Origin of the sequence: Acinetobacter sp. SwsAc6 (genome assembly GCF_013391565.1) — a bacterium.
Taxonomy (GTDB): Bacteria; Pseudomonadota; Gammaproteobacteria; order Pseudomonadales; family Moraxellaceae; genus Acinetobacter; species Acinetobacter cumulans.
In genome coordinates, this window is the sequence record NZ_JACAXE010000035.1 from 1 (window position 1) to 41,291 (window position 41,291).

The window sequence follows — 41,291 nt, forward strand, 5'->3', positions numbered from 1 at the left end:
AACTCAGAAGTGAAACCTCTTAGCGCTGATGGTAGTGTGGGGTTACCCATGTGAGAGTAAGTCATCGCCAGCTCATTATTCGAAACACCCCCTGACTAGTGCAGGGGGTGTTTTTTTATGTGTGAAATACTTTAGAAATTAGAAAAATTGGAATTTTATAAATAAAGGATATACAGAAAGAGGGCTTGGAGGATGTGATAAGGCATCACAGAATACCGTTAGGAGATAATGCTGTCATTGTTTACATTACCAACTTTTAAGTCCTGCATTATAGAATGTAGACTCATTATTAAAGCGTGACTATTTAGACTGGTTTTTAAAAAAATAAAATATATCAATAATTAGCTGCAGTGAATTGGTATTCGATGTCATATTATTAAGAGCTTATCTTAGAAGTTAAAATACAACTAAATAAGTACTTGCTGAGCTATTGTCACTATATTATTTTCAATTTAAAGAGTGGTGACATTTATATTTTAATCATTGAAATAAAGAAAATACACCATGAGAGAATCTCTTTTATGATCTTTAATAGGCTATATAAGAGCCTAAACAGCATGAAAAACTATTAATATGGTGAGACGTAAAGTAATTTAAATGGATAAGTAAAAGATTTTTTAATTAACATACTTGGTTACGACCTAAATTTTTTGCTTGATACAACCGATTATCCGCTATTTTAAATATTTCTTGTATGTCTTCATTATCTTCAGGATAGAAAGCAATTCCAATCGATATGGTTACCTTCGGCAGATTGTCGGACTGTAAATTTTCCATTCTTTTACGAAGCCTTTCAGCTGCTTTATAAACAGAGTGAGCTTCAGCACTATGTACCAAAACAACAAACTCCTCACCACCTAAACGACAGCAGACATCATTCTCACGGAAATTTTGCTTAATCTGCTGTGCAAGTGAGATTAAGACAGCATCGCCTTGGTCATGTCCGTATGTATCATTAACCTGTTTAAAATGATCCACATCAATCATTAATAATGCAAACTCGCTATGCATTTTTTTTAATTCATTAATAAATAGATCCATACCACGACGGTTAAATAAACCAGTGAGTGGATCTGTATTGATATGTTGATTCAATTCACTAATCTTATCTTTAAATTTTTTAGAACTAAATAGTAAAGCAGTGCGAAAGCGTAAAACCTCAAAGTACCATGGATTAATTTCGCGAATTTTATCATCCGTTTCTGGCTGATTTAATATACCTGCCATTTGCGCAAGACTATGTAACGGTGAGGAAATATAATAAGTTATCCTCCAAATAATTATAAATATGAGAACATAAAATATAAATATTCCAAATGCGGCTTTGAGTAAAATACTATTGGCTTGTTCTAAAAGCTCTTCTGTAGGTTGCTGTGAAACTACTAGCCAGTTCACACTAGGAATATGAGAAAAACCTGCGAGATTGTCTATACCTTTACTATTTACTAAATGAATTGAGCCATTTTTATACTGTTTCATGTAGTCTAGGCCAGTATTTCCGATAATTTTTTCACCAATTCGTGTAGGATCAGGATGGAAAATAATTCGATTATCTTGATCTACGACATACATATAGCTTCTTTTATAATCATAGGAACCAGATAGAAGCTGATTTATTAAATTTTTGCGTTGTAAATATATTGATCCAGTGATCATACCTTGGTAATTTCGGTTTTGATCAAAAATAGGTTGCGTCATTAAGACAATAAGATTATTGGATATTGCTAGATACGGCGGGGAAATATATGTCTTTTTCAGTTTTAATGATTGTTCTATACCGACAGTTCGGTGACTAACATTCGTATTAAATTTAAAATTATGCGGTTCAAAATGTTTGATGATCGCATTTTGATCTACGACAGAAACGGTATTGAAATTATTGGATTGGTATTTAAGTCGATGTAATTCACTTTTGATAATAGTTTGATTACTAAAGTCATGACCAATAATTTTTGCACTATAATTTAATCCTTGTAGCATGCTTTTTAGGTGTTGATCTGCACTAATTGCAACTTTTGAAGCATATTTTTGATTTGTTAAAAGAGAGTTTTCTATTAATTGTTTTTTAATGACATAGTTGATAATGCAAATTGATGCAATAAATAGACAAGAAACACAGATGATATTTAGGATTAAAATCAGCTTTTGTAAATCTAATTTTAAAAATGCCGCAATCTTCTTTAGCACCCGTCATATCCTATGTTTGAGTTGAGTTATCTTAGTATATTTTTAGTACTTCGGCCAATATTTTATGAAACAGATCACATTTTATTCCATATTCTTTTTGTATTCTGAAGACATAGTATATTGTAATGTTTTCCACATCAATAGAATCAATACATAGTGTAATGAATTGAGACAATCTATTTAAATGATGAATCATGCCTGCAAAAAAAAATCTAAAAACGATTTATTTGCTTTATTTTGCTAATTAAGTCACATTTAAGATAAATATTGTTTACTGTACATCAATAAGTTGTATGTGCTTTAGATTGATAGAGGTAAATGATATGAATGCTATTATGTGGGATGAAGAAAGTATTTTTCCAGAAAAAATCGAAAATTTTAAGAAATTCTTAAAAAAATACCTTAAATTAAATAATTGCACTACTTTACTGGAAAATAAGCCTTTTCATTACGATCCCAAACGCGATGAGTTTTTAAATCGAGATATTCAAGAGTATTACCACCTTTGGTCGATGGTCTAACTTATTGAATGACATATTGTAAAATAATGGATTGAAAATATAGCTACTTTACGTCTTAAAATATTAAGTTAAGGTAAATATAAAAAATAGCTAGGATTTGAAAATCAACCGTTTATTATAAAAAGTGGTTACAACTGATGGTGTAAAAATAACAAAACTTTTTGAAGTATTGGGAAGGTTGATGATCCTAATGATTTTGCGGAAATGAAGTTGCTCTTTCTTGCTACAAAAAGTGTGAAAGTTGTATCTTATTTTATAGTAGGTAGAAATAAAATACGGTTACTTGCGGTTGTAATGTATCAGGCAAAGCACGTATACATTCGTTATATCTTTCCCCCATAAAGAATTTGGCAAAGCTAAATTGAATGAGTCTGTATGAATGGGCTTTGTTATATAAAAGTGAAAATAACTAGACCACTTTTATCCAAGTGCTTCAATTTTTTTCAATAACTTATTTGCTCTCGGGACATAACGTGTTGATCTACTAAGGCTTTACATTCTTTATTGCTGGAATGATTAGCTACAAATCTCAATTTAAAAAATTTATCAGCTGTACTTTGTGTGACGGATAAGATTTGTATTGGCTGGATCAAACTGTTCATCAAAGTAAATCTTTGTGCTTGTAACTTGCGGACATTATTTGTGTTGAGCTGTATGCGTATATGAAGGATTTCAGCATCTATGATTGCTCTATGAATATGAATTATCTGGAAGTAGTACAAAAGGTTTACTTGGATAACAATAAATTGTAGGTAGATTTAATTTGTACTGAACATTACTCAGACAAAAAAATGATAAAAATCACATTTTTCACTTATTATGTTGCTAAGTATAAATACTTTGTTGAGCATAGAAGTGAAAAAATTATTATTAGTTTTGAGCATATTTATGTCCATTCAAGCGTTCGCTGTTAACATGCAGTCGATTCGAGGAAATTTTGGTTTTGTTGAACTTGGTGATAGTTATAGCAAAATGCAAGATGTATTGGGTCATCCTGAATCTTCTTATGAGCATACTATTCGTGATGCGAGAGGACGAGCTCATCCAGCCATCACCTATAAATATAAAGTAGATAATTCTTACTATGCTATTACTGTCGTAGATGGAAATATTTACAAGATTGACTGGGAACGTTAAGACGATTTTTTATTGAAATCCTATTTTAAAAGCAGTCGAATCGATATATTTAAAAATTTTCTATAATTTAGAATCAGTAATTGCATAAAATTGGAACTAAGAGGATAACTTGCAATATGTTGTTGATTAGAATGAAGGGAATCTGCAATTTTTAAATTTAACTCGTACCACACGCTGGTAAAGCAAATAACTTCTATCTAGAACTTCCTTATAATGGTTTTTTATACATAAAAACGATAAATTTAGATAAATATAAATACATGATTAATAATGTGTATTTTTCTCTAAAGTATACAAATTTTGAAATAATTTAATTAAAATAAATTTGTATACTGATTTGTATACCTGTTATCTCCTAAAACCGCCTTTTAGATGCAATGCAATACAACTCTAAAAAGTTAATAACTTGTTGTAAATACTAAGGAATATAGCTTAATGCTTAGCATTCCAATCCAGTCCAAACTAGGTGGATTCTACTTTTTCTACTATGCCATTGTTGGTACATTTATGCCATTTTGGAATCTTTATTTAGAAGACCAAGGGTTTAATTATCAACAAATTGGGTTGCTTTCATCCATTGCAATTATTACACGTTTTTTTGCGCCTTTTATTTGGGGGTGGATTGCAGACAAATCAGGAAAGCGTATGTTGCTGGTACGTATAGCAACATGGATGGAGTGTTGTATATGGTTACTGATTTTTATTATTCCTAATAGTTTTCAATCAATTGCATTACTTATGCTGATATTTAGTTTTTTTCAAAATGCGATATTGGCACAATTTGAAGGTGTGACCTTATTTTGGTTAGCAGAAAAAAGAGCACAATTATACGGTAAGGTCCGTAAATGGGGTTCTATAGGATTTATTATTGGGGTGTTTGGCATTGGAGCGTTGCTCGAAATAGTCCCAATATCAATGTTACCGATTATGTTGTTATGTATTGCCTCTTTGGCTTTTCTTTGGTCATTTACAATACGTGAACCAGCTACAGCACCTACATCGCAAAAAATACTAGAACCACTATGGCCCATTTTAAAACGTCCCGTGGTGGCAAGTTTTTTTGTCATAGAACTGATTATGCTATTTTCACATGCACCGTTTTATAGTTTTTATAGTAATTACTTAAAGCAAGCCAATTATAGTACAACAGAAATAGGCTTTTTGTGGTCAGTGGGAGTTATCGCAGAAATAATCATGTTTGCATATGCCAATGTATTTTTTACGCGCTTTTCATGGCGGATGTTGGTGGCAATCTGTTTAATTTTAACCAGCTTACGTTGGATAATGGCTGGACTTTTCCCTGACTTATTTGCAGTACAATTCTTTGCTCAATGCATTCATGCTTTTAGCTTTGGTTTATTTCATCTCATTGCAATGCGGATTATCTTCCAAAATTTTTCGGCGGGACAACAAGGTCGTGGGCAAGCCCTTTATAGTACGATGTGGGGACTTGGCGTGGCTATTGGTAGTATTTTAGCTGGGCATTATTGGGAAATATATACAGGGCAAGTAATGTTTGTTGTGGCAGGTATTGTGGTTCTATGTGGTTTATTCTTTGTAAAAGGCTTACCTAAAGCGGTGAATCTTAGCCATTAAGAAAAAGTTTGAGATCTAAAATGCACGATATTATTGCTTCTTTTAGTAGCTCATTATTACCTTGTTACGGCCTTGTTCCTTTGCTTGGTAAAGTGCAAAATCGGCTTTATTAATTAGATTTTGAATTGTTTCGGGTGATGTGGCTGCATATTGCGTCATGCCTATACTCACGGTAATTGGAATTCTGCTTGGCCATGAATTTGTATTGGTGAAGTTTCGATAATATTTCGCAATCTTTCCGAAATACGCAGAGCTTCATTGTGTTGAATGTTTTCTAAAAGAATAACGAATTCTTCACCACCTAGTCGTGCAAACAAATCTTTATCGCGTAAATGTTGGCGAATCTGTTCGGAAAACTGCTGTAAAACTTGATCCCCAGCATAATGGCCGTATTGATCATTAATTTTCTTAAAATGATCAATATCTAACATGAGTAGCGTAAAACTACGTTTAGGGTGAAGTGTTAAGAGCTCTTCACTGAGTTGGAAGAAGTAACGGCGGTTCATGGCTTGGGTTAAGCTATCGTAATTTGCAAAATAGAGAACTTTTTTATATAAGTGATGTCTATTTTCACTAATGATACACAGCAGTAAGGGTGCGAGACTGAGCATACACAAACCAATCCGCACTGACATGGACGTACTGAGATAAATCTCAGGGGATACAGCGACATAAAACTGGTTGAGACTGTGGTAGGTTGCAAGTAAGGCTAAAAAGTTAATAACAGTGACAGTAAAGAGTCGATAGCTAAGTGCAACCCAAATTAATGCAGCTAAAGGATAGAGTAAAGCACCAGGTCCAGAAAATAGATAAGTTAGGGCCACACAAAAAATAACAGCAATTGCCGGAAAAGCTTTTTGAATGGGGTAGGTTTTAGTACGACGATTATGAATAATTTTTTTGAATTCGTCATAGGTTGGGAATGCCAATACCAAAGGTAAAATTAAAATACAGTTCAACATTTCTCCTGTCCACCACATACTAAAATCGACCAGTAGGCGGTCTGTAGACATGAATGTATTGGGGACAAACGGAACTGTAAAAATAGCAAAGACAGCACTCGCTAAACATCCACCAAAAGTACAAATGCTAAACAAGCCTAAAAAAGTTAGACCTTGATGATATTTTCTATAGTTAATTTGGAAAAATTGTATAAAAAACAATGAAACGGCTGTATTAATTAAATTTGCGAAAGTTAAAATAGTGGTCAGTTGTAGAAAGTTACCCGTGAGTAAGTCTGCAAGCATGTAGCCACAAAAAGCACCTAGCCAGCCACTGCTTGTATTTAAATTTGGATAGCGTAGAAAAATAGCGAGCAAGACAGCATTGGCTGGCCAAAAGAAAGCGAGAAAAGAAAGTGGTCGAGAAGCAATACCAACGAGACAGCTGATCAAGATAATCAGGGCAACGCCCAAAAAAACACTACTTTGTATGATATTCGGTGAGGCTGTACGCATAAATGGATTGACTTCCCTTATATAGCCTAAGTAATACGGTATTTATTGAAGCATTTTACTAAATTAATTATAAATGCACGAGTTGTCTCCGATGAAGCTCATTGTGTGAATACCATAAATATAAGGCATTAAATATGATAACGGGCATTGTTGAATATATTGGTGAAATGATTGTTATAAATTGGTGATTATTGGTGGTTTTTTAAAAAAATGTGTTAATTTAGCACACATGGATAATATGACTGAATAAACGTATGAAAAAGACATCTTTAACCATTTTACTAATGTTATGTGCTGGTGTAGCTTCTGCTTCAGATAATAAAAAAAATGATCAAAATCAAAATGTCACGCCACAGCAAAATGTAGCTAATTCATTTAGGGTGATTACTCGTCCTGAAATTGTGGGTCTATGGGGAATGGAAATTCCAAATAATCGCAAGTGCATCGAATATTATAATTTCAAAAGCGATAATGATGTCATTATTAAAAGCGGTGAGGAGTGGTCATCTGGTATTTACGATTACCAACCTTCAGCACAACCAGACGAACAATTGCCTGCTTTAGTGTTGCAAGTAAAATTTGATAACAACCAAAAAGATTGTTCAGGCCAGCAAGTCGATCAAACTGGAGAAATTTCACAGTATTTTGTGAAATGGAAAAATCCAAGCACAATTAATTTCTGTAGTAATGATCAAGCTGAAAAATGTTTTGCGACTTTATATCGTGTATTGCCATAAGTGATTTAAAGCCAATAAAAAACCGCTCAATTGAGCGGTTTTTTATTTACTGTTGTTTATTCTTTTTCAGAATGACCTTCAACTTGTTTCAACATGTACTTTTCTAAGTAATGGATATCCATTGCTTTTTGGCAGAAGTTTTCATCTTGTAGGATTAAATCTTTATGTAAAGGAATATTGGTTTTAATCCCTGTCAAAATGATTTCGTCTAAAGCTTGCTTCATACGTGCAATACAAGTTTCACGGTCTTTGCCATGAGCAATCAGTTTTGCAATCATAGAGTCGTAGTAAGGCGGAATACTATAACCTTGATAGATATGAGAATCTAAACGAATGCCTGCACCACCTGGTGCATAGAAATGCTCAATTTTACCCGGTGAAGGCATAAAGGTTGTTGGATCTTCAGCATTAATACGGCATTCCATGGCATGACCCTTGCACTCGACATCTTCTTGTTCGATGTTAAGTCCGAGGCCTGCAGCAATGCGTAATTGTTGCTCAATAATATCGATACCTGTCACCATTTCAGTGACAGGGTGCTCTACCTGTACGCGTGTATTCATTTCAATAAAGAAGAATTCATCTTCTTCAAAAAGAAACTCGAAAGTACCTGCGCCACGGTATTGCATCATTTTACAAGCATTCACACATGCTTCTAAAATTTCTGCGCGTGCTTGTTCTGGTAAGCCCGGTGCTGGTGCTTCTTCAAGTACTTTTTGATGGCGGCGCTGTAAAGAGCAGTCACGGTCATACAGATGAATTGCATGGCCATTACCATCTGCTAACACTTGTACTTCTACATGGCGAGGTTTTTGTAAAAAACGTTCCATATAGACTGTATCATCGCCAAACCACATTTCAGCATCACGTTGTGCAGCTTGTACAGATTCGAGTAGGGTATCTACGCGTTCTACAATACGCATACCACGACCACCACCACCAGAGGCAGCTTTTACGATCAGTGGGAAGCCAATTTCTTTGGCTTCAGCCAAGGCATTGTTTGGTGTAACTGCATGAGCAGAACCAGGTACAGTAGGCACACCAGCTTTACGCATTGCCATAATGGCAGAAACTTTGTTCCCCATCAGGCGAATATGTTCTGGGCGTGGGCCAATAAAGATAAAACCTGAGCTTTCTACAATTTCTGCGAATTCAGCATTTTCAGATAAAAAACCATATCCAGGGTGGATTGCATCAGCACCTGTAATTTCAGCCGCTGTAATAATGGCTGGAATATTTAGATAACTTTCACTGCTCGCACCTGGACCAATGCAGACTGCTTCATCACAAAAGCGTAAATGCATGAGGTCTTTATCTGCATCGGAATAAATCCCTACGGTTTTAATTCCTAAAGTTTTGCAGGCCCGTGTAATGCGTAGTGCAATTTCACCACGGTTTGCAATTAAAACTTTTTGCAACATTATTTTTCCCCGAGGTTTTAGGCGCGGTAGCGGAAAAGTGGTTGACCAAATTGAATCACTTCGCCATTTTTCACTAGAATTTCTTCAATCACACCACTTTGAGTTGCCTCAATTGGGTTCATGATTTTCATTGCTTCAATAATACCCAGTGTTTCACCTGCAGACACAGTTTGACCAACTTTTACAAATGGTGCTTCGCCCGGATTTGGTGCTGCATAGAACACACCAACCATTGGTGAAGTTTCAACAGCACCACGAGGTGATTTTGCTGCTGGTGTAGGTGCAGCAGGAGCAGGCATTGCTGGAACAGCTGCTGCTACAACTGGATTTCGACGTGTGAGAGCGATAGATTGATCGCCTTCTTTCACTTCGATTGCCTGTAAGTCAGATTCAATCATCAGGTCGATGAGTTTCTTGATTTTACGGATATCCATGAGACTGTATTCCTAAATTAAGATTGCAAAGTTGGTTGAATTTTGTCGATAGCAAAGTCAAGCGCTGACGCGTAGCCTTTTGCACCTAATCCGCAGATAACACCTACGGCTTTATCAGATAAATATGAATGATGGCGGAAAGCTTCACGTGCATGTACATTAGATAAATGTACTTCGATGAATGGAATTGCTACGCCAAGAAGTGCATCACGCACCGCAACCGATGTATGTGTTAAGGCTGCTGGATTGATAATGATAAATTGAACGCCGTCTTGTTGTGCTTGATGGATTCGGTCCACTACAGCACCTTCCCAATTGCTTTGGAAAGTTTGCAGAGAAATAGAGGCTTTTTGTGCTTGTTCGGTGAGTTGCTGGTTTATATCCTCAAGTGTGAGGTGTCCATAAACTTCTGGTTCGCGCTTTCCTAGCAAATTAAGATTCGGTCCGTGAATGACCAAAATGGTCGAACTCATTCAGCATGCTCCAATTAAAAAATTGCAAAATTACTTTGCAAGATATCTGCAAAGTTTGCGTATTATGGCACATTTTTCCATATTTTATTTATAAATTCTTTGAATTGACATGAATCTAGTGTGCCAGATTTGGGCTATATAATGCGAATTTTGCGGACATTTGGCAATGTTAAAAGATTACAAATTTTATAGTTATGTCTGTTTTTTACATTGTAAGCCGAATTGGCTAAAACTGTTATTATCATTTGTGTAACGGATGTTTTGATGTTGAAAAATGTAAGGAGGAAAATAGTCCTGCTTTAGATCCTATTGAACCTGCGCCGTATAGTGAGTCTATAAGATTGAGTTGAATCGATCGGTTGTTGTACTCACTCTTTCAAAATTTAAATGCATAATTTGATCTATGTGGAATCAAAATTAAACGTTTAAATTTTAGTGTACTTTTATGTTGAGCTTTTCTAAATTCACATTAGATATTAAACATAAATTATGATTAAAAACAGTATTTTGGCTAATTACTCTAATTTAAGTCAGCGTATAAAGAAGAATTTGAATGTTTGGGAAATAAAAAATCTAAATCTGATGTGTTACTTAAAACAATAACTAAGGGCTCATAGTTGATCAATTTTGTACTCACTGTGTGATACAGCACTTTTTAAGAAGTACGAAATTTTGAATAGGTTTGTAGATACATTGCGTATATACAAAATTTAAAAGCCATCGAGTGTACTTCAGAAAAGTTCAAAGCCTTGGATTGACGAATGTGCTCAATATTGTTTATTGAAGTTTCTACTTGTTTGAATGGATTTTAATCACAGGAATGGCAAAAGCACTATTTATGGGATTGGTTTATGTTTCATATATATATTGATGTTATTTCGATGGTATCTGTTTGAGCATTTTTATAGCATTAATGGCAGTCTAGGTTGACGCTATTCATGAGTAAGATAAGGTTTTGAGTGGAAGATGATGAAATGGGGGGAGTGAGAACATCAGTCCAATAGTAGTTTAAAAGCAGTATGTAAATTGTCAGTATTAAAACAAAAGTACATTTTGTCGTGAGTGTTACTGTTTACTTTCAGTCTATACAGAATCTTAAATGGCTCAAATGATTGCATATAATCATTTCAGATCATATTGTTGTGCTGTGTTTAAAATATGAACAGAATGGTATGTAATACTTTATGGAAATAAATACATAAATATTGTCTATTTAAATGTTATGAGGGTGAGCTTGTGAAAAAATACATTTTAAAAAGCCTTGGACTGACCATGGTACTTAGTGCTCTTGTTGCATGTCAGACTACGCCTATGCCTCAAAAGAATGCTGCCTTGGGTTTGTTGATCTGTGAGCCAAATGAACTTTGCCCAATTGTGCAAGTGAGTTGGAATGAGCAAGCTTTAGATCATGTTGGTATTAAAGTATCATTAGATAGCGTACAACAAAATTACGATATCCAAAAAATTACCTTTAGTAATGGTACAGAAGAGTTAAGTTACGGTCCTACTGCGAAGACGACAAATCGTATGTACTTTGGTATGCACCGTTCTCAAAATAATTTTAGTATTCCTACATCGCTTGTTCATACATTGAAAGGAGATAATATTTCAATGTCAGTTCATACAAATCAAGGGACTTTAGAGCGTTATATTTATAAATCAGGCCAAGAGTCTTTAATTTTTCAGCAACTCAAATCTATACGCGTCCAAAAATAAGTATAATCATTGGCTTACATATATGAATAGACTCCAAGTGAGTAAGCTTACTTGGGGTTTTATATTGAGATCTCGAATAGTTACAAACTGTACTTGATGTATAGTCTACACGCTTGAAATCATCCGTCAGCTATCATTTGTAGAAAAAACTCACCGCGATTCAGTAAAGCACTTTATTTTACATTGATAAGAAGCTCAGTCTGAATGAAGCTAAATCTGACTTCACTTGATTGTATAAGGTTAATGAAAGCCTTAAACTGCGTGCATGATTAAACACAGAAAAGAGCTTTAAAGATGGATGCTGATTTAATTGAAGAACAGCAGTTGGTCTGTGAAGAGTATGGTTCGGCATATCGCGCCGTAAAAGAAACAGATACAGTAGCAATTGCCTTGCAAACCTTAAATAAAGAACCTGTAGTTGGTCTGCGTAAACTACCAGATGATAATAATGTATCGTGGTTTATTTATGGTGGTGAGTTAGATGCTTCAGAAGATTTTTTTGAGCTCATTAGTGTAAAAGAATTGATGAAAGAGTTCCCTGAAGCACTTCCATATTTAGCGCTGGACACTGGTTATAGGTTTATGATCGATTCAGATGATTATGAAGATGTGTGGAAAGAAGGCGATGAAGCATAAAAGTCTTTATGCATTTCTGCTGACTTGTACTGTGCTGTCATTAAGTCAGACGGCACAGTCTGAGGTACTAACACAGCAAAATTATGATGCACAGATACAACATTATCTTGATGTAATTAAAGCAACTAAGCCTATTTTGGATGATCCAAAATCAATAGCAGATGCATCGGCAAAAAGTGAGGCTTTTTGCCAACGTATAGATGCCTATCAACGTATAGTGAAGTTGTCTGAAGACAATAGCCAACTCGATATGGCTTCTATCATGCACATGGCAGCGAAAAACTTTTTGGATCGACAGCAACAGAGTTTAACTAAATCTGGTATGACGACTGGCGCAATGTGTAAAACTACACCAGCAAAACCAGAGAAATGATTCAAAAATTGTAAAGAGAAGGCTTAAGTTGAAGCCAACTTGATAAAATGGCATATAACGACACAAAAATAGATAAAAGTGATAACTAGTTCGTATTAATATATAGGCTTAAGCTTAGACATAAATAATACTTCCCTGGTTATTTATGCTCTGGCTGAATAACTTCATCGTCATGCTTGATGTTATTCAATTAGCCACTGAAGAGTGGCTTTTTTTTTGCCTTATTTTTTTCCTAAGCTTCTTGCCTCAAGTATTCACTTCATACACGGCGCTTAGTAGCCAGCTTTGGATGATTTCTAACTAAGCTTTTGAGTTGTTTTTAATAGAATAAGCCTAAGCATCCTTCTTATATCTTATACAGCTTTATTGTTTTATATCGCTTCCAAAGAGAAAGAGTATTGATACGCTTTTAAGTATCTATGTATGGGAGGACGTGTTCTACTATCGCTAATCTGGTATTGATGTACGTGTGCTGTTTTATGGATGCACAATACAAATGACGTTGTACCCGTTCAGAGAGCTGTCGTATTTCATTATTTAGGTGACTTAAGCATTGTATATATCTAATAAAAATAAGATTGAGCGAGTATTTCAGCTCAATTTTGAATTTTATGTCAAAAAATAGACAATAGTGAAGTTAATATGAATAAAAATATATGTTTGTTCGAAATTTCTCGGGGATATATCTCGTGAATTTTAAATATTATTAAGGTTTTTTAATAAAAATATATGGTGAAATTCTATGACAATCGCCGTATTGGCGTGATTAGGATGCCTTAATGGATTTGAATACTTAACAAATAGAAGAAATTATCGAAACAATGGAGTAGAGGTGATGTTCGGTTCATTCTGGAGTGAAATTTTAGCTCAGTTTTCTCATAATTTTGCTTTGTATCGTTATTTAAAACAGAAAAGGACTACTAAGTTAGATTTAACGCAGCACAACTCAATTTATTTATATGATGTCTTTGCATTGCACAATTTAAAAATTAAAGCACTTAAGGATTATCATTTTTATAATAATGAACTTTATACGCATTTCATTTCTCATTTTAAGACCAGTGCCGAGGAGTTAGAACAGTTACGTGCTGTATTAATCCTATATTTGAAACGCAAATATATACTCAATATCAGGTTGATCTTTCAATGTTAAGTGGCTTCTCAAATTCTAAGTCGCCATTACAAGAGTTTCAAACAATTGAGGCATTTGTTGAAAAGCAGTGTCCATCTTATATCAGTGAAATCTCTGCACAGCGACTTGAAGCGATGTTGGCACATCGGGAAATTAGGATCATTCATTCGCCAAATACAAGCACTGATGAGTTTGTGGTTTTTGCTTGGTTAGATAAACTATTTATTTCCAATACGGGAGGCTCTCACCATTTGGCGGCCGCACACTATATTGCAAAGCAATTGAATTATGCGGTGCCCTTAATTGCAAATTTAAGGTGTTATGTATTGGATGAACATTACTTCAAAATATTTCATCAACACTATGCCGCCTTTGTATTGCCAAGAGCTGAATTGGATGATGCCATTCAATATTTTGAGCAGAGTAATATACGCTTTATAAAATTAGTCGAAAGGCATAAAGAATTAGAAATCTTCTTTTTTGCTAGATCTACAGACAATCATAAAATTATTTCTATATTCGAAGAAAAGTATCGTTCACTCAATGAGATGATTTCTTGGTGTGTCGCTAAGCAAGCTCACAACGTCGTATTACAACAAATTCTATCTAAAAATAGTTGTTTATAATGAATTGTTCAAAGAATAGATGAAATAAGACTTGCATAAACAAAAAATATACATATTATAAAAACATATAATGTTTATTGGATCATCACTCCCATGCATGACTTTCTTTGGGCTTTTTTAGGTGGCGCCCTATTAGGCATTTCTGTCGTTGGTTATTTGTATATCAATGGCAAGATTGCAGGTATTAGTGGCATGATTGGTCAGATAATACATCCAGAAGGGCTTTTGCAGAAACCCGCATTTTGGTTTTTACTAGGGATTGTCGTGATCCCATTTATTTACGGTCTATTTATACAACCAGAAATTGTACTTAATGCGAGTATATGGCAATTGATTGTTGCTGGCTTGTTAGTCGGCTTTGGTACACGCCTTGGTTCAGGTTGTACTAGTGGGCATGGTATTTGTGGAATCAGTCGGCTCTCAAAGCGTTCATTAATTGCAACAGGCATATTTATGTTAACCGGTGCTATTACAGTATTTGTGGTACGTCATGTTGTAGGAGCAGGCGCATGAAAAATATTTTTGCTTTTCTGTTTGGTGGATTATTTTCAATTGGGTTAATGCTGTCAGGTATGTCTAATCCTGAGAAAGTATTAGGCTTTTTAGATGTTGCAGGCCAGTGGGACCCGAGTCTGGCATTTGTAATGATGGGTGCAATTTTAATTACATTTATACCATTCCAATTGGCTGTGCGCCGTAATCGACCCAAAACAGTTTTTGGTGATGCAATTGATTTACCACAAGCAACACAAATTGATTCTAAATTAATTTTAGGCGCTGCAATCTTTGGAATTGGTTGGGGTTTAACAGGTGTTTGTCCAGCACCAGCATTTACTTTAATTGGCTTAGGTTATACACAGATTTTATATTTCATTGTTGCGATGTTTATAGGCGTATTTGCCCATAAAAAAATCACAGGACATTAATCACATGGCGATAACACCTTGGATTCAACATTTTTTTGATGAGCGGACCAATACGTTTAGTTATGTTGTTACTGATCCTGAGACAAAAAAATGCGCCGTAATTGATAGTGTATTAGATTATGATGCGGCTTCTGCGACAACGTATACCCAAAGTGCTGATCAAATTTTAGCTTTTGTTCAACAAAATAGCCTAAGCGTTGAATGGATTCTTGAAACTCATGTCCATGCAGATCATTTGACTGCGTCCCAATACCTAAAAGAAAAGGTGGGGGGTAAAGTTGCTATGAGCCACAATATTAAAATTGTGCAAGATACGTTTTCACAGATATATCATTTAGATATGAAAAGTATTAATGCTCAGCAAGTATTTGATTATCTATTTCAAGATCATGAAGCATTTAAGATTGGCAACTTATCAGCATATAACATACCAACACCTGGACATACCCCAGCATGTTTAAGCTATGTGATCGGTGACGCCGTATTTGTGGGTGATACGCTCTTTATGCCAGATTATGGAACAGCACGTTGTGACTTTCCAAAGGGCAGTGCATCGACCTTATTTGACTCGGTGCAAAACTTGTATCAATTGCCTGAGCAGACACGGGTATTTTTGTGCCATGACTATTTACCAGAAAATCGTTCCGAATATCATTGCGAAAGTAGTATTCAACTACAGAAACAGAGCAATATTCATATCAATGAAAATACTCAAAAACAAATGTTTGTTGATATGCGTCAGCGCCGTGATGCGTCATTGAGTATGCCAAAACTGATTTTACCGGCCATACAAGTGAATATGTGTGCAGGCCATTTCCCTGAGCCTGAGCAAAATGGCATTCGCTATTTAAAGCTCCCTTTGAATTATTTTAAGTAACCCATTCAATTTTATAACAAGGCTGATTATTTCAGCCTTTTTTCATTCACTAAAGCTAGTTAAAATAGCCTAAGCAAAAAAAAATAAAATAATTTCACAATTGATTAAATTCTTAATAGACCACATCATAAAGTGTATTCAAAAGTTAGCCCAAAGATAGCGTTATGATTTTAAATTTCGAACATCATGAAAATCCCAAAAGTAATTCAACCCCTATTATTTTTATTCACGGATTATTTGGTAGCTTAAGTAATTTGGGAATGCTGGCTCGAAGCTATTTTGAAACACATGATGTCATTCAAGTCGATGTTCGCAATCATGGTAAATCAGGGCATGCGACTGATATGAACTATGCAGTAATGGCTCAGGATCTTGTAGAAACCTTAGATTCTTTGAAAATTGAAAAATTCAGTTTGGTCGGGCATTCTATGGGCGGAAAAATTGCTATGTATTTAGCCCAACAACATCCGAATCGAATTGAAAAATTAGCAATACTTGATATTGCACCATTTGCATATACGCAAAATCATCATGATCAAATTTTCAAAGCATTAATAGCTGTTGAACAGGTAACTTTATCTACGCGTAGTGAAGTCATTGCATTGATGAAACAATACATTCAAGAAGAAATGGTTATTCAATTCTTATTAAAATCATGGCATAAAGGACAGTGGCTATTTAATGTAAATGCTTTATATACACATTATGCAGATATTATCTCTTGGCCAACTTCTACAGTATTTACTGGACCTACATTATTTTTAAAAGGTGAAAAATCACCGTATATTGAAAAAGATGAACATTTTGAAGCGATTCGTACCCAATTTCCAAATGCAGACATTCAAAATATTGCAGAAGCAGGACATTGGTTGCATGCAGAGCAAACCACGGCCGTACTTAATACATTAAATAGTTTTTTAAAATAATAAAATGAGTTAAGTTGAAACCATAAAGGGTTTCAATATATATGATTAAAAAAAGGGCATCTGAGCTGAATAAAGCGGAATATCAATGTGAATCCATTTATGGATTCACATTGATATTTGAAGCTTGCAACTGACCTTCTGACGTGAGTTTTTCCGCCATTTCACGCGTTTTTACTAGACCAGGCATGCGGTACTCAGTATGTCCATAATCTTGTATCGATTTCCAACGGCCACCCCAAGTTAAACCGACAGATTCTGCTACTTGGCCGTAGAGTTGATATCCGCGCATGGCCCAAGGGTCACGTTCAGAAATAACCACTTTACCATCACGTTTAAATGCAATATCGGCAGCTAAGCCAAACTGATGATAGCTTTGAAATCCTTTGGCACGAGTTGTATTAATATTCGTCGCTAAGTTATTTTGCCGTTCAGGGCTACGATATCCCTCAAGTAAAACCATCTCGTAGCCATGCTGTTCACGCATCGTTTTCATGACCATCAATAAACGCTGCTTAAAACGCGGATTCATCTTATGCCATTTACGATCAGCTCCAGCTAAATCATTATGGCTATGTGCTTCAAATACGGCGTCATCAGGCATCGTTAAATTTGTTGGGACGGTATTGGTTGCAGAGATTACTGAGTTATTCATGCTTTCTAAGGCCAATGCTTCTGCAATGGCATCTTGTACTAGGTTTTCTTCTACTTCGGCGGGTGCATCTAACATTTCACCATTTAGCATTGCAAAAATCTGTGGATCAACTTTTTTTAGATAGTCAGCTTCCATTTTTGACGCAGTCACGGGTTGAGTAAATGCAAATAATAAAATACTGGAAAACAGTACAGCTCCAGCGATTAATATCCACCATTGTTGTAAATGCCAATGCGATTGAATTTGCTCAGGTGAGGCTGCCGAATTCAGCTCATGTGCAAATTGTTTGGCATTTGTCCAACGATCTTTGCTTTTTGGAATTAAAGATGCAAAAAAACTGTGAAGTATTTGTCTAAGCTCATACGACAGCAATAATGCCGAGACAAAGCTTAAAATTACAAAACATGTAAAAAGCAGAATAATCATGATTCAGCTTTGGGTTCTTTTGGTGTTTCCTTAACTGGCGTAACTGTTTTAGTTACAGTCACCTGTAATGAGCCACGTGGAGACTCTGGTTCAGGTTCTTCAATGACGGTTGGTTTAGTCGGTTTTACGGCTGCTTTAACAACGGGCGTCGGGATAGGTGTAGGCTTAACTTGAGTTTGTAAAGGTCGAGTTTGTGCGGGATTAGGTTTTGTTGTTTTAATGGTATTAACAACAATATTTTTAGGTTCTGTTTGGGTCAAGGCAAATGGATCTTGAGTATGACCAGTAGTAGGTTGTGTCCTTGTCAGCTGTTGCGGTTTTGCTGTTGGATGTTTAAATACATTTACAGGATCAACAGCCTGAACATTAGGGTCATCATTTGAAGTATGAACTGTTTGCTCATGTTGTGTTTGCGTATGATCAGCAATATTTTCATCCGCTGTCATGACACGTGCTGGTGCTACATTCGACTCACTGAGTACATGCTCTTGTAACTCTGTAGGCTGACTTGTAAGAAGATCTGTATTTTTACTGTCACTCGCTTGCATATTCATAAAAATGAAACCTGCAATTGAAATCACAGAAACACCTGCTAAAAAACCAATCACAGCGGTTATTAGGGGTGATATTGTTGTCTTTTTAGTCGATTGTAATATTCGAACATTATTTGATTTTTCGTTTGCCATTTTATTCTAGTCTTATGGTAAATGAATGGTGATATAAGCTTGTTCTGCTGGTGCGCTAATTACGTTTTGATATTTAGATAAAGCAGCATCATTTTGTTTACCCAACATATAGTGTAAGCCCACAAAAGAAATTACAGAAAACAAAAGTAAAAAAATCAAAATCCAAAAGAATGGAAGCTCACGATGAATAATATGTTTGATTTGATCAGGTAAAGCAGCAAAAGGAGAAAATGCGACTTTTTTTCCTTTTAAATAATCAATTTCATCACCAATACGTGAGACCAATAGATTTAGATGCTCTATAGATTCAATACGATATTTACCATGAAATCCTAACAACATGCAGTAGTGATAAACTTCCAGTGCAGCCAGTCGTTCTTTACCTTTACTTCTGATCTCTTCTAATTTCTCAAAAAAACGATAGCCTGCAAGTTGTGAGCCAAACAAAGTCAGCTGTAGTGGGTTTAACATCCAATTATTTTGTAAATCAAAAAAACGTGCATCCTGTTGTGTCACAATCGTTTCATCAATTAATGCGCAAAATGCGTATTTAGCATCCTGTATATCATCGGCATTAAATTGTAATTTACGTGCTTGATGATCAAATCGATTTAATAAATCTATAATTTTTTGTTTAAAGCCTTCCGGATCTGATGGTACATATTGATTTTTTAATAAAAAAACAATGTAAAAACCATCATGTAATAAATCAACCATATTTGCAGATGCAGTTTGTGCTTTGACTTCCGTTTGTGTCGGTACATATCCAGTGCCAATCGTGCCATCATCAAACAGAGAGGGTACATTATTCTTCATATTCATTTTTATATTGCCTTATCCATTCATTACTGCAATCAATTCAATTGAAATATCTTGGAAGCCTGTCGGGATATATACACAAATCGCTTCAGAATCCAGCATGCGTTGATACAATTCATTATTTGGTTCAACTTCAAAATAGCTGACACCAGAACGAACTGGAATTGCCGTTGGGACTTGCATTAAATGTTGCAGTGTCACAGCAGGTAATGCCGCCATGACACGTTGTTCTACATCTACTGTACTACCAACTTTAAAGCGTAGAGGGACATAAGAAATTAAATCATGTGTAGGCATAACACCACTTGAAACAGCCAAATACAGGCGAGTATCACGGGTAATTTTGTCAGACTCTAAACTACCAATCCAATAAGAAGGTCGAGTTTCTTTTAAGCTAATACTGATATAGCGATTTGAAATAATCGTATCTAATAAATCACGTAATATTAGATCAAGCTGACCAAAGCTTTCTTCAAGATGGGTGTGCTTATATTCTGGCAAATGTTCGACATCGTAAGCAGTTGAAAAGGTCAACATAGAACCCGTTAAGCGCAACAACTCAAAATATAAGCGCTCTGGATGAATCAATGGATAACGCAGTAAATGATTCAGCGTTGCATGAGCTGTATTTAATGCATTCACCAACCAAAAAGACACAATATCGCCAGAACGGAATTCAATGAGTTTTTGCTCATTTTCACGGTTATTGGCCTGAATTGTCTTAATTTTCGCTTTAATAATATTTAAAGTTCTTTTTAATCCAGCCAATAAAGAATCACAGGCTGAGATATGTAAAATTGGCGGAATAAATTTAGAATCTAAGATAAAACTGCCAGAACTTTGACGCTTTAAACGACCAATTTGGATATATAAATAGCCATCTAAACTTTGAGCTGGTTCATGTGCATGTTCAAACAATTTTAACTCTGCTCGACGCTTTAATAAGGTAATGTCCGCCAAAGATGCATCTGTAAATAAATCATAGGCTTCAGTCAAGTGAGAATGATATCGACTAGACTGCGTATGTTGTTCAAAACTTAAGTTTTTCTTATTGGCTTGCATAATTGGGAGTGCCAAATATACATGCATTTCATTTTTAAGATTTAACTCATCAAGAAGTACTGGCTCTGGCAGTAAATCTTGTGCCGGCGCTTGATAAATTTCACCATCTTGCCAAATCATCTCAACTTTATTTAGAGCCAAAACTTGTGTCGAAAGTTGTACTTCATCAAAATCTAATTGTTGAATGCCATAAGCAAATGGAACAGTAGATCGTACAGTATGATTTAGTCTTTGCTCGTGATAAGCATCTTGCATTTGGAAGTGTTGGGGTCTAAGGAATAGGCCTTCTCCCCATAATATTTTTTCAGCTTTTAACATTTAAGTTACCAATCATTATTTGCATCATTATTTTGTACGCCCAACATTTCTTGGACATTTTCTAACGGATTTTCATTTTTAATGACTTGGGTTAGCCATTCATGTAATGGCATTTGGCCCCATTTAATAGTTTTTTGTAGCATATAGCTAACAGGACTATGAGGCTCATTGACTTGGAAATAATCCGAAATTTCTTGTAATAAACGCATCGCTTGATCACGATTTGCCAAATGACTTTTTTGTTGTGGTTGAAAAGAGGTTGTACTATGTTCAACATGTATATTGGCAGCCTGTTCTACATGGGGTGTTGTAACATTCATCGGTGTATCAATAGGGGTTGATGGACTGCTTTTATTTTGTTCGGTAGATTGTAAAAAAGCCTCGGCTTTATAAATTTTCTTTAAGTTCAAATGAATACTTTCAATTTGGGAGTCAATTCCAGCAAAACTTGGAGCATCTAATCCCATTAGTTGATCCATCGTATCTTTTAACAATTGCCACTGCGTTAGTGTTTCTAAAAAAGCCTGATAGTTTTGATATTGAATGCTTTTGGATGTATTGAAAAGCGCGTGATCAAATTGCTCCATTAAATTAACGGGATTTTCTTGGTCTTCATCTTCTGTATTTAATTTACGTTTTTGATTTTGTTGATGCAAAAAAGATTCGTAGTCAGAAAGGGTGTAGTACGGCGAAACATTTACCACTGGAATACTTTTGCATAATGTCGGTAAAAGATTAATAAATCCTTGCAATAAACCTAAGCGTTGATCTAAATCTTCATCTTCAATTTCGGGAAATAGCTGAAACCAATAGCTATTTAAACTCTGTTGCATTAGAGCGAGGCTTTTATGTAGGCCATCAAAACCATATAAATGTGCCCATGCTTCCATTAACCACGTATAAAGGCGAATATCCTTGCTTTTTTCAGTAAGCAACTCAATGGTTTGTGATTGAACAAAGGACCAATCTGCTTGTTTTGGTTCAGCTACCCAATCACCTTGATCCAATAAAGGGTCATCTTGTGTTTTTGCCTTTTTTATTGCATGAAATTCATTAGAAAATGAATAATCCGTACCACAAGGCTGTTGCTCGCTAATGGGCTGTAATAGGGTTTCGAGTTCTACACTCATAATTTGCCTTTATTTTTTCTGATTCTATTTAAACTATCTATTTGGCAAGAAGTAATTATAAATATCACTCCTAGCCACATTGGGGTCAAAAGTGTTTATTTAATACTTTCAACTTCTGATTTTTTGCTTTTTTTAGGTTTTACTTTCTTTGTTGTCTTCACATCTGCTACGGGATCAAGTAAATAGATAATCTCATCATCTTTCACATGAATTTCGATATGCTTAGGAATATTATTTTCACTCATAGCAACCAAAATTTTCGTTGCTAATGCAGGTAAAATAGTTGCATTCAAAATGTTATCTACATTACGTGCACCACTATCTACTTCAGTACAGCGACTTAAAAGTAATTCAATTAACTCATCGGTATAAGTTACTTGTGTTGCATATTGTTTTTCTAAGCGTGCCGTAATTTTGCCTAATTTATGATGAATAATACGAACCAGTAAATCATCAGACAATGGATAATAAGGCACAATTCGCATACGACCTAAAAATGCAGGTTTAAATTGTTTGTATAAACTTGGCTTAAGTTGCTCAAGTAATGCTTCTGCTGTAGGCCATTCTTCTATAGGTGCATTTAAGCAAGCTTGCATGATGGCACTTGAGCCTGTATTTGATGTAAGCAATATCGTTGTGTTTTTAAAATCAATCACACGACCTTCACCATCTTCGAGTGTCCCTTTATCAAAGACTTGATAAAATAATTCTTGAACATCGTTGTGTGCTTTTTCAATTTCATCGAGTAATACAACTGCATAAGGATTACGGCGCACGGCTTCGGTTAATACACCGCCTTGTCCATAACCCACATAACCAGGAGGTGCACCTTTTAATGAAGATACCGTATGTGCTTCTTGGTATTCGGACATGTTAATGGTGATTAGGTGTGATTCTCCACCATAAAGTTCATTAGCTAAAGCCAATGCAGTTTCTGTTTTACCAACACCACTTGGACCCACGAGCATAAACACACCTTGTGGTTTATTTGGATCTTCAAGCTTAGCTTTCGATGTCTTAATGCCTTGAACGAGTTGATGAAGGGCATAGTCTTGACCCATGACACGTTGTTCAAGTTTTTCTTCTAAAGTTAATATTTGTTTAATTTCATCATTGACCATTTTGCCAACAGGAATGCCAGTCCAATCGGAAATAATTTCATTAATGATTTGAGCATTTACACGTTCAAAGACCAATGGTGTTTGGCCTTGGCTTGCTTTAAGTTGTTCACGTAAGCTTGCAAGTTTTTGAATTTCTGTTTCGTCAGTTAAATCATTTATTTCAAGTTGCTGAATTTCTCGAACCCATTGTAGTTCTTGCATCCATTGAGTTTTAACCTGCTCAATTTCAGATGCTAAGAGCGACAATTGAGCTTTTAAAGCATCTAAGCGTTCATGATGAATTGGGATGTTTTTATGTTCATTTTCTAAAATGCTTAATTCAAGATTTAAATTGTGCTGTTTCGCTAGTAACTGATCCAATTTAACAGGTTGAGCATTTTGTGTTAGGGCAACCCGTGCTGCTGCGGTATCTAAAACGCTAATGGCTTTATCTGGGAGTTGACGCCCAGTAATATAACGGTGTGAAGCATGAACAGCAGTGACAATGGCTTCATCATCAATTTGCAAATTAAAATGTTGTGCCATGACTGGAATCATAGCCCGCAACATATCAATCGCAACTTCTTCGGTAGGTTCTTCAACTTTTACTACTTGGAAACGACGACTCAAAGCCGCGTCTTTTTCGAAATATTGTTTGTATTCAGCCCAAGTTGTTGCAGCGATAGTTCGTAATTCACCACGTGCTAATGCAGGTTTAAGTAAATTGGCTGCATCATTTTGTCCAGCTTGGCCACCAGCGCCAATTAATGTATGAGCTTCATCAATAAACAGAATAATAGGGTGTACTGAAGCCTGAACTTCTTGAATCACAAGTTTTAAACGATTTTCAAATTCACCTTTGACACTTGCACCAGCTTGTAACAAGCCCATATCTAATACATGCAATTGCACATTTTTTAGAGCATCTGGAACTTGGTTGTTTGCAATTTTTAAAGCCAAACCTTCAACTACAGCAGTTTTACCAACACCAGGTTCCCCAGTTAAAATGGGGTTGTTTTGACGACGGCGCATTAAAATATCGAGCATTAAGCGAATTTCAAATTCACGGCCTATGACTGGATCGATACCACCACTTTTAGCCTTTTCAGTGAGGTTAATGGTAAATTGGTCTAAAGCAGGTGTTTTTGCAACTGGTGTGCTCATGACAGTTGAGTCTGCGTGTTCAATATTTAAATTTTGAACTTGAAATTCATTTTCAACACTTTCATGGCATACATCTAAAAATTTATGCTTCATGGTGTCGATAGGGAAGCGTTCAAATAAGTATGAAGCACGCGCTGCAATTTGATACAAATCAGGTGCAGTCAATAAGGCTACCAATAAGTGACCACTACGAATAATAGGATTTTGTTCTGCTGATGCCAATAACCAAGCTTGTTCTAATAACCGTACTATGGATTGTGCGAAAATTGGTGTACGGGCATTGCCCTTAGGGAGTTGTGTAATACTTTCTTTTAAATCTTGACTTAGGCCATCACGCTCAATTTTGTACTTTTCAGTTAAATAATAAAGATCATTTTTTATATTTGATTGTAGTAATTCTAGAAAAAAATGTTCAATTTCGATCTCATAATTTTGTTGCGATATGCAAGTATTTGCCGATTTCTCGAGACAAATACGCGCATGAGGTGACAATTTTGTGATTAAAATTTTTAAATTATTCATAATTTTCTCAATTTTTAGACACACTTCAGCATATTAAAATTGGGTTTTGCTGAGGTACCTGATTCTAGCTGTTTTTAGTATTTTGTTTTAAATCAATTGTTTATATTAAACAAATCAAAACTATGTTGGATATTTTACATAATTTTTTAAAAAAACAAAGATAATTCCATTGCATGTTAAGACTTAAATACAAAATTATTCAAGAGAAACTGACAAAAATTGTTAATTATTTTCTATTTTTGTATTGACTTCATAGCTAGTTCTTTTGTTAGAATTGTTGGCATATTTTTTAATCAAGAATAATTGAGAGTATGATTGCAAGAAATTTGTGATCAATCTCACATGAATAATATTATATAAATTAAAATTAATACCAAGATAGAGGCTATTTTGAATAAGTATAATCTCATTTTAACGTTTGTCCTTACGGCAAGCTTAATGCAATTCAGCTTTGCAAAAGATCAGACGCAAGAAATCAGTAAATCTTGTTTAAAAGATTATCCGGTTGCTGCGGGTGATACAGATGCTGAACTCATTAATTTTTACAACCAACTTTGTGATAAAGGCAATCGAAAAAATGATGTTTTAAAACAAGAACTATCATTAAAAATTGCACAGCGCTATCAAGGTCTAGGTTATAACTTAAAAGCATTAGAAGTGATCAATCAATTGCGTAGCCAAAATGTGAGCTCACGTGAATTAACCGATGTAACATTTTTGGCTGGTGTAAGTATTGCTCAAAATGCGCTAAATCAAATGCGTTCAACAGAATTACGCTCTTTAACTGAAACGAGTTATGCACCTGCAAAACAACTCGCGGAAACCATTCGCTTTGCTCAGCCGACAGTTGAAAAGCCATTAGAATCTGAAGATGAAAGTTTTAAGAGCAAATCAAATAAGTCATCGAAGTCTTCCTTAAAATCAACGACACAATCGAAAAGAAATAAAAGCACTGTATCCGCAGATAAACCTTCAAAACCTAAAACCGTTGCAAAAACTACTGCAACTGTAAAAAAAGAACAACCCGCTGTTAAATCAGCACCTGCTCATTCTGGCTCATCTCCATTTGCGTCATTAAATAAATAAAAAAATAGGAAATTAAATTATGTCAAAGCGTGAAAGCGTTCAAAAAAAATTACAACGTATACGTCCGCCGCGTGTACAGCTCACTTACGATGTTGAAGTAGGTGATGGTAAAGAAGTAAAAGAATTACCTTTTGTTGTTGGTGTATTAGGTGACTTTTCTGCAGCTTCAGAAGTGGAAAAGACCAAGCTGAAAGATAAAAAGTTTATTAATGTTGATTTAGACAATATTGATGAAGTAATGGAATCTTTAGCACCACGTGCAAGCTTTCAAGTCGAAAATACATTGACTGAAGAAGGTGGCAAAATTGGTGTAGATTTGACCTTTACCAGCATGGCAGATTTTACTCCTGAGCATATTGTACAAAATGTAGACCCGCTTCGTAAGCTTGTGGAAGCGCGTGAGCGTTTAACTGATTTGCGTAATAAAATTTCAAATAATGAACGACTTGAAGATCTATTAGATGATGTTTTAAAAAATACAGATCAAGTACGTAAATTAAGTGCGGAGGTTGAAAGTGAATAATTTTAATACCGCTACAGCATCTGTTGCAGAAGTTGAAAACTATTCTTTACTTGATTCAATTGTTGAGCAAAGTCGTATTGCACGTAATGATCAAGAACATGACCGTGCAAAAAGCCTGATTGGCGAATTAGCCAAAGAAGTGATGGCTGGTACAATTACTGTGTCTGAAAATATGTCACTTTCAATTGATAAGCGTATTGCAGAGATTGATGCATTAATTTCACAACAATTAAGCAAAATTATGCACCATGCAGAGTTTCAAAAAATTGAATCAACTTGGCGTGGTTTATACTATTTTTGTCAAGAAACACCTTCAAACTCTTTAATTAAAATTCGTATGTTGAATACAACAAAAAAAGAATTGGTTAAAGATTTCCAAGGTGCTACAGATTTCGATCAAAGTACTTTATTCAAAAAAATCTACGAAGAAGAGTATGGTTCATTTGGTGGTGCACCTTATGCAACTTTAATTGGTGACTTCGAATTTGATCGTACACCTTCTGATATGTATTTATTAGAACAAATCTCACATGTGGCAGCAGCAGCACACGCACCATTTATTTCAGCAACGTCTTCAGACATGTTTGGTCTAGAGTCATTTACAGATATAGATCGTCCTCGTGATGTGAGTAAAATTTTTGAAACTGCTGAATATGTTCAATGGCGTTCCTTCCGTGAAAGTGATGATGCGCGCTATGTTGCGTTAACCATGCCACGTGTATTAGGTCGTTTGCCTTATCATCCTAAAGAAGGCACCGCAACGGAAGGCTTTAATTACGTTGAAGAAGTGTCTGGTGAAAACCACAATGAATATTTATGGATGAATGCCGCGTATGCCTTTGGTACACGTTTAACCAATGCCTTTGATCAGCATGGTTGGTGTGCAGCAATTCGTGGTGTTGAAGGTGGCGGTTTGGTTGAAGGTTTACCTGTTCATACCTTTAAAACCAATGATGGTGAAGTTGTATTTAAATGCCCAACAGAAATTGCAATTACAGATCGTCGTGAAAAAGAGTTAAGCGACCTCGGTTTTATTCCATTGGTACACTGTAAAAATACGGACTATGCGGCATTTTTTGGCGCACAATCAACGCAAAAACCAAAAAAATATGACAGCGATACGGCGAATGCCAATTCAGCATTATCAAGTCAAATTCAGTACATTATGGCTGTATCACGCATTGCACATTATTTAAAAGCAATGATGCGTGACAAAGTCGGTAGTTTTGCATCTGCAGGTAATGTAGAAGCCTTTTTAAACAGTTGGCTCTCACAATATGTGTTATTAGATGATGGCGCTTCTCAAGAAGCCAAAGCTCAATATCCATTGCGTGAAGCTTCTGTAAAAGTTGTAGAAAACCCAGCTGAACCGGGTCACTACAAATCTGTGGTCTTTTTAAGACCGCATTTCCAGTTGGATGAGTTGTCAGTTTCATTGCGACTTGTTACTGAACTTCCTCAGTCTTCAAATTAATTTTTGATGCAACACTATAATAACTTTAAATAAATAGGAAAATTAAAAATGAAAGATATATACGTACAGTTTCGTGGCAAATACAAAATTGATGGTGAGTCGCGTGATACTGAACATAAAAACTGGCTCGAAGTTAATTCATGGTCACACAATATCCGTCAACCTAAATCAGCAACATCTTCAAGTGTTGGTGGCCATACAGCTGAACGTGTAGAACATTCAGACATGATTTTCGTAAAAGACTTAGATGCAACGAGTCCAAAATTATGGGAAGCATGTTCTGCTGGTTATACTTTTGATGAAGTTCAAATCGATTTCTATCGTGCGAATGGAGACAAACGTATTAAATATCTTCAAATTAAATTGAAACATGTTTTAGTTTCAAGTGTTACACCAAGCGTAAATGATGAAGGTGTTCCGCACGAAGCATTTGGTTTGAAATATGCTGCTGTTGAATGGACATACAACCAACAAGATATTAACGGTACGCAAAAAGGTGCTGTTACTAAGAAGTGGTCATTGTCTAATAACACTGCATCATACGCTGCATAATATTTTTAAAAGTAGGGGTTGGCGTCAGCCAGCCTCTATCATTTTGTTATTTAATATATTTGTAAATACATAAGAATGAAATGAATCTAGATCAACTTTATCCTTTTGGATTTCGAACAACTTTGTTCGATCGCATGCTACCTAACGACCAACAAGCGCAAAGTGGCTTGTCATTAAGTGAACTACGTGAATCCGTTGCATCTGATTTAGAAGATTTACTGAATAGTCGAATGGCGAATTTTGGTGAGTTAATTGAGGATTTTCCTTTGGCTAAAAAGTCAATTTTGCAATTTGGCATTATCGATTTTGTTGGTCTGTCAACTGCAAACCCAACAGATTGTGACAAAATTTGCCAATCCATTGAAAAGTCAATTGCCGCACATGAGCCTCGTTTAAAGCAAATTAAGGTTGAAATGTTGATGGAAGGCAACAATATGGGGGCGCTGTGCTTAAGTATTCAAGCATTTTTAAATATTCATCCTTTATATGAGCCAGTTGTGTTTGATGCTTTATTAAAACCGACCACACAACAATATGTTATTTCCTCTAAAAGCTAAGTGAGTTATCCGTGATTGAAGAGCTACTCCCATATTATGAAAAACAATTACAGGAATTTGCACAGCAATCGCGTGATTTTTCAAACAAATATCCAAAAATTGCACAACGCTTATCTTTAAATCAAGAACAAATTGATGATCCACATATCGAACGTCTTATCCAAGCTTTTTCTTTGGTGGCTGCACGTATTGATAAAAAGTTGGACGATAGTTATGAGGTCTTTACACGTTCTATTTATGAGGTGATGTTTCCTCAATATCTTAAGCCTTTTCCAGCAAGTTCTGTGGTGTCATTTGAAGATATCAATAAAATAAAAACATTGACTGAATTACATTTCATTCCTAGATCGACTATTTTAAAAGCGAAAAGTGTTCGTGGTGTTCAATGTGAGTATGCAACCTCATACGATACGGCGATCATGCCTATTTCCTTGCAAAATATACATTTTAAGACGCATCCAACAGCGCAAATGCATCTAAATCATAATGCGACTTTAAGTTTTGTCTTTGATATTTTCAATAAAAGCCATCGTTTACTAGAACAACAACACCTGCCTATTTACTTAGATGCTATTTCGCATTTTCCATTGCAAGTGCTCGACCATATTTTTAGAAAAGGAACGCATTTTAGTATTAAAGCAGGTCAAGAAAGTTATGATATTGCTAATCCTTTTAGCTTAATGGGTTTTGATGAGGCTGATGGAATATTACCGTTAGATCAGCATACGCATCATGCTTATCGTTTACTCATGGAATATTTTTGCTTTCCTGAAAAATTTAATTTTTTAAAACTTAATTTGAATGCTATCTCACATTTAGCTTTGGAACATTCTAGCTTTGAGTTGCAAATTCATTTTAAATTAAATTTAAATGACCAAGCTTCTATACGAAATTATTCAGAGTTAAGCACCGCTAATTTTAAATTATTTGCAACGCCAATTATCAATTTATTTAAAAAGCAGGCAGAACCACAAAAAATTAATCATAAGCGCATGGATTATCCATTGGTCACAGATGCGCATCATCCTGATTATTTTCAGGCGTATTCAATTTTAAAAATGAATATGGTCCGTGAAAAAAGTGCACAAGATGAAGTTATGCATCCTATTTTACCGTTCTTTGCGATGAGTCATTATCAGCATGATCAGGTCAAGTTTTTTTATAGCTTAAAAACTTCAGGTTTAAATAATAAATCACAAGAAATGAGTTATAGCATTATTTCTAAGTCATTGGATCCTGCGAGTACAAAATCTGATTTTATTAGTACTGAACTTTTGTGTACGAATCGTGATTTACCTTATGAAAGTTATAACAAAGACCAAAATATATTAACGCTAAATGATAGTAGTTTGGCGCGACGTGCATTAATGCTGAAACGTCCAACACAACCTTTTTATTTTGAGCAAAATAAGCAAGAACAATGGCGAATTATTTCTCAGCTTTCATTAAATAATATGTCGTTAATGAAAGGGGATTCCGTTGCTCATATTAAAGAGCTTCTAGAGTTATATAACCTACCAAAGAGTAAAGAAAATCAATTAATTATAGATGCGATTAAAGAAATCGACTTTTCACTTGCGCAAAAATTAGTGAATAGCAAACCATTTCCATTATTTGTACGTGGTGTCAAAGTAAAAATAAGCTTGGATTTAGAGGTTTTTCGTGGGTTTAGTGCCTATATTTTTAGTCAGTTGTTAAGTCATGTCTTTAATTTAAGAGTTAATTTGAACAGTTTTGTTGATGTCGAAATATTTGACGTACACACCCAACAGGAGATATACCAATGCGTGCAGAACGTTGGTGGCAAAATGCTTCTGTAATCCAAGGATTGTTTGATCAACCTCAAAGTTATGATTTTGTTCAGGCCGTACGCTTGCTTAGGCACGCACCTGTAAAAACGCAACAGCATTGGTCTTATGACTTTAACTTTCGAAGTTCTCTCAATTTAACATTTCCATTAACTGAAATTGAAAGTTTGAAGCTTGAGGATGAACAAGTCTATTTAACCAATTTAATTATTGGCCTAACGGGCATGCAAGGGGCTCTACCTTATAGCTATACCAATAAAATAAAGCTAAGTGGCCGGCATCAACGTGATGAAACTTTAAGTTTTTTATCGCTATTCAATCATAAGTTAACCGCACAATATGTTGATGCGAGTATTAACTATCAGCTACCGATCCGTTATGAAATTGAAAATGAAAATAGTTATTTAAATATTATTCATGCATTAGCAGGTTATGTCAGTGAACAGCATGCACAGCAAGAATTAGATGATTATTTTGCTGAATTTTCGGGTTTGATGCAGGGGCAAAACAATAATGCACATGCCTTAAAAACCATGTTGAACTGTATTTTTAGTCAACATTTCGATATTACAGAATTTATTTCTGAGAAATTTAATTTAGCACCTGATCAGCAAACTTGTCTGGGGGGGACGCATGATTTTATGCTGGGAATAAATACATTTTGTGGCAGTACAGTTCGTCAAATTGATGAAAAAATTGAAATTGTGATCGGGCCTTTAACACGTGAAGATTATCTAAGTTTTTTACCTCATCAAGAGCAAAGTATAAAACTAAAAAAAATTATTCAAACTTGGTGTACACCGACATTAACTGTAGATGTACGACTTATTTTAAAAAAACAAGAGATTCAGCCTTTGTGTTTGAGTGCAAATAGCCATTGCGGTTTATCTCAAGGGGCTTTTCTAATGCCTACACAACAGCAAGACAATGCTGAAACGTGTTATGCATTAATTGGTGGACAATAACAATGATTAAATTATTTCTTAGCACCTTGATTGGCTTAGTTATTTTAGTAAGTGCCTGTGTGATTTATTTTTGGCGTGATACTGCTTATGACCCATCTGCAATAGATTTAGGTCTATATTTTTTAGCTTTACCGTTAATGATCACGACTGTTATTTTTGCACCTGTCTTCATCATTAAAGCAATGAAGGCTCAAAAAGAAAAAAAGCAACTGCAAGCTGAGCAAGAAGCTTTGCGTTATGAACAACAACAAATTGATGCCTTAGAACGTGAGCGTCCAAAAGAATTACCAAGTGAGAAATTTGAACTGCATATTTATTCTGCACATTCTTGGCATAGTTTTGGTGAAAATACTGAAATCATTGACAGTATTAAAGCGTTTAAAAGTCCTGAGCTGGACCAAAAACTTATGAATAGCTATGGTTTGCCTATTTTAAGTTATCGTATTCAGGACTTAGATGATTTGATTGATTCAACCTTAGATGAGGATGATCTGCCAGTCATGAGTATGAGAGAAAAACGGATCCATTCTTTAATACGTCAGCAATTTGAACAGCATGCTGAAACTTTAGCGATGGTTTCCAATCATTTAAAGCAATCAGCATTATTTTATGATAGTGAATTGGCTTACCAATACAAAATGCATCCAGGCTGGACGCAAGAAAATTTTGTAGATGATCATGAAGATGATAAAACACCTGTACAGGAAGTGCCACGCTTAAATCGTTTTACTGTACATATTTTATTGGCTGAAAACTTAATTCACCAATGGAATGAGCAAAGTAAATTTGAACTTCAGGAAGCATTGAGCATTCAATATGCGATTTTGCCTGAGCAAATTCAGATTGAGCATCATTTTTTTAGTAGCCAAACAGCCTATAGTGAATGGACAAAATTACTCAAAGATGCCGCGAATACAGCCAATGAAGTGAAATTTTTAATTAGTGTAGATTCAGAAATTGATCAGGAATGTTTAGATGAACGCTTTTGGTTAAATGAGCAGTATATTGCCTCTGAATTTGTATCAAGTTGGTGTGTAGCGAATACATCGACAGTATTACTTGATTTACAACCGCTTACTACATTATGGTTGAGCGTGAATGAAAATAATTTTTCGAATTATTTAAAAAATAATCAATTAAATGAATTAGAGCAGTTTCAGCAAGAGCATCCCTTTGTATTGGTATTAGATGATGCGAACGATGTTAAAACAACCAAAACCTTACAGTGCGTATTTGAAGACACTGCGATAGATTTTCATCATTTTTTATATACAAAACAAAATCTTGGACATACACAAAATTTATCAAAAGTATTTGGTTTTATGCTGGGTATGCACCTGCCAGAAGAGATGATCAATATGATTTACAGTACCGAGCAAGATTCAACGTATGCTTTTTTCAAAGCTTATGAATTTGATCAGTCTGAAACAGTCATTACTCAAAATTAAGAAAGTATAAAGAGAATAACGTGAGCACATTATTTTATACCTTGCTTGGCTATGTGTGGCAGTATGTCACTAACCCCAAAGCAATGATGGCACTGTCAATATTTGTTGCTTTAATTGCAATGAATAATTCCGTACCGCCTAAGATTTTTTGGATTTTAGTCGCGATTTACATCATTGGCTTAATTATTTGGGGCATTTATGAGCTAGTTCAATATCGAAAAAATCGCCAACAAGGTGAAGAACTAGCCGAAGCTATTGCTAAAGATACAGAGTCTGAATACGGAAAACAAAAAGATAAAGAAGAATTGCAGTTAATTCATCAGCAAATGAAAGACTCAATTCAATTGATCCGTAAGTCTAAGCTTGGTGATAAAAAGGGCAATGCTGCTTTATATGAATTACCGTGGTACATGGTGATTGGCAATCCTGCAGCAGGTAAAAGTTCTGCAATTTACAATTCTGGTTTACGCTTTCCGTTTGAAGAAACACATCAAAAGATGGTGTCTTCGGGCTTAAGTGGGACACGAAATTGTGATTGGTTTTTTTCAACTGAAGGTGTATTGCTTGATACGGCGGGGCGTTATTCTGTTTATGCAGAAGACCATAATGAATGGTTAGGTTTTTTAGGCTTACTGAAAAAAAATCGTTCTAAAGCACCTGTAAATGGCCTAATTTTGGTCGTTAGTGTGGCGGAATTAGTAAGTCAAAGCCCAGAAAAAACCATTAAATTAGCAAAAAACTTGCGTGCACGAGTGCAAGATATTACCGAGCGCCTAGAAATTTTTGCACCTGTATATGTTGTTTTTTCTAAAATGGATTTGATTGCAGGATTTACTGAATTTTTTGAATGTTATGACAAAGATGAATTTGATCAAGTCTGGGGTGCAACTTTACCTTATGATCCAAATACATCAGATCAGGCGACTGAGTTATTTGAAAAACACTACGGTTTGTTATATGACGGTTTAAAGGGTGTAAGTACAACACATCTTAGTCGCCGCCATTCACAAAATATTTCGCCAAGTGTTATGACCTTTCCATTGGAATTTAAAACCTTAAAACCTGTTTTAAAAACCTTTATTGGCACATTATTTCAAGACAATCCCTATCAGTTTAAACCGGTTTTTCGTGGCTTCTATTTTACCAGTGCTTTACAAGAAGGTACGATTGAAAGCCCAATGACTGAGCAATTGGCGGAAGATTTTCACTTAATTCGTAGTGATGATACCAATTTTGGGGTACCGACCAATTCTATTTCTCAAGATCATGGTTATTTCTTAAAAGGGCTATTTTCAAATGTTATCTTAAAAGATAAAAACCTTGTAAAACAGCATATTAATCCTGCAAGAAAGCGTCAGCGCTTTATGTCATTTTTAGGCGCTTTAATTGCAGTTGCAATTATTTTGAGTGTTTGGGTGTGGTCATATCGAAATAACCAACAGTTAATTGCTGAAGTTCAAGCCGATTTAAATAAAGTCGTGCAAATGGAAAATAATGCTTCAGGAAATTTAGCAACACAAATGGATGCTTTGCTCATTCTACAAGGTCATTTACAACAACTTGATCATTTTGATGAGGATCGACCTTTAAAATACAGCTTCGGTTTGTATCAAGGCAATGCAGTGCGTGAAAAATTGAAGGCAGAATATTTGAAGGGCATCCAACAAATTGTACTTCAACCTGCACAACAGAACATGGCGCAATACTTACAACGTGTAAAAAGTAATGAAGCAACTTTGCGCGAAAATCATGTCAATGTGAAGTTAAATCAAGCTGTTCAAAGTAAGCAACCATATTTAGAACCTTCAGATACAAGCCCACAAGATGCTTATAATGCTTTAAAAGCTTATTTAATGTTAAGTAATCCTCAGTACAGAGAATCAAGTCACTTAAGTGATCAAGTAACGCGTTTTTGGCGTTCATGGTTAGACTCAAACCGCGGTCAAATGGAACGTGGTGACATGATTCAAAAAGCGGAGCAGATTTTATCTTATGCGATGACCTTGGCCAATGATCCGCAGTTTCCACGTATGGATTCTGACACACAATTGGTAGATCAAACACGACAAATCTTAATGTCAGTAAGTACAGGCATACCTGCACGAGATCGCGTATACAACGAGATTAAAATGCGTGGATCGGTTCGCTTTCCTGCACTAACGGTGAAACAAATCATTGGTGAAGCCGGTCAGTCTACAATGTTGGGTTCTTATGCCTTACCAGGGATATTTACTTATCAAGCTTGGGACAATTATGTAAAAGATGCCATCGAACAAGCGGCCAATAGCCCAACCGATTCTAAAGACTGGGTATTGAATATGAACCAATCAGATGATTTGACCTTTAGTGGCAGTCCTGAGCAAATTCGTAAACAGCTTACCGAGTTATATAAGCAAGAGTACATTGCTGAATGGCGTAAATTCTTAAATGCTACGCATTATGCAAAAGGCAACAGTTTTGCACAGCAAGTTAAAATTATTGATGTGCTTGGCGAGCCTGAAAATTCACCAATTCGTATCGTGTTGAACCGCGTTGCGCAAGAAACCAGTTGGGATAATCCAGTCGTACAAGCAGAGTTAGCTGCACCTCAAAAAGGATTTATTGCATGGTTTAAACGCAAAGTACTCAGCCGTGATGAAGCTAAAATTGCACAAAGCAATGCATCTACTGCTACACAAGGTGTGATCTCAAAAGAATTCCAAATGTTCTATCAGTTGGTGCGTAAACGTGACGATTTACAAAATAAATCCTTACTCGATGAATATATGGCAAACCTAGGTCAAGTCCGCAGTAAGTTTAATGATTTACGTAGTGCTGGTGACATAGGCCCAGCCAGTATGGCTTTGGTTAAACAAACCATTAACGACCAAACGTCGGTATTCAACATTACACAAAAATATGTTGATGAAAAAATGGCAGTGGGCTTGAAAGAAGCTGATCAACAGCAATTACAAAAACTTTTGATGGCACCATTAACACAGTCATTTGAAACTTTGGTGATTCCAGCACAAGATGAGTTAAATAAACTGTGGACGATTCAAGCTTATCAACCATTTGGCACCAATTTATCAAATAAATATCCATTTAAAGCTGGTGCAACTGTACAAGCAACAAGCAATGAAATTGGTCAAATTTTTGGTGAAAATGGCAGTATTGCACGCTTTGTAAAAGAGTATCTTGATCCACTGGTTATTCGCCGTGGTTATACCTTAACGTCTAAGACATGGAAAGATTTAGGTATTAGCTTAAATCCACAATTTGTGGCGAGCTTTCAAGCTTATGTTGCGCCAAGTAATGGTGTGGCAACGGGTGAACTAAACCAGAATTCATCAGCACCTGCAGCAACAAACCAATCTAATTTCCAATTCTACCCACAAGAAAATACGCAATTATTGTCTTATACCGTGGAAATTGATGGACAGCGCATGGTGTTTGAAAACGGGGTACAACAGTGGGTGAACTTCATTTGGCCAAATAAGGGCGCGATTCCAGGCGCACGTATTACAGCCATAGATTTAGAAGGCAAAACACATACGATTGTTGATGAACCTGGTGAATATGGTATTAACCGTTTAATTGAAGGGGCAACACGAACACAGTCGGGGAATACCTTTGAAATGTTGTGGCGTAGTAAAGAAGATCCAAAACTGTTTGTAAAAATGAATTTCCGCCTCATTAGTGGTAGCGGAACAGCTGGCATAGGTTCAAATCAGGGCTATAACGGAATGATTTTGGCCGATAAAGTTGTTACGAGTAAAGCAGTGCGTGTTGTGGCAGCACAAACAATAAATACAACACAAGCACCAGTAGCGGCATCTGCACCATCACCAGTACCGCAAGGTCAAACTGGGAGCGCGCCATGATGTATCTAAAATATGTAAACATGGATGTTTGAAGGGGAAAATAGCATGTACGAAGTCAAAACGACCCCTTTGTATTATGGAAAATGCCCAGCCCGAGGTGACTTTTTAAAGACACGCGGGCAGTATTCTCTCATACAATTGATCGATCAATGGATGACTGAAGCGCTTGAACATGCCATGCAAAATCAAGCGTTTCAGGAAAAATATGCGAACCTACCATCGTTGGACTTTTTTATTGCTAGTCCACAAGATAAAAGGTTTTTAGTTGCTAACTTAATTAGTAGTGAAGACAGTTCTGGTCGTCAATTTCCTATGGTGCTATGTCATCTGTTAGAAATTGATGATCCACAGGACAATATTCAATATGCACCATACCGTTATAAACAAACGCTCATTGATTTATATCAACGTAATCGAATTATGCGTTCTATTCGAGATCCAGATATTTTATTGGATAAATTGAGTAAATTAAGTGATGACATTCAAATTTTTGGTACAGATGAAACGGCTTCATTCTATGAACATCATACGGTACATTCGTTCGCCAAATTATTGCATTTAAGTACAGAGCAATTGGCTCAAAGCATGATTGCTCTGGGTTTACTATTACAACCTGTAATAAAACAAGGGACCTCGAAACTAAATAAAGTTCTGATTTTACCTATTAATAATATTAGTTATTGCTATGAAATTGCAGCTTTTTGGGTCAATTTGATCAGCAGGTTTGTGGCAAAGCAAAATGCCGAGCTACTCATTGGCATTTTACATAGCGATGCGCCTGTACTGTTATTTGGTTTCCAAGGTGCTGATATTCGTGCATTAAGTGATATATTCACACAAAATATGCAAAGTGATCATTGGGTGTCGTTAACAGCTACTGAATGGATCGAGCCATATTTAGAGCAAAATGCTGGTTTAGCAACCTTGGAGCAAGGTTTGTGTGAGCGTCAAATGAGTTTGGCTCAAGCATTTAAGTTATTTAGACAAACTTTCATTGAAGTCTAGTGATCACAAAAAAGACCAAATTATGGGCATACTCTCATGAAGATAAATTCTAAAGTAATGGAAAACAATAAATTAATTAGGCAATGGTTGATGCTTATATCTACTTTAAGCCTCAGTTTTATAGCATTTGCACAAGAACCGATTATTGTGGAAGGCGCTGTACCAAATGAGATGGCCAAGCAGGAAATCTTAAATAAACTGTATACCACCTATGGGCGTGAAAATGTCGTCGATAAGATTCAAGTTAAGATGGTCACCGCGCCAAACGGGTGGAGTAGTAATGTCAGTGCCACCATTAATGATGATCTAAAAAAAGTGAAACAAGGTAGTTTAACTGTACGTGGTACACAGGTGAATTTAACAGGGAAAGTCACGAACCCCAATGATATACAGCCAGCAGCACAACGCTTACAAAGTTTAGTACCCAATTATAAAGTAAATGCTCAGTTGAGCGTAAATGCAGCTGAACAACAAATTATTGATGCAACACTCAAAAATCGAATTATTGAGTTTGAATCGGGCAGTGCTGTTTTAGCACCGTCAGGTACTCAAATTTTAGATGAAATGGCTGTAGCCTTAAATAAAGTGGGTGGAAAAAAGGTCAAAATTATTGGCCATACTGATAGTTCTGGAGATCCTGCTAAAAATTTAAGCTTAAGCCAAGAAAGAGCTGTTGCGGTTAAAAACTACCTTGTTGGTAAAAACATTAATGCAGACAGTATGTCAACAGAAGGTTTGGGTTCGAATAAACCTGTTGCAGATAATACAACGCCTGAAGGCCGTAAGAAAAATCGTCGTATAGAATTTGAAGTACTATAAATTTCATACTTTATTCGAATTAAAAAACCGTTCTAAAAACGGTTTTTTAAACAATTATGTAATGACATTTAAATTGCATTGTCATTATTTTGTAGATTTAAAGGTGACAAACATGAGGTTAATCTTGAATTCTGCGCCACGGTCGCGCAGATTCAATTTGGTATGCCAGCTCTATAAGTGTTTTTTCATCACCTAAATTGGCAGAAAATTGCATACCGATAGGCAAGTGGTATTCTTGAGTATAACTCATAGGCAATGAAATGGCTGGTGCACCTGCGATGTTTTGAATCGGGGTAAATGTTACATAATTTTGAATACGCTGAAATAGTTCATCAAACTCTAATTGCGGGGAAATATAGCCGAGTTTTGGCGTTGTATGTGCGAGTACAGGTGAAAGTAAGACATCATAATGTTGGAAAATTTGTTGGTATTGGCTTTGTATTTGTTTTAATCGATAGATAAATAAAGGTGTTTTATAAAAATTACTTTTATAGAGTTGGGCTAAACCACAGGTTAAATGATCTAATTTTTGGCGTTCAAAATCACTTCCAAATAGTCTATTACCAAAAGTAAGTAACATAAAAGAAAGTAAGCCCCAGTAATGACTAAAGTCATCTACAAAGTTTTGAGTAAAGGGCAGTTGATAATATTCAACATGATGGCCAAGAGATTCCAATAACTGAGCCGTTTCTTCTAAGCTTACCGTAGTTTCTAAATCAACATTGCCAGTAATTGATTGCTGTATAACACCAATGCGAAGCTTTCTATTTGTACTGTGCTCAATCTTTCCAATTTTAGGAAGTTTTGGATTCACATAACGTTGTTCCATGCCTGCAAAGAAATGTGCAGTATCCCGAACACTGCGTGTAACAACGCCTTCAGAAATAATATTAATTGGTAACATGCTGGCAGCATCACTATTATAAGTGCGACCACGTGTTGGTTTTAAGCCAATTAAACCACTGCAAGCTGCTGGAATTCTGATGGATCCACCACCATCATTTGCATGTGCAATAGGCACAACACCAGAGGCAACTAATGCTGCTGAGCCACCAGATGATGCACCACATGAATAATCTGTATGCCATGGGTTTTTTGTTGCGGAACCATCTTGGTATTCTGTGGTTGCATTTAAGCCAAATTCAGGCAAATTACTTTTACCTAAAACAATAAAACCTTGATCTAAAATCTGTTGACTAATTTTAGGGTGTTTTTTTACAGCTGTACTATGGATTGCTTGAGAACCATGATGTGTAGGTAATCCTATGAAGTCTGTATTGTCTTTAAAGAAAAAAGGAACACCTGAAAAAATGCCTGTTGATGATTGATTTGAATTAATATTCTCTAATGCATTGTCAAAACGCTCTGATGCAATTGCATTAAGTTCTGGATTTACTTTTTTTGCGCGTAAAATAGATGCTTGAATAACTTCTTTTGAAGAAATTTCTTTATTTTTAATCAGTTGAGCAATTTTTACAGCATCAAAATCTTCTAAAACATCATTAGTGAAGCTGTGTACACGTTTAATTTGTGTATTTTGCATTATAAGTCCTTATTTTTTAATATTTTAAATCCATTTTTATACTTTGACATAATGTATTGTCAAGTTGATTATATGCTGTGAAGGAAAAATAGGCAATGTAGTCAAATATGGTCAGCTTGATTAACTGACTCTATTTATAGGGAAAATTGCTACATGTAAGAGTAAAATTTTAAGACTATGGATCTTTACTTTATATAAGGGCATCAAATTATAAAGCTGTTAAAAACAACTATGCATTTTTAAAAGTAGAGGTTCAACATACTTAAAGAATCTAATGATAATTTTATGGAATTAGAATTTTACTTGCATAAATAGATAAATATTGAAAACTTCAATGTTGAAGCTCTATACATAATTTGTGAACCGTATTGGTACATTAGAGATTTTATCTACGGCTAAGTTAAAAGTTCTATTATTTGTGAGGAATATAGTGAAAGTTGATACTAGCTTGATAGTGATATATTTGTTATTCACCAATTAAAATGTCTATGCGATAAACCATTTAAAATGTCCTGTTTTTAACTGCAAGAGTCAAGAACAGGATTTAAATATCTTTGTTCAATAACAGCTTTCTGAGCTTTACGACTCGGCATA

35 protein-coding genes and 1 pseudogene are annotated in these 41,291 nt (G+C 35.5%); 24 read left to right on the forward strand and 12 right to left on the reverse strand.

Annotation, left to right across the window (positions count from 1 at the left end; all coding sequences use genetic code 11):
• Positions 1 to 621 precede the first annotated feature (621 nt).
• On the reverse strand, positions 622 to 2,187 hold the full coding sequence (locus tag HYG93_RS16825; protein ID WP_120364887.1) for a sensor domain-containing diguanylate cyclase: 1,566 nt from the start codon (positions 2,185 to 2,187) through the stop codon (positions 622 to 624).
• A gap of 323 nt (positions 2,188 to 2,510) precedes the next feature.
• Between HYG93_RS16825 and HYG93_RS16830 the strand changes: the two genes are divergently transcribed.
• The 4 genes from HYG93_RS16830 (at position 2,511) to HYG93_RS16845 (ending at position 5,441) form a co-directional block, all read left to right on the forward strand.
• On the forward strand, positions 2,511 to 2,708 hold the full coding sequence (locus tag HYG93_RS16830) for a hypothetical protein (protein WP_178962706.1): 198 nt from the start codon (positions 2,511 to 2,513) through the stop codon (positions 2,706 to 2,708).
• 168 nt (positions 2,709 to 2,876) lie between these two features.
• The gene (locus tag HYG93_RS19705; protein ID WP_350337704.1) at positions 2,877 to 3,050 is read left to right on the forward strand and encodes a type II toxin-antitoxin system HigB family toxin; all 174 of its coding nucleotides are present in this window, start codon (positions 2,877 to 2,879) and stop codon (positions 3,048 to 3,050) included.
• 513 nt (positions 3,051 to 3,563) lie between these two features.
• Positions 3,564 to 3,845: a hypothetical protein gene (locus HYG93_RS16840; protein ID WP_106986345.1), complete on the forward strand. Its 282-nt coding sequence runs from the start codon at positions 3,564 to 3,566 to the stop codon at positions 3,843 to 3,845.
• A gap of 435 nt (positions 3,846 to 4,280) precedes the next feature.
• Positions 4,281 to 5,441: an MFS transporter gene (locus HYG93_RS16845; RefSeq protein WP_106986344.1), complete on the forward strand. Its 1,161-nt coding sequence runs from the start codon at positions 4,281 to 4,283 to the stop codon at positions 5,439 to 5,441.
• Positions 5,442 to 5,483: 42 nt separating this feature from the next.
• Here the strand turns inward: HYG93_RS16845 and HYG93_RS19615 are convergent.
• Positions 5,484 to 6,898: pseudogene (locus HYG93_RS19615) on the reverse strand (diguanylate cyclase).
• Between the two features lie 254 nt (positions 6,899 to 7,152).
• Here HYG93_RS19615 and HYG93_RS16855 point away from each other — a divergent pair.
• A complete protein-coding gene (locus HYG93_RS16855) occupies positions 7,153 to 7,635 on the forward strand; it encodes a hypothetical protein (protein WP_106986342.1) in 483 nt (160 codons plus the stop codon).
• Between the two features lie 56 nt (positions 7,636 to 7,691).
• Here the strand turns inward: HYG93_RS16855 and accC are convergent, their stop codons facing one another.
• Genes accC through aroQ form a run of 3 tightly spaced genes read right to left on the reverse strand, consistent with a single transcriptional unit; the run spans position 7,692 to position 9,963 of the window.
• Positions 7,692 to 9,056: an acetyl-CoA carboxylase biotin carboxylase subunit gene (accC, locus tag HYG93_RS16860; protein WP_178962707.1), complete on the reverse strand. Its 1,365-nt coding sequence runs from the start codon at positions 9,054 to 9,056 to the stop codon at positions 7,692 to 7,694.
• Between the two features lie 17 nt (positions 9,057 to 9,073).
• The gene (locus tag HYG93_RS16865) at positions 9,074 to 9,490 is read right to left on the reverse strand and encodes a biotin/lipoyl-containing protein (protein WP_106986340.1); all 417 of its coding nucleotides are present in this window, start codon (positions 9,488 to 9,490) and stop codon (positions 9,074 to 9,076) included.
• Between the two features lie 17 nt (positions 9,491 to 9,507).
• Positions 9,508 to 9,963, reverse strand: a complete 456-nt coding sequence (aroQ, locus tag HYG93_RS16870; protein WP_106986339.1) for a type II 3-dehydroquinate dehydratase — start codon at positions 9,961 to 9,963, stop codon at positions 9,508 to 9,510.
• Positions 9,964 to 11,199: 1,236 nt separating this feature from the next.
• Between aroQ and HYG93_RS16875 the strand changes: the two genes are divergently transcribed.
• The 8 genes from HYG93_RS16875 to HYG93_RS16910 all read left to right on the forward strand — a co-directional run bounded on the left by HYG93_RS16875 (position 11,200) and on the right by HYG93_RS16910 (position 17,175).
• Positions 11,200 to 11,679 (forward strand): hypothetical protein, encoded by a 480-nt coding sequence (locus tag HYG93_RS16875; protein ID WP_106986338.1) that lies wholly within the window; start codon positions 11,200 to 11,202, stop codon positions 11,677 to 11,679.
• 294 nt (positions 11,680 to 11,973) lie between these two features.
• The gene (locus HYG93_RS16880; RefSeq protein ID WP_106986337.1) at positions 11,974 to 12,315 is read left to right on the forward strand and encodes a hypothetical protein; all 342 of its coding nucleotides are present in this window, start codon (positions 11,974 to 11,976) and stop codon (positions 12,313 to 12,315) included.
• Positions 12,305 to 12,688: a hypothetical protein gene (locus HYG93_RS16885; RefSeq protein ID WP_228198936.1), complete on the forward strand. Its 384-nt coding sequence runs from the start codon at positions 12,305 to 12,307 to the stop codon at positions 12,686 to 12,688. Before HYG93_RS16880 ends, HYG93_RS16885 begins: the two co-directional genes overlap by 11 nt.
• Positions 12,689 to 13,804: 1,116 nt before the next feature.
• Complete coding sequence (locus tag HYG93_RS16890; protein WP_372659206.1) at positions 13,805 to 14,446, forward strand: DUF6685 family protein; 642 nt, start codon at positions 13,805 to 13,807, stop codon at positions 14,444 to 14,446.
• A 93-nt stretch (positions 14,447 to 14,539) separates the two neighbouring features.
• Positions 14,540 to 14,959: a YeeE/YedE family protein gene (locus HYG93_RS16895; protein ID WP_106986333.1), complete on the forward strand. Its 420-nt coding sequence runs from the start codon at positions 14,540 to 14,542 to the stop codon at positions 14,957 to 14,959.
• Positions 14,956 to 15,372: a DUF6691 family protein gene (locus HYG93_RS16900; protein ID WP_117008035.1), complete on the forward strand. Its 417-nt coding sequence runs from the start codon at positions 14,956 to 14,958 to the stop codon at positions 15,370 to 15,372. The genes HYG93_RS16895 and HYG93_RS16900 overlap by 4 nt, the downstream gene beginning before the upstream one ends.
• Positions 15,373 to 15,376: 4 nt before the next feature.
• Positions 15,377 to 16,249: an MBL fold metallo-hydrolase gene (locus tag HYG93_RS16905; protein WP_120366138.1), complete on the forward strand. Its 873-nt coding sequence runs from the start codon at positions 15,377 to 15,379 to the stop codon at positions 16,247 to 16,249.
• 164 nt (positions 16,250 to 16,413) lie between these two features.
• The gene (locus HYG93_RS16910; RefSeq protein ID WP_120366137.1) at positions 16,414 to 17,175 is read left to right on the forward strand and encodes an alpha/beta fold hydrolase; all 762 of its coding nucleotides are present in this window, start codon (positions 16,414 to 16,416) and stop codon (positions 17,173 to 17,175) included.
• A gap of 97 nt (positions 17,176 to 17,272) precedes the next feature.
• On the opposite strand, the gene HYG93_RS16915 is transcribed toward HYG93_RS16910, so the two are convergent.
• From HYG93_RS16915 to tssH, 6 genes are all read right to left on the reverse strand, one after another.
• Complete coding sequence (locus HYG93_RS16915; RefSeq protein ID WP_106986329.1) at positions 17,273 to 18,253, reverse strand: M15 family metallopeptidase; 981 nt, start codon at positions 18,251 to 18,253, stop codon at positions 17,273 to 17,275.
• On the reverse strand, positions 18,250 to 18,939 hold the full coding sequence (locus HYG93_RS16920; protein ID WP_147395695.1) for a hypothetical protein: 690 nt from the start codon (positions 18,937 to 18,939) through the stop codon (positions 18,250 to 18,252). The genes HYG93_RS16915 and HYG93_RS16920 overlap by 4 nt, the downstream gene beginning before the upstream one ends.
• 12 nt (positions 18,940 to 18,951) lie before the next feature.
• On the reverse strand, positions 18,952 to 19,761 hold the full coding sequence (gene icmH / locus HYG93_RS16925) for a type IVB secretion system protein IcmH/DotU (RefSeq protein ID WP_106986327.1): 810 nt from the start codon (positions 19,759 to 19,761) through the stop codon (positions 18,952 to 18,954).
• A gap of 12 nt (positions 19,762 to 19,773) precedes the next feature.
• On the reverse strand, positions 19,774 to 21,138 hold the full coding sequence (gene tssK, locus HYG93_RS16930; RefSeq protein ID WP_106986326.1) for a type VI secretion system baseplate subunit TssK: 1,365 nt from the start codon (positions 21,136 to 21,138) through the stop codon (positions 19,774 to 19,776).
• 5 nt (positions 21,139 to 21,143) lie between these two features.
• The gene (gene tssA / locus HYG93_RS16935) at positions 21,144 to 22,268 is read right to left on the reverse strand and encodes a type VI secretion system protein TssA (protein WP_106986325.1); all 1,125 of its coding nucleotides are present in this window, start codon (positions 22,266 to 22,268) and stop codon (positions 21,144 to 21,146) included.
• 95 nt (positions 22,269 to 22,363) lie between these two features.
• Positions 22,364 to 25,057, reverse strand: coding sequence for a type VI secretion system ATPase TssH (gene tssH, locus HYG93_RS16940; protein WP_178962708.1), 2,694 nt, complete (start codon positions 25,055 to 25,057; stop codon positions 22,364 to 22,366).
• Positions 25,058 to 25,444: 387 nt separating this feature from the next.
• Here tssH and HYG93_RS16945 point away from each other — a divergent pair, with 387 nt between their 5' ends.
• The 11 genes from HYG93_RS16945 (at position 25,445) to HYG93_RS16995 (ending at position 39,154) form a co-directional block, all read left to right on the forward strand.
• Complete coding sequence (locus tag HYG93_RS16945; RefSeq protein WP_227865771.1) at positions 25,445 to 26,140, forward strand: hypothetical protein; 696 nt, start codon at positions 25,445 to 25,447, stop codon at positions 26,138 to 26,140.
• Between the two features lie 19 nt (positions 26,141 to 26,159).
• Positions 26,160 to 26,663 (forward strand): type VI secretion system contractile sheath small subunit, encoded by a 504-nt coding sequence (gene tssB / locus HYG93_RS16950; protein ID WP_106986323.1) that lies wholly within the window; start codon positions 26,160 to 26,162, stop codon positions 26,661 to 26,663.
• Positions 26,656 to 28,137: a type VI secretion system contractile sheath large subunit gene (tssC, locus tag HYG93_RS16955; RefSeq protein WP_106986322.1), complete on the forward strand. Its 1,482-nt coding sequence runs from the start codon at positions 26,656 to 26,658 to the stop codon at positions 28,135 to 28,137. Before tssB ends, tssC begins: the two co-directional genes overlap by 8 nt.
• A gap of 48 nt (positions 28,138 to 28,185) precedes the next feature.
• Positions 28,186 to 28,689 (forward strand): type VI secretion system tube protein Hcp, encoded by a 504-nt coding sequence (locus tag HYG93_RS16960; RefSeq protein WP_106986321.1) that lies wholly within the window; start codon positions 28,186 to 28,188, stop codon positions 28,687 to 28,689.
• 80 nt (positions 28,690 to 28,769) lie between these two features.
• Positions 28,770 to 29,246 carry a type VI secretion system baseplate subunit TssE gene (gene tssE, locus HYG93_RS16965; RefSeq protein WP_106986320.1) on the forward strand — a complete coding sequence of 159 codons (477 nt, stop codon included), beginning with the start codon at positions 28,770 to 28,772 and terminating at the stop codon, positions 29,244 to 29,246.
• Positions 29,247 to 29,257: 11 nt separating this feature from the next.
• A complete protein-coding gene (tssF, locus tag HYG93_RS16970; protein ID WP_106986319.1) occupies positions 29,258 to 31,066 on the forward strand; it encodes a type VI secretion system baseplate subunit TssF in 1,809 nt (602 codons plus the stop codon).
• Positions 31,030 to 32,019 carry a type VI secretion system baseplate subunit TssG gene (tssG, locus tag HYG93_RS16975; protein WP_106986318.1) on the forward strand — a complete coding sequence of 330 codons (990 nt, stop codon included), beginning with the start codon at positions 31,030 to 31,032 and terminating at the stop codon, positions 32,017 to 32,019. The genes tssF and tssG overlap by 37 nt, the downstream gene beginning before the upstream one ends.
• A 2-nt stretch (positions 32,020 to 32,021) precedes the next feature.
• On the forward strand, positions 32,022 to 33,467 hold the full coding sequence (locus HYG93_RS16980; RefSeq protein ID WP_106986317.1) for a hypothetical protein: 1,446 nt from the start codon (positions 32,022 to 32,024) through the stop codon (positions 33,465 to 33,467).
• Positions 33,468 to 33,487: 20 nt separating this feature from the next.
• Positions 33,488 to 37,330 carry a type VI secretion system membrane subunit TssM gene (gene tssM, locus HYG93_RS16985; RefSeq protein WP_106986316.1) on the forward strand — a complete coding sequence of 1,281 codons (3,843 nt, stop codon included), beginning with the start codon at positions 33,488 to 33,490 and terminating at the stop codon, positions 37,328 to 37,330.
• Positions 37,331 to 37,375: 45 nt separating this feature from the next.
• Positions 37,376 to 38,335: a type VI secretion system-associated protein TagF gene (tagF, locus tag HYG93_RS16990; RefSeq protein ID WP_106986348.1), complete on the forward strand. Its 960-nt coding sequence runs from the start codon at positions 37,376 to 37,378 to the stop codon at positions 38,333 to 38,335.
• Between the two features lie 36 nt (positions 38,336 to 38,371).
• Positions 38,372 to 39,154, forward strand: a complete 783-nt coding sequence (locus HYG93_RS16995) for an OmpA family protein (protein ID WP_106986315.1) — start codon at positions 38,372 to 38,374, stop codon at positions 39,152 to 39,154.
• A 118-nt stretch (positions 39,155 to 39,272) separates the two neighbouring features.
• On the opposite strand, the gene HYG93_RS17000 is transcribed toward HYG93_RS16995, so the two are convergent.
• Entirely contained in the window at positions 39,273 to 40,697 is a 1,425-nt protein-coding gene (locus HYG93_RS17000) for an amidase (RefSeq protein ID WP_106986314.1), read from the reverse strand.
• Positions 40,698 to 41,291: the final 594 nt, after the last annotated feature.

Coding starts and splice junctions, on each gene's coding strand:
- HYG93_RS16830 (WP_178962706.1), top strand. CDS start 2,511: ATGAATGCTATTATGTGGGATGAAGAAAGTATTTTTCCAGAAAAAATC.
- HYG93_RS16845 (WP_106986344.1), top strand. CDS start 4,281: ATGCTTAGCATTCCAATCCAGTCCAAACTAGGTGGATTCTACTTTTTC.
- HYG93_RS16855 (WP_106986342.1), top strand. CDS start 7,153: ATGAAAAAGACATCTTTAACCATTTTACTAATGTTATGTGCTGGTGTA.
- accC (WP_178962707.1), bottom strand. CDS start 9,056: ATGTTGCAAAAAGTTTTAATTGCAAACCGTGGTGAAATTGCACTACGC.
- HYG93_RS16865 (WP_106986340.1), bottom strand. CDS start 9,490: ATGGATATCCGTAAAATCAAGAAACTCATCGACCTGATGATTGAATCT.
- aroQ (WP_106986339.1), bottom strand. CDS start 9,963: ATGAGTTCGACCATTTTGGTCATTCACGGACCGAATCTTAATTTGCTA.
- HYG93_RS16880 (WP_106986337.1), top strand. CDS start 11,974: ATGGATGCTGATTTAATTGAAGAACAGCAGTTGGTCTGTGAAGAGTAT.
- HYG93_RS16885 (WP_228198936.1), top strand. CDS start 12,305: ATGAAGCATAAAAGTCTTTATGCATTTCTGCTGACTTGTACTGTGCTG.
- HYG93_RS16895 (WP_106986333.1), top strand. CDS start 14,540: ATGCATGACTTTCTTTGGGCTTTTTTAGGTGGCGCCCTATTAGGCATT.
- HYG93_RS16900 (WP_117008035.1), top strand. CDS start 14,956: ATGAAAAATATTTTTGCTTTTCTGTTTGGTGGATTATTTTCAATTGGG.
- HYG93_RS16905 (WP_120366138.1), top strand. CDS start 15,377: ATGGCGATAACACCTTGGATTCAACATTTTTTTGATGAGCGGACCAAT.
- HYG93_RS16910 (WP_120366137.1), top strand. CDS start 16,414: ATGATTTTAAATTTCGAACATCATGAAAATCCCAAAAGTAATTCAACC.
- HYG93_RS16915 (WP_106986329.1), bottom strand. CDS start 18,253: ATGATTATTCTGCTTTTTACATGTTTTGTAATTTTAAGCTTTGTCTCG.
- HYG93_RS16920 (WP_147395695.1), bottom strand. CDS start 18,939: ATGGCAAACGAAAAATCAAATAATGTTCGAATATTACAATCGACTAAA.
- icmH (WP_106986327.1), bottom strand. CDS start 19,761: ATGAATATGAAGAATAATGTACCCTCTCTGTTTGATGATGGCACGATT.
- tssK (WP_106986326.1), bottom strand. CDS start 21,138: ATGTTAAAAGCTGAAAAAATATTATGGGGAGAAGGCCTATTCCTTAGA.
- tssA (WP_106986325.1), bottom strand. CDS start 22,268: ATGAGTGTAGAACTCGAAACCCTATTACAGCCCATTAGCGAGCAACAG.
- tssB (WP_106986323.1), top strand. CDS start 26,160: ATGTCAAAGCGTGAAAGCGTTCAAAAAAAATTACAACGTATACGTCCG.
- HYG93_RS16960 (WP_106986321.1), top strand. CDS start 28,186: ATGAAAGATATATACGTACAGTTTCGTGGCAAATACAAAATTGATGGT.
- tssE (WP_106986320.1), top strand. CDS start 28,770: ATGAATCTAGATCAACTTTATCCTTTTGGATTTCGAACAACTTTGTTC.
- tssG (WP_106986318.1), top strand. CDS start 31,030: ATGCGTGCAGAACGTTGGTGGCAAAATGCTTCTGTAATCCAAGGATTG.
- HYG93_RS16980 (WP_106986317.1), top strand. CDS start 32,022: ATGATTAAATTATTTCTTAGCACCTTGATTGGCTTAGTTATTTTAGTA.
- tagF (WP_106986348.1), top strand. CDS start 37,376: ATGTACGAAGTCAAAACGACCCCTTTGTATTATGGAAAATGCCCAGCC.
- HYG93_RS16995 (WP_106986315.1), top strand. CDS start 38,372: ATGAAGATAAATTCTAAAGTAATGGAAAACAATAAATTAATTAGGCAA.
- HYG93_RS17000 (WP_106986314.1), bottom strand. CDS start 40,697: ATGCAAAATACACAAATTAAACGTGTACACAGCTTCACTAATGATGTT.